The sequence below is a fragment of the Micromonospora sp. WMMA2032 genome, from assembly GCF_002688545.1.
Taxonomy (GTDB): Bacteria; Actinomycetota; Actinomycetes; order Mycobacteriales; family Micromonosporaceae; genus Micromonospora; species Micromonospora sediminicola.
Map to the genome: position 1 here is coordinate 3,940,445 of NZ_CP024052.1, position 55,911 is coordinate 3,996,355.

The following is a 55,911-nucleotide window of genomic DNA, read 5'->3' on the forward strand; positions in this document are numbered from 1 at the left end:
GAGCCGTTCGGCGCCGGCCGCTCGGCGGCGACCTTCTCCACGATCGGCCGCAGCTCGTCCCGGGTCACGGCGCGCCGGATCACCACGGCGATCCGGCCGTCGCGGTCGAGCACCACCGTCGCCGGCGTGGTGTTCGGCGGGATGTCGAAGTTGAGCGCCTGGCGGCTGGGCGGGTCGAAGACGCTGGGGTAGGTGACCCGCCCCTCCTCGAACGCGATCGCCTTGTCCTTGCTGTCCTGCACGTTGATGCCGAGGAACGTCACGCCGGCGGCCCTGGTGGCCTGGTAGGTGGCCTCCAGGTCGTCCGCCTCGGCCCGGCAGGGCGCGCACCAGGAGCCCCAGAAGTTGACCACCACGACCTGGCCCCGGTCCTGGGAGATGTCGTAGCTGCCGCCGGTGAGCAGTTCACCGCTGACCTTCGGGGTCTTCGACCGCTGGTCGGGGGCGCAGGTGACGACGGAGCCGTCGGCGGTGCACCGGCTCTCCTGCGTGCCGGAGGAGCAGCCGACCAGCGCCGTACCGGCGGTGACGGCGGCGAGCAGGGCGGCGGCGAGCCTCCGGGTGAGCATCAGGCCCCCTTGGCCGTCCGGGCGGTCGGCGAGATCGCGATCAGGTGGGCGGCCGGCTCGGAGTAGCCGATGCCGACGATCTTCGCCCCGTCGAAGTGGAACGAGGTGAGGCTGGCCAGACCGCACTGCCGGCGGCGGGGGTCGTGCCAGAGCCGCTTGCGCTCGACGTGCCGGCGCAGCGTCCAGATCGGCAGCTGGTGCGAGACGAGCACCGCCTCGCGCCCCTCGGCGGCCACCCGGGCGGCGTGCAGCGCGGCGAACATCCGCTCGGCGATCACCTGGTAGGCCTCACCCCAGGACGGGGTGACCGGGTCCCGCAGCACCCACCAGTTGCGCGGGTCGCGGAAGGAACCGTCGCCGGGCGAGACCTTCTTGCCCTCGAACCAGTTCGCGCTCTCGATCAGCCGCTCGTCGACGCCGACGGAGAGGCCGAACTGGGCGGCGATCGGCTCGGCGGTCTGCTGGGCGCGTTCCAGCGGGCTGGCCACCACGTGCACCACGGTGCGCTCGGCCAGCGCCTGCGCGGCGGCCTTGGCCATCTGCACGCCCAGCTCGGAGAGGCGGAACCCGGGCAGCCGGCCGTAGAGGATGCCGTCCGGGTTGTGCACCTCGCCGTGCCGCAGCACGTGTACCACCGTCTCCGCCATTGGTTACCCCCCGTGTCCGGCCGCTGCCGCCGCCCGCGCCGCCCCCGGCAGGGCGGCCGCGATCTGCTCCCACGCGGCGTCGTCGATGGCCGCCGAGACGAACCACGACTCGAACGCGCTCGGCGGCAGGTAGACGCCGGCGGCGAGCATCGCGTGGAAGAACGCCTTGAACGCCGGCACCTGCTGGGTGCGGGCGCTGTCGTAGTCGCGCACGTCGGCGTCGGTGAAGAAGATCGAGAACATGTTGCCGGCGGTGGAGAGGCGGTGCGGCACACCGGCCTCCGACAGCGCCTCGGTGGCGAGCTTGCCCAGCGCCGCGGACGTCTCGTCGAGCCGGCGGTAGAGCGCGTCGTCGGCCAGCCGCAGCGTGGCCAGCCCGGCCGCGCAGGCGAGCGGGTTCCCGGAGAGCGTGCCGGCCTGGTAGACCGGGCCGGCCGGGGCCAGCCTCGCCATGATCTCCGCGCGCCCGCCGAACGCCGCGGCGGGCAGGCCACCACCCATGACCTTCCCGTACGTCCACAGGTCGGCGTCGGAGGCGTCGAGGCCGTGCCACCCGGCGCGGGAGACCCGGAACCCGGTCATCACCTCGTCGACGATGAGCAGCGCGCCGTTCGCGTGGGCGATCCGGGCCAGCTCGGCGTTGAAGCCGTCGCGCGGGGCGATCACACCCATGTTGCCGGCGGCGGCCTCGGTGATGACCGCGGCGATGTGCGGGCCTTCGGCGGCGAACGCCTCCTCGACCGCGCGCAGGTCGTTGTACGGCAGCACGATCGTGTCGCCGGCGGCGGCGCCGGTGACGCCGGGCGAGTCGGGCAGCCCGAACGTGGCCACGCCGGAGCCGGCGGCGGCGAGCAGCGCGTCGGAGTGGCCGTGGTAGCAGCCGGCGAACTTGATGATCTTGGCGCGGCCGGTGAAGCCCCGGGCCAGCCGGATCGCCGACATGGTCGCCTCGGTGCCGGAGTTGACCAGGCGCACCTGCTCGACCGGCGTGCGCGCGATGATCTCCTCGGCCAGGTCGACCTCGCCCGGGGTGGGCGTGCCGAAGCTGGTGCCCAGCGCGGCGGCCTCGCGCAGCGCCTCCACCACGGCCGGGTGGGCGTGGCCGAGGATCAACGGACCCCAGGAGCAGACCAGGTCGACGTAACGGCGACCGTCGGCGTCGAAGAGCCAGGGACCCTCCCCCGGACCATGAAGCGCGGCGTGCCGCCGACGGCTCGGAACGCGCGCACGGGGGAGTTCACCCCGCCGGGCACGACGGCCTTGGCGCGGTCGAACAGGGCCTCGGAGGCCGGGGCGTCGGCCGGGTAACGGCCGGATCCGGCGGAAAAGGTCTCGGTCACGATGTGGCCATTGTGTCAGCGCCCGGCCGGTGGCCGGCAGCCACCCCGCAACGGGGGTTACCCGGCTCACGCCTGGTCGGGCCGGCGTGGAGGACCGACCGGCGGACCGCTCGACAGGCCCGGTCGTCGAGATCGCGATAGGCTGACCGGGTGGATCGTGCCGAACTGTCCATCACCGTACACCGGACGGGTGACGAAGCCGTGCTTCGCCTGGCCGGTGAGATCGACATGCTCACGGCCGCCCAGCTCTCGACGGTGGTCAACGAGGTGCTGGCGGATCCGCCCCCGCGCATCGTGCTCGACCTCGGCGGCGTCACCTTCTGCGACTCCCAGGGCCTCGGCACGCTCGTGGTGCTCAGCCGCAAGGCCAGCCACACGCAGTGCCTGCTGATCCTCACCAACGTCGGCGACTTCCTGCTGCGCGTCCTGGACATCACCGGCCTCCGCAGCGCCCTGATGATCCGCTGATCCCCCAGCCCCCGCCGATCCCCCAACCCTCGCCGATCTTGCACTTCGCGCCCCCAGCATGGGGCGTTCACCCCTTTTGTCGGGGCGGCAAGTGCAAGATCGGCGGGGTTGGTGTCACGTGACGGGGAGGTCGCGGCGGCGGAAGGTGAGCAGGCCGGTGGTGGTCAGGGTCACGGCCAGGACGGTGAGCACGGCCAACGGCGTCGCGGTCCAGGTGGGACGCAGCACCTGCGGGGTGTGCGTGAACGGCGACAGGTCCAGCAGCCACTGGTCCAGCTCCAGCACCGCGCCGAGCTGGCCGAGCAGCACGCAGACCGCCAGCACCGCCCAGGTGGCCGGGGCGAGCCGGGGCAGCAGGCCGTAGAGCAGCACGGCGAGCCCGGCCAGCACCCACGCGGCCGGCACCTGGGCCAGGCTCGCGCCGAGCATCCGGCCCAGCTGCCGGGGCACGTCACCCACGCTGAACCCGTAGGTCAGGCCGGTGGCCAGGCCCGTCGTCGCCAACACCACCACGGGGCCGAGCAGCGCGAACACCACGTGCGAAAGCAGCCAGGTCGACCGGTGCGTCCCGGTGGCGAGCACCGGCTCCGCCCGCCCGGCGGACTCCTCGGCGCGCATCCGCAGCGCGGCCTGGATCCCGTACCCGGCCGCGGCCAGACCGGCCAGGCTCAGCGTGGCGCCGAGGTAGGCGTCCGCCAGCCCGGAGGCCCCACCGAGCCGCGCCATGATCTGCTCCAGCTGCGGATTGCCCTCCACCGACCGGCCGGCCGCCTCGGCGGCGCCACCGAGGATCAACCCCAGCAGGCCGAACCCGACCGACCACCAGAGGATCTGCCCCCGGTGCAGCCGCCAGGCCAGGCCGAACGGGCCGGACAACGCGCTGCCCGCGGCGGCCGGCCCGAGCCGGGGCGGGAGCACCCCCGCGCCCAGGTCGCGGCGGACCGAGACCGGGTACGCGAGCGCGGCGAGCAGCACCGTGGCGGCCAGTGGCAGCAGCAGCACCCACCACCGGTCCCCCTCGTACGCGCGCACCCGCGCCGCCCAGCCCAGCGGCGACAGCCAGCTCGGCCAGTCGTTGCCGGCGGTGTCCCCGACCAGGCGCAGCCCGAAGGCGGCGCCGAGACCCGCGATGCCGATCCCCCGTGCCCCGCCCGCGGTCTCGGTGAGCTGCGCGGCCAGTCCGCCGAGCGTGGCGAACGCCATCCCGGTCAGCGCCACGGCGAGGCCGTACGCGGACGAGCCGGCGGCCGGCAGCCCGGCCGAGGCCAGGCCGGCGGCGGTGAGCAGGCCGAGCAGCAGGTCGGCCGCGTACGTGACCAGCAGTGCGGCGGTCAGTCCGGCGTACCGGCCGAGCACGCTGCCGCCGAGCAGCTCCCGTCGGCCGGCCTCCTCCTCGGTCCGGGTGTGCCGGATCACCGTGAGCAGGCTGGCCAGGCCGACGATCACCAGCAGGAAGCCGCTGCGCTGGGCGGTCAGCGCGCCCACGCTGTCGCCGTAGACCGGGCCGAGCAGCGCGACGATGGACGGGTTGCGGGCGGTGCCCTCGGTGTACGCGGCCCGCTCGGCCGCGGTCGGGAACAGCTCGAAGAAGCTGGCCGCGTACGACATCGGCAGCGCGGCGAGGACCAGCACCCAGAGCGGCAGCAGGACGCGGTCCCGGCGCAGGATCAGCCGGGCCAGGTGGCGGGTCCCGGTGAGCGTGCTCACCGGGCCACCCCCTCGGGCGTCGTCTCGTAGTGCCGCAGGAACAGTTCCTCCAGCGTCGGTGGCGTGCTGACCAGGCTGCGGACGCCCAGTTCGGTGAGGCGGCGCAGCGCGGCGTCGAGCGCGGCGGCGTCCACGTCGAAGCGCACCCGCTGCCCGTCCACCCGCAGGTCGTGCACGCCGGGCAGGTCGGCCAGGCCGTCGAGCGGGGCGGCGACCTCGGCGTCGATCGCGGTGCGGTGCAGGTGACGCAGGTCGCCGAGCGTGCCCGACTCGACCGCGCGGCCGGCCCGGATGATCGTCACCCGGTCGCAGAGCGCCTCCACCTCGGCCAGGATGTGGCTGGAGAGCAGCACGGTGCGGCCGTCCTGGCGGGCCCGGCGGACCCAGTGCTGGAAGACCTCCTCCATCAGCGGGTCGAGCCCGGAGGTCGGTTCGTCCAGGATGAGCAGTTCGACGTCGGAGGCGAGCGCGGCCACCAGGCCGACCTTCTGCCGGTTTCCCTTGGAGTAGGTGCGGCCCTTCTTGCGCGGGTCCAGCTCGAACGACTCCAGCAGTTCGGCGCGGCGCTTCGGGTCGAGCCCGCCGCGCAGGCGACCGAGCAGGTCGATCACCTCGCCGCCGCTGAGGTTGGGCCAGAGCGTGACGTCGCCCGGCACGTACGCGAGACGGCGGTGCAGGGCCACCGCGTCCCGCCACGGGTCACCGCCGAGCAGTCGGACGGCCCCCGCGTCCGCCCGCAGCAGACCGAGCAGCACCCGGATGGTGGTGGACTTGCCGGACCCGTTGGGGCCGAGGAAGCCGTGCACCTCCCCGGTGCGGACGGTCAGGTCGAGTCCGTCGAGCGCCCGGGTCCGGCCGAACGTCTTCACCAGGCCGGACACCTCGATTGTGGTTTCCATGCTTCGGAAGCTACGCTCATTTCATAAACTTGTGAAGACAGTGAGACGTGAGAGACGATCGCGGGGATGAGCGCCGAGGAGACGACCATGAGCCAGCCGTCGCACCACGACGAGGAGGAGGTCCACCTCTTCGTCGAGCGGATGGCGATGGCCTTCGCCGACGTCGGCTTCCCCCGGATGGCCGCCCGGGTGCTGTTTACCGTGATGAGCGCCGACGACCCGCTCACCGCCGGCGAGATCGGCGAACGACTGGGCGTGAGCGCGGCGGCCGTGAGCGGCGCCGTGCGCTACCTCACCCAGTTCGCCATGCTGGTCCGCGAGCCGGTCAAGGGCTCCCGGCGCGACCGCTACCGGATGCCCGACAACCCCTGGTACGAGGCGACCATCACCAAGACCACGCTCTACAAGACCTTCATCGACATCGCCGGCGGCGGTGTGGACGCGCTGCGCGGCCGGAGCACCCCGGCCGGCGAGCGGGTCGCCGAGATGCGCGACTTCTTCCTCTTCGTCCAGGAGGAGGTGGAGGCCCTCGGCGACCGGTGGCGGGCCCGACGCGCCGCCGCCGGGCACGGCGGCCCGGCCGAGGGCTGAGCCCTCAGCGGGTGTTGCCCCAGCGGGCCTGCTCCAGCAGGTCCGCCGCGCGCTCCCGGGTCGCCGGGTCGTCGTCGGTCCGCAGCAGCGTCGTCGCCTCGTCGACCGCGTCGGTGAGGTGCCGCCACTGCAGGTCCCGCTCCCGCACCAGGTCCGACTGGGCGGCGAGCTGCCGGGTCTTCACCCACAGCTCGACGAAGACCGACACCTTGGCCCGCAGCACCCACGGGTCGAACGGCTTGGTCAGGTAGTCGACCGCGCCCACCGCGTAGCCGCGCAGCGCGAGCTGGGCGTCCTTGTCCGCCGCGGTGAGGAAGATGATCGGCACGTGCCGGGTCCGCTCCCGCCGCTTGATGTGGGTGGCGGTCTCGAAGCCGTCCATGTCCGGCATCTGGGCGTCGAGCAGGATCACCGCGAAGTCGTCCACCAGGAGCTGCTTGAGCGCGGCCTCCCCGCTCTCCACCGCGACCGACTGCACCGGGAGACCCTGGAGGATCGCCTCCAGCGCCATCAGGTTCTCCCGCCGGTCGTCCACCAGCAGGGCCTTGGCCGTCTGCGTCACGCGCTCTCCTCGCCTCGACTCCGGCCGATCCAGGACGCCATCAGCTCGATCAGCTCGTCCAGATCCACCGGCTTGGTGATGTAGTCGCTGCCGCCGGCCGCGAGCGCCGACTCCCGGTCGCCGGGCATCGCCTTGGCGGTCAGGAAGACGATCGGCAGGTCCGCGAAGCGGTGGTTGCGGCGGATCTGCGCGGTCGTCTCGTACCCGTCCTGGTCCGGCATCATGGCGTCCATCAGGACGATGTCCACCTCCGGATGCTCGGCGAGCTGGCGGACACCGTCCACCCCGTTGTCCGAGTACAACACGGTCATCCCGTGCAGTTCCAACGCGGACGTCAGCGCGAACACGTTCCGCACGTCGTCGTCGATGATCAGAACGGTCACACCGTCCAGCCGCCGGGTCGTCGGCGTCTCCTGCGGCTGCGGCAGCTCCATCGGCATGAGCAGCGACGACGGCAGGCCCGCGCGGCTCGGCGACGGCGGCGCCGGCGCCACCACCGCGTCCGGCGCCAGCACGTCCGGTACGAAGAGGGTGAACGTCGAGCCCTGACCGGGCGCGGACGACACGGTGATCGTGCCGCCGAGCAGGCGGGCCAGGTCCCGGCTGATCGACAGGCCGAGGCCGGTGCCGCCGTAGCGGCGGCTGGTCGTGCCGTCGGCCTGCTGGAACGCCTCGAAGATCAGCGACAGCTTGTCGTCCGAGATGCCGATCCCGGTGTCGATCACGGTGAACGCGATGACCCGCTGGGCGTTGGTCAACGCCGGCACGTCGAAGACCGCGTTGTCGGCCGCCGGACCGATGCGCAACGTCACCGCGCCGTTGTCGGTGAACTTCACCGCGTTGGAGAGCAGGTTGCGCAGGATCTGCTGCAACCGCTGCGCGTCGGTGACCAGCGCCGGCGGCAGGTCCTGGCTGACCCGGACCTGGAAGTCCAGGCCCTTCTCCTCGGCCTGCGGCGCGAACGCCTGCTCGACGTAGCCACGGATCTCGGCGAACTGGATCTCGGTGGGCTCCACGTCCATCCGACCCGCCTCGATCTTCGACAGGTCGAGGATGTCGTCGATCAGCGACAGCAGGTCCGACCCGGCGCCGTGGATGGTCCGGGCGAACTCGATCTGCTTCGCGCTGAGGTTGCGCTCCGGATTCTCCGCCAGCAGCCGGGCCAGCAGGAGCAGCGAGTTCAGCGGCGTCCGCAGCTCGTGGCTCATGTTGGCCAGGAACTCCGACTTGTACGCCGACGCCCGGGTCAGCTGCTGCGCCTTCTCCTCCAGGCCGAGCCGGGCCAGTTCGATCTCCCGGTTCTGCGTCTCGATGTTGGCCTTCTGCTCCGACAGCAGCTTCGCCTTGTCCTCCAGCTCGGCGTTGGTGCGCTGCAACTCCGCCGACTGGTCCTGCATCTCGTGCGCCAGCCGCTGCGACTGCGCCAGCAGCTCCTCCGTACGCCGGTTGGCCTGGATGGTGTTGACCGCGACGCCGATGGTGAGCACCAGCCGCTCCAGGAACGCCAGGTGCAGCTCGGAGAAGGTGGCCACGCCGGCGAACTCGATCACGCCGAGCAGCTCGCCCTCGAACAGCACCGGGAGCACCACCAGGTCCGCCGGCGGCGTGTCGGCCAGCCCGGAGCGCACCACCAGCCGCCCGTCCGGCTGGGCCTTGACCCGGATGGTCCGGCGGGAGAGCGCGGCCTGCCCGACCAGCCCCTCGCCGGGGCCGAACGTGACGTCGTGGCCCCGGGCCACGTACCCGTAGGAGGCGGTGAGCCGCAGCCGCATGCTGCCCTCGGAGCTGTCCGCCAGGAAGAACGCGCCGAGCTGCGCGTCCACCAGCGGCGTCACCTCCTGCATGATCATGCGGCAGACCTCGCCCAGGTCCCGCTGGCCCTGCAACAGGCCGCCGATGCGGGCCAGGTTGGAGTCGAGCCAGCCCTGCTCGGCGTTCTTCTTGGTCGTCTCCCGGAGGGTGACGATCATCTGGTTGATGTTGTCCTTCAGCTCGGCGACCTCGCCCTGCGCCTTCACGTTGATCCGCTGGGTCAGGTCGCCACGGGTCACCGACGTGGAGACCTGCGCGATGGCGCGCAACTGCGTGGTCAGGGTCGAGGCGAGCTGGTTGACGTTCTCGGTGAGGTCGCGCCAGGTGCCGGAGACGCCCTTCACCTGGGCCTGACCGCCGAGCTTGCCCTCGGTGCCCACCTCGCGGGCCACCCGGGTCACCTCGTCGGCGAACGACGACAGCTGGTCGACCATCGTGTTGACGGTGTTCTTCAGCTCCAGGATCTCGCCCTGCGCGTCCACCGTGATCTTCTGACCCAGGTCGCCCCGGGCCACCGCCGTGGTGACCGACGCGATGTTGCGGACCTGACTGGTCAGGTTCGACCCCATCGAGTTCACGTTGTCGGTCAGGTCCCGCCACGTGCCGGAGACGCCCTTCACCTGGGCCTGACCACCCAGCTTGCCCTCGGTGCCCACCTCACGGGCCACCCGGGTCACCTCGTCGGCGAACGACGACAGCTGGTCCACCATCGTGTTCACGGTGGACTTCAGCTCCAGGATCTCGCCCTGCGCGTCCACCGTGATCTTCTGCGACAGGTCGCCCTTCGCGACGGCCGTCGACACCTGGGCGATGTTCCGCACCTGCGCGGTCAGGTTCGACGCCATCGAGTTCACGTTGTCGGTCAGGTCGCGCCAGGTGCCCGCCACGCCGCGCACCTGGGCCTGACCGCCGAGCTTGCCCTCGGTGCCCACCTCGCGGGCCACCCGGGTCACCTCGTCGGCGAACGACGACAGCTGGTCCACCATCGTGTTCACCGTGGACTTCAGCTCCAGGATCTCGCCCCGGGCGTCCACCGTGATCTTCTGCGACAGGTCACCCTTCGCCACCGCCGTGGTGACCGACGCGATGTTGCGGACCTGGCTGGTCAGGTTCGACGCCATCGAGTTCACGTTGTCGGTCAGGTCCCGCCACGTGCCCGAGACACCCTTCACCTGCGCCTGACCGCCGAGCTTGCCCTCGGTGCCCACCTCGCGCGCCACGCGCGTCACCTCGTCGGCGAACGACGACAGCTGGTCCACCATCGTGTTCACGGTGTTCTTCAGCTCCAGGATCTCGCCCTGCGCGTCCACCGTGATCTTCTGACCCAGGTCGCCCTTCGCCACGGCGGTGGAGACCTGGGAGATGTTGCGGACCTGGCTGGTCAGGTTGCCGGCCAACTGGTTGACGTTCTCGGTGAGGTCACGCCAGGTGCCGGAGACGCCGCGCACCTGCGCCTGGCCGCCCAGCTTCCCCTCGATGCCGACCTCACGGGCCACCCGGGTCACCTCGTCGGCGAACGAGGACAACTGGTCCACCATCGTGTTGACGGTGTCCTTCAGCTCCAGGATCTCGCCCTGCGCCGCCACCGTGATCTTCTGGCTCAGGTCGCCCTTGGCCACCGCCGTCGACACCTGGGCGATGTTGCGCACCTGGGAGGTCAGGTTCGACGCCATCGAGTTGACGTTGTCGGTCAGGTCCTTCCAGGTGCCGGCCACGCCCGGCACCTCGGCCTGGCCGCCGAGCTTGCCCTCGGTGCCCACCTCACGGGCCACCCGGGTCACCTGCTCGGCGAAGAGCCGCAGCGTGTCGGTGAGCGAGTTCATCGTGTCGGCCAGCTCGGCCACCTCGCCGCGCGCCCCGACCGTGATCTTCTGCGACAGGTCGCCCTTCGCCACCGCGGTCGCCACCTGGGAGATCGACCGCACCTGACCGGTGAGGTTCGACGCCATGGTGTTCACCGAGTCGGTGAGGTCCTTCCAGGTGCCGGCGACACCGCGCACGTCGGCCTGACCGCCCAGCTTGCCCTCGGTGCCCACCTCACGGGCCACCCGGGTCACCTCGTCGGCGAACGACGAGAGCTGGTCCACCATCGTGTTCACGGTCCGGCCGATGCGCAGGTACTCGCCGCGCAGCGGGCGCCCGTCGATCTCCAGCGCCATGTGCTGGGAGAGGTCGCCGTCGGCCACCGCCACGATCACCCGGGCGATCTCGGTGGTCGGCCGACCCAGGTCGTCGATCAGCGAGTTGATCGCCCGCTGCCCCTCCGCCCAGGAGCCGTCCAGCCCCTCGTCGTCGAGTCGTTCGGTGAGCCGCCCGTCCCGGCCGACGATCCGGCTGATCCGGCGCAGGTCCAGGTGCTGCCGCTCCTGCATCGACACCACGTCGTTGAACGCGTCGGCGACCTCGCCGGACAGACCCGCCCGCCGGGGCAGGCGGACCCGGAGGTCACCGCGGGCCACCCGCTGCAGCGCCTCGACCAGCTCGCCGAGGAGCACCTCGTGGTCGGACGCGGACGGATCCGCGGTCACCGACTGTTTCGCCGTGGTCATCATTCCTCGCTCAGCTCGGGGCCCACCGGCTCGTGCCGACACGCGGCCATCCCATCATTGTGCCGCGCGTTCCGTCGAGGTCACCGCCCGCCGACAGCGCGTCACGCGCCGTATTCGCCCGACTGGTCGGTTCGGCCGGGGCGCTTGGCACCCGGGGCGGCGGCGGTAGAGGATACGAAGATGTCAGCGGAGGTGGGGCCGACCCTGAGTGGCGGCACGGACGAGCACGTCCGACGCGTCCGCCTCCCCGCCGACCGGCGCACCCCCGCTGCCGCCCGGGCGCTGGTCCGCGCCATGCTCCTCGAGGCCGGTCTGCCCGAACTGCTCAACGAGGCCCTGCTGCTCACCACCGAGCTGACCACCAACGCGGTCGAACACGCGCGTACCGAACTGGACATCGAGGTCGAGGCCGACCGCGCCGGCCTCACCGTGACCGTCACCGACTTCGCCTCCGGGCCGGTCGACGAGCTGACCGTCGGTGTGCGCAACACCACCTCCGACATCACCGAGGTGGCCGCGCGCGGACGTGGCCTGCTGCTGGTCGACCACTTCGCCAGCCGCTGGGGCACCACCTACCTCCCCACCGGCAAGGGCGTCTGGTTCCGGCTCGACCGCCCCGGCCCGCGCGGACCCGGCCGGCCGGCCGGCGCCCGGGCCTGGGTGGCGACCGCCGGGTCGGAACGGTCCGACGACGGTACGCCGAGCGCCGCCGCCATGAGCGAGCTGATGCAGACCACCCCCGACCCGTACGCCGACGACCCGCTGCCCGAGTTCGCCACCGGACTGCTCACCCGGGTCGCCGAGATGGTGGGCGCCGCCGGCGGCACCGTGCGGCTGGACCGGGGCGACGGGCTGGGCACCCAGGTCTTCGCCCGCTACGGCCGGCAACCCCGGGAGGGCAACGAACTGCTCCGCGTCCCGCTCGCGGTGCACCGCCCGTACGCCGGCGAGCTGGAACTGGACGCGGCGCCGTCGACGTACGCCCGGCCGCTGGCCGTGCTCGCCGCCGAGCGGCTCTCGCTGCACCTGGAGAACGACCGGCTGCGCCGGGCCGACGTACGCCGTTCCGCCTGGCTCACGTTCCTCGCCGAGGCCAGCGAGCTGCTCGCCCAGTCCCTGGACGTCGAGTTGACCATGGCGCTCGTCCCGCAGCTCGTGGTGCCCCGGCTCGGCCAGTGGTGCGCGGTGCACACCACCGACGAGTGGGGGCGGCTGCGCCTCGCCGCGTCCAGCCACGCCGACGAGGCGATGCTGCCCCACCTGCACCGGGTGCTTCAGGAGACCGGCCCGGACTCGGTCCAGTCCCGGCTGCGCGAGGCGTCCCGCAGCGCCGCGCAGGTGCCGCTGGGCGGGCCGGTGGACGGCATCGCCGTACCGTTGATCGCCCGTGGCCAGCGACTCGGCACCCTGGCGGTGGGCCGGCACCAACGGCACCGGCACGACCCGGACGAGGTCTCGGTGCTGGAGGACGTGGCCCGGCGGGCCGCGCTGGCCATCGAGAACGCGCGCATCCACGCCGAACGCCGCCGCGTCGCGCAGACGCTCCAGCAGTCGCTGCTGCCGCCGGTGCTCCCGGTGGTCGAGGGCATCGGGTTCGCCGCCGAGTACGTCCCGACCGGCGACGACGCCGAGGTCGGCGGCGACTTCTACGACGTGGTGCCGTTGCCGGACGGCCGCTGGCTGGTGGTCGTCGGTGACGTGTCCGGCAAGGGCGTGCAGGCGGCGGCCGTGACCGGCCTGGTCCGGGACGTGATCCGGGTCCTGGTGGGCGACGGCAAACCCCTGCCGGAGGTGCTCGGCCGGCTCAACGAGACACTCGTCGAACGCGGCGGCGGGCGCTACTGCACGCTGGCCCTGGCGGCGGTCGCGCCCGGCGACGGCGACCAGCTCGACGTGGCCCTGCACCTGGCCGGCCACGACCGGCCGGTGCTGCTGCACGGCGGTGGCGGCGCGACGTTCGTCGGCACCGGCGGCACCGCGCTCGGTCTGCTCGACACGATCACCACCCCCACCGCCGAACTGGCACTCAAGCCCGGTGACTCGTTGATCTTCTACACCGACGGGGTCACCGAGCGGCGGCGCGGCCGGGAGCTGTTCGGCACCGAGCGGCTGCGCGAGTCGGCGGCGCCGCTGGCCGGCTACTCGGCCGACGTGGTCGCGGCACGGCTGCGCGCCGCCACCATCGCGTTCTCGGTGGAACCACCCCGCGACGACATAGCCGTCCTGGTCCTCCGCAACGACACCCCCTGACCAGCCCCACTCCCCGCCCACCCCACCCGGTCCCGCCCCAACCCAGCCCTGCCGGTCGACCATGAAGTTAGCCACATGAATCGCCCCTTTCGTCCCCGCACGACCCGCCGGGCGTTCACACCCGGCCGCCCTGTCGATCAAGGAGTTTGTGTCCTGGACGGCGCGAAAAGCTGACGCCAACTCCTTGATCAACGTGGTCCTGGGAGGAGGAGCGGAAGGGGCACGGGGGGCGGCTGGGCGGGTGCGAGCCGTGGTTGGCGGCGCTCCGGCCGATCTGCGGGTTACCAGACCGAGCGTCATGAGGCCCCGAACCCAGGGACCTCTTCTTGTCAGACCCGACCGCCCTCACCGCACTCGCGCGAGCCGACACCACTTCGCCGACGCGGCGGCATCCCCACCATCGGGACACCGCCACCACGCCGAACTGGCGGGCGCACGCGACCAGTACCGCCGAACTGAGCGGGCGCGCGCGACCAGCACCACCGGCCCGGCGAGCGCGACCACCACCGCCGACCGGGCGCGTGCCACCACCCCGCCGGAGTGGCGTCAGCCCGCCACCACCACTGACGTGCGTCGAGACGTCGATGGCACCCAGAGCGGGTGGGGCGGTCGTTCGCCGGGTCACGGGAGGAGAGCAGGCCGGGGCGGCCGTCGAGCACGCAGCACGGTGATCAGAGGCCGCCCGGGAGCCGGCCGGGGGCGAGGCGGTGGTGCGGATCCAGGTGGGCCTTGGCGCTGCGGAGCCGGGGCAGCGCCGGCAACTCGCCCCAGAGGTCGACGGCGTGGCGCACCGGCGCGGGCGCCGCCACCACCACGCACCGGCCCTGCCGGGCGATCAGCACGCTGCGGACCGCGGTGAGGATGGAGGCGACCCGCCCCGGCGGCAGCGCGCCGGGCAGGGCGGCGTGCACGGTGCCGATGCCGGCGGAGCCGCGTACCGGCACCGGTGTGCCGGCCGCGTCGCGCAGCGCGTAGACGGCGGCGTGCAGGTCGTTGATCGGCACCTCGATGCGCAGCGCGGTGTCGCCCGGGGCGAACGGGTAGCGCCCCCACCACTCGGGCGCGTGGTGGTTGACCACGGCCTCGGCCCCGAGCACGGCGGTCAGTCGCTGGGCCCGTTCGGCCACGTCGGCCGGACCACCCTCCAGCAGCACCACCAGGCTGCCCGCCGCGGGCCGGCCGGTCACCGCCGGGTGGTCGGGTCGACCGGCGACCGAGGGGTGGCTCGCCGGGATCCGACGACGGGGCAGGGGCACCGGCACCGGCAGGTCCAGCTCCACGGCGGCCGGCTCGACGCCGGCAGCGAGCACCGCACGGACCAGGTCGTGCACCTCCAGCGGGGTCCACACCGGACGGGACACCCAGAGCCGGCCGGCCGGCAGCGCCTGCACCCGCATGGTGGCCGACACCAGCACGCCGAGCCCGCCCTGCGAGCCGCAGAGCAGCCGGGCCACGTCCAGCCCCGCCAGGTCACCCCGACCGAGCACGGCATCACCGCCGGCACCGGCACCACCGCCCACGAACGGGCCACCCCCGGCCGGTGCACCTCCACCCCGGAGCGAGCCACCGCCGGCCACCGGACCGCCACCCCGGAACGAACCCTCGCCGAGCGCGCCGCCTCCCGCCAATGGCCCCCCGCCGCCGGGCGAACCTCCGGCGAGCGGGCCACCGCCGCCGACGTCGAAGGCGCCCGCCGGCGCCGCCCGCCCGAGCCGCGCCGTGCCGGACTCGCCGACGCTGACCAGCTCGCCGTCGGCGTCCAGGTAGCGAACGCCGACGAGCTGCGCGCACGGGCTGCCGTGCCGGTGGCGCAACGGGCCGGCCTCGTCGGCGGCGAGCACGCCGCCCAGCGTCGCGCCGGGCGAGGGCGCGTCGACCGGGAGCCGCCGGCCGGTGCGGCCGAGTGCGGCCTGGACCGCCCGCAACGGGGTGCCCGCGCCAATCTCGGCCACGGTGGCGACCTGCGGCTCGTGCCACACCCCGGCGAGCCGGCCGGTGTCGAGCAGGATGTCGACCTGGCCCGGGGCGGCGCCCCAGTCGATCTTCGTGCCGGCGCCGCGCGGGACCACTGTCAGTTCGTGCGCCGCGGCCAGCCGCAGCACCTCGGCCGCGGCGTGCGGGCCGCCCGGCACGGCCACCCAACGGGCGGTGCGGCCGGCCACCTCGTCGGCCGGCCCGGCGAAACGGGCGAACGGCGGACCGCAGATCTCGGCCAGCTTCCGGGTGATGTCGAGGGCTCCGGGTCGGTCGGTGGAACGTGCAGCAGCCGCCATGGCGGTTATCGTACACATGTTCGAAAGACCTGGTGGCGGATCGGTGCGGCGCGCTCGCCCGGCGGCGGCCCGCCGACCGGTAACGTGGCGCCGTGACCACGACCCCACCACCTGTTGCCAAGCGCGTTCCGGCCGAGCGGACCCACCACGGCGACACGGTCGTCGACGAGTACGCGTGGCTCGCCGCCAAGGACGACCCGGACACGATCGCCTACCTGGACGCCGAGAACGCCCACACCGAGTCGCGCACCGCGCACCTGGCCGGGCTGCGCGCGGAACTGTTCGAGGAGACGCGCCGGCGCACCCAGGAGACCGACCTGTCGGTGCCGACCCGCAAGGACGGCCACTGGTACTACACCCGCACCGTCGAGGGGCAGCAGTACGGCGTGCACTGCCGGCGGGCGGTCCGCCCGGACGAGACCGCGCCCCCGGTCAGCGCGGACGGCGCCCCGCTCGACGGCGAGGAGGTGCTGCTCGACGGCAACCAGCTCGCCGAGGGACACGACTTCTTCTCCCTGGGCGCGTTCGACGTCAGCCCGGACGGGCGCTGGTTGGCCTACTCCACCGACTTCTCCGGCGACGAGCGGTTCACGCTGCGGATCAAGGACCTGGTCACCGGCGAGGTGCGGCCGGATGAGATCCCGGACACGTTCTACGGCACGGCGTGGTCCGCCGACGCCTCGACGCTGTTCTACGTGACGGTCGACGACGCGTGGCGGCCGAACCGGGTGTGGCGGCACACGGTGGGCACCCCGTCGAGTGAGGACGTGGTGGTGCACCAGGAGGACGACGAGCGGTTCTGGGTGGGCGTCGAGCTGACCCGGTCCGAGCGCTTCGTCGTCGTCGACATCCACAGCAAGATCACCAGTGAGGTCCGGGTGATCCCGGCCGCGAACCCGACCGGCGAACCCGCCGTCGTGGCCCCGCGGCGTCAGGGCGTCGAGTACGCGGTGGAGCACCACGGCCACCGCTTCCTGATCCTGCACAACGACGGTGCGGAGGACTTCGCGCTGGCGTACACCTCGGCGGACGCGCCGGGCGAGTGGACGCCGCTGATCCCCCACACCCCGGGCACGCGGCTGGAGGCGGTCGACGCGTTCGAGAACCACCTCGTGGTCTCGCTGCGCGCCAACGGGCTGACCGGGCTGCGCGTACTGCCGGTCGGCAGCGACGACAGCTGGGACATCGACTTTCCCGAGCCGATCTACAGCGTCGGGCTGGACGCGAACCCGGAATACCGCACGGGCACGGTGCGGCTGCGCTACACCTCGCTGGTCACCCCCGACTCGGTCTACGACTACGACCTGGTCACCCGGGAGCTGACGCTGCGCCGGCAGAAGCCGGTACGGCCCGGGCCGGACGGGCGGGCGTACGACCCGGCCGACTACGAGCAGCACCGGGACTGGGCGCTGGCCGACGACGGCACCCGCGTACCGATCTCGCTGGTCTGCCGCCGCGACACCCCGCGCGACGGCTCCGCGCCCGCGGTCATCTACGGCTACGGGTCGTACGAGGCGAGCATGGACCCCTGGTTCTCGATCGCCCGACTGAGCCTGCTCGACCGTGGCGTCATCTTCGCGGTCGCGCACATCCGGGGCGGCGGCGAGCTGGGCCGGCGCTGGTACGACGAGGGCAAGCTGCTGGCCAAGAAGAACACCTTCACCGACTTCGTGGCCTGCGCCCGGCACCTGGTCAAGGCGGGCTGGACGGCGAGCGACCGGCTGGTCGCCCGGGGCGCCTCGGCCGGTGGCCTGCTGATGGGCGCGGTGGCGAACCTCGCCCCGGACGCGTTCGCCGGGATCGTCGCGCAGGTGCCGTTCGTGGACGCGCTGACCTCGATCCTCGACCCGTCGCTGCCGCTGACGGTGACCGAGTGGGAGGAGTGGGGCAACCCACTGGACGACCCCGAGGTCTACGCGTACATGAAGTCGTACACCCCGTACGAGAACGTGACCTCCGCCGACTACCCGGCGATCCTGGCCGTGACCAGCCTGAACGACACCCGAGTGCTCTACCACGAGCCGGCCAAGTGGGTCGCCCGGCTGCGCGCGCTCGCGCCGCAGGGCGACTACCTGCTGAAGACCGAGATGGGCGCCGGGCACGGCGGGCCGAGCGGCCGGTACGACGCCTGGCGCGAGGAGGCGTTCGTCAACGCCTGGACCCTCGATCGCCTCGGCCGCGCCTGAGCCTGGAGTGTAAGGAGGGGCCCCTTGTTAACAGCTCGCTGTTAACAAGGGGCCCCTCCTCTACCGGAGACGTTAAGAAGGGGCCCTTCCTTACATCGCAAGCGCGGCGGCGAGCACTGCCGGGTCGGCGTTGCCGCCGGTGACCACCGCGACGGTACGCCCGCCCGGCAGCTCGTCGCGGTGGAACAGCCGGGCGGCCAGCGCGACCGCGCCGCTCGGCTCGGCCACCAGGCGCGCGTCCCGCAGCACCCGTCCGGTGGCCGCCATGATCTCGTCCTCGGTCACCGTGACGATGCCGTCGAGCCGCTCCCGCAGGTGGGCCAGCGTCCGCGCGGACAGGTTGGTCCGCAGCCCGTCGGCGCAGGTCCGGTAGGTGCGGTCGACATCCCAGACCACCACCTCGCCGGCGGCGAGCGACTCCACGGCGTCGGCGGCCAGCTCCGGTTCCACCCCGATGACGGCGGCCGACGGGCGCAGCGCCTTGACCGCGGTGGCGACGCCCGAGCCGAGACCGCCGCCGCCCACCGGCACCAGCACCACGTCGACGTCGGGCAGGTCGGCGACGATCTCCAGCCCGACGGTGCCCTGCCCGGCGATGACCGCCGGGTGGTCGAACGGGGGCACGAGCGCCGCCCCGGTCTCCGCCGCGATCCGCTCCGCCTCGGCGAGCCGGTGGGCCGGCGGCACCGTCCGCACGTCCGCGCCGAGCGCCCGCATCCGGGCCACCTTGACCTCGGGCGCGCCCGCTGGCACCACCACGACGCAGGGCACTCCGAACGCGCGGGCCGCGTACGCCAGCGCCTGCCCGTGGTTGCCGGAGGAGTGGGTGACCACGCCCCGGGACCGGACGTCGGGGGCGAGCCGGGCCACGGCGTGGGTGGCGCCGCGCAGCTTGAACGACCCCACCGGTTGCAGGTTCTCCGGCTTGAGCCACAGCTCCTCGTCCCAGGGCGCCGGCAGCAGCGGGCTGCGCACCACGGTGCCCGTCAGGTCGTCGGCGGCGGTCCGGACGTCAGCGATCGTGATCAGCTCCATCGCACCATCCTGCCCGCACCTAGACTGCCGGGATGACCGACGAGGAGCAGCCGGCGGCGCGGCGCGGGCCGACCTGGTTGATCCTCCTGGTGGTCGCCGCCGCGCTGGCGGTCTGCTGCTGTTCCACCGTGATCGGGCTGGCCGTGGCCGGGTCCGCGGGTCTGCTCGGCGGACGCTGACCGCCGTCAGGTGGTGCGCAGTTCCTCCACCGAGGTGCTGGCGCGCAGGACCAGCAGGCCGGCGGCGGCGGTGGCCAGCACCGCCGCCAGCCCACCCGCCGCGAGCCAGGCCAGCTGCTCCCACGGCACGTCCGGCCGGACGACCACCTCCGGCACCCATTCGGTACGGGCGTAGCGGGCGCTGGTGGCCGGATCGCCGCACAGGTCGGGACCGGCGTCGCAGACCGTGGTCCGGTAGCCGCCGCCGCTCGGGTCGGGGAGCAGTCCCCGGACCAGCAGGTATCCGACGGTCAGCGCGAGCCCGACCGCCGGCACGGCCGGGGCGAGCGACGCCCAGAGCAGCGACCGGCCGATGGTGGCGCGCGGCACGCCGGTGGCCACCTGGGCGGCGTACGCCCGGCGCCGGCTGGTGATGCCCTCGACCACGGCGACGAGCAGTCCACCGCCGGCGATCGCCATCGCCACCACGATCGCCAGGTCGACCAGGCCCATCGCGTTGAGGTAGAAGTCCGGGTCGGACAGCCCCGCGCCGGTGCGGCGGGTCAGCTCGGCCTGGGCCAGGAAGTCGGCGCGGATCCCGGCGGCGCCGGCGCCGACGATCAGTGCGGCGAGCAGGGCGGCGAACGTGCGGCTGCCGGCCCACGGATCGGCGGTGAGCCGGCGCGCCGCGAGCAGCGCGGCGGCGCCGCGGCCGTACCGGTGCAGCACCTGCCCGGTCTGGTACGAGATCCAGCCGGTGCCGGACACCACGCCGATCATCGCGGTCAGCCCGCCGGCCATCAGCATCAGCGGAGCCACCCAGTCGGGTTCGACGACGTCGCGCCGCTCATACCAGAGCAGGACCGGGCGGATCGCCGCGAAGATGGCCAGCGCGGCCAGGATGAGCACGCCGGGCCACGGCCAGGGGGCGCGGGTGCGGACCCGGCGCACGACGCCGAACGGGGTGGTGGTGACCCGCCGCAGCAGCAGCGCGCTCGCCAGCGCGGCGACCAGCGGCAGGCCGAGCACGACGGCGGTCGTGGCGGCCGGGGCCGGGAGCACGTCGGTGGGCAGGGGCAGCCGGCCGGTGGCGTCGGGCCGGTGCAGCAGCCGGCGCCCGACCAGGAAGACGGCGAGGCCGGTGACGGTGCCGAGCAGGCTCGCCACGCCGGTCTCGGCGACTGCGATCCGGGTGACCTGGCCGGGCGTGGCGCCGACCAGCCGGAGCGCGGCCAACCGCCGGTCCCGGCCCGGCGCGCCGAGGCGGGCGCACTGCCCGGCCAGCCCCAGCACCGGTATGCAGAGCAGCAGCAGGGCGAAGGCGACGCCGGGGCGCAGGCCCGGTTCCCGCAGCAGGGCGTTGGTGTACTGGTCCGAGTTCACCCAGGCGTGGCCGGGCGGCTTGGCCACGGCCAGCACGGTGAGCGCGGCCAGCCCGGCGAGCGTCGCCAGCGCGGCGCTCACCGCGGTCAACGCCACCCGCGCGCCATCGGTGCGGGTGCCGGCGAGCGCGAGTCGCAGCAGCGTCGCCGGCCTCACCGCGTGCCGCCCGGCACCGCCGGGTCGAGGCCCAGCCCGGTGTGGTCGACCATCCCGTCGCGCAGGCTCACCTCCCGGTCCGCGTACGCGGCGATCCGCGGCTCGTGGGTGACCAGCACGACCGTGGTGCGTTGGTCGCGGGCCAGCCGGACCAGTTGGGTGAGCACCTGCTCGCCGGCGAGCGTGTCGAGCGCGCCGGTGGGCTCGTCGGCGAAGAGCACCCGCGGCTCGGTGACCAGCGCCCGGGACAGCGCACAGCGCTGCTGCTGGCCGCCGGACATCTCGCCCGGTCGGGCGTCGGCGACCTCGGCCACGCCGAGCCGTTCCAGCCAGGTGAGCGCCGCCGTCCGTGCCGCTCGCCGCCCCGTGCCGGCGAGAAGCAACGGAAGGGCGACGTTCTCCGCCGCGGTCAGCTCGGCGACGAGCTGGCCGAACTGGAACAGCACCCCGAAGTCGGTGCGGCGCAGCCGGGACCGGGCCGCCTCCGACCACTGGTCGATCCGTTCGCCGCGCCAGGTGACCTGACCGGCGTCGGGGCGCAGGATGCCGGCGAGGCAGTGCAACAGTGTCGACTTGCCGCAGCCGCTCGGGCCGGTGACGGCCACGATCTCGCCCTCGGCCACGTCGAGCGTCACGCCGCGCAGTGCCGGTGTCGGGCCGTAAGCCCGGACCACGCCGCGCGCTTGCAGGAACGTCACGAGTGCACCTCCCGGTGCCAGTCGGCGACCCGGTCCAGGGTGGTGTGCAGCCACCGCAGATCGGCGTCGAGATGGGCGATGGCGAAGTCGGCGGCGACCACCTCGTCGAGGCGGGCACCGGGTGCGCTCTTCACCGCGGTCAGCTCGCGCAGCCGCTCGGTGTGGGCGCGGCGCTGGGCGACCAGCCAGGCGCGCGCCTGGTCGGCGTCGGCCACCAGGAGCGCGACCACCACCTTGGCGAAGAGCGTGCTGGCCACGTAGGGCATCGGCGGTTCGACGGTGGCCAGCCACTGGTCGAGGGCGTCCCGGCCCGCGCCGGTGAGCGCGTAGGCGGTGCGGTCCGGGCCGCCCTCGCGGGCCTGGCCGGCGGGGGCGACCAAGCCGTCGCGGTGCAGCCGGGCCAGCGTCGCGTAGACCTGCCCGAAGGCGAGCGGCCGGGCCCGGGGCAGCCGCTCGTCGTGGGCGCGTTTCAGCTCGTAGCCGTGGCGTGGGCCGGCGGCGAGCAGCCCGAGCAGGACGTGCTGGGTGGACACGCCCTTACTATTCACTCAGTGAATAGAACCGTCAAGCAGGAGGTGCCCAGGCCGGGTCGCGCCCGGTGCGGGCGAGCAGCGCCGCCAGCGTGGTCGGGGCCGCGTCGGTGGGCACCGGAGCGCCGAACGCGCCCATCCGCTGCCCCATGTCGCCCATCCGGTCCATGAAGTCGTGCCCCGCCGCCACCACGGACGGGTCCACCACCAGCTCCTGCCCGGTGGCCCGGGCCAGGTCCCAGCCGTGCACGGTGAGATCGATCAGGGCCATCAGCCCGACCGTCTCCTGCGGCAGGCCCATGCCGGGCGAGACACCCTCCAGGGCCGCCGGGTCCGACCACGCCTCGACCAGCCGCGCCGCCTCGGTGGCGAACCGGTCCCGCCAGCCCTCGGTCAGGTGGTCGGTCTTGCCCGACCAGTCGACCTCCTCCCGCCGGGCCATCGCCTGGAAGTTGACCACCACGTCGCTCACGTGGTTCAGCAGGTCGCGCACGGTGTAGTCGGGGCAGGGGGTGGGCAGGCCGAGCTGGTCGTCGGCGACGCCGCGCACCACCGCCGTCGTGCCCGGCGACGCGACGGACAGCAGCTCACTAGTCTTCGTGCTCATAGGGCCAGCGTATGAGGACGGTCTTGAAGAAATGCGACACGAACCGCGGCGGGACAGCCGGGGGATCCTCGATCCCGACCGGCTGCTGCGGCAGGTCCGGTTCCGGCGCCGGCTGCCCGCCCCGGCGCTGCGCCCGTGGGTGGAGCACTACTGGCTGATCGACTGGGACCTGGCCGAGCCGTTCGACCAACGGGTGGTGCCGCACCCGGCGGTCAACCTGGTGTTCCAGGCCCAGGAGGGCGGGGTCGAGCACGGCGTGGTGGCCGGTGTGGACACCGGCCTGTTCACCGTCACGCTGCACGGCGCCGGGCGGGTCACCGGCGTCCAGTTCCGTCCCGGCGGCTTCCGCCCGTTCTGGGGGCGCCCGGTGGCCGAGCTGACCGGCCACCGCGTCCCGCTCGCCGCGACGCACCTGCCCGGGCCGGACCGGCCGGTCTGCCCGGGCACCGACGACGAGCGGTGCCGCCGGCTGGACGACCTGCTGACCGCCGCGTCACCGGTTCCGGATCCGCTCACCGCCGAGGTCACCGCGCTGGTCGAGGAGATCCGCGCCGACCGGGGCGTGCTGCGGGTGGCCGACTTCGCGCGGCGGCACGCCGCCTCCACCCGCCGGCTCCAGCGGCTGTTCCTGGACCAGGTCGGCGTCGGTCCGAAGTGGGTGATCCGCCGCTACCGACTCCAGGAGGCGATCGAACAGGCCGCCGCCGGGCCCTTGGACTGGTCGCGGGTCGCCGCCGACCTGGGGTACGCCGACCAGGCCCACCTGGTCCGCGAGTTCACCGCCGTCGCCGGTGTCTCCCCCGCGGCGTACGCCCGCTCGCTGGCCACCGCCCGGCGGTGACGCCCGGCGGGTGACCGCCTCAGCGGCGGCGGACCGCGACGACCGCGACGTCGTCGTGGATCTCCGGCGGGGCCAGCTCGACCAGCAGCCGCTGGCAGAAGTCGTCGAGGTTGTCGTCGACCCGGGTGGCCACCACGCCGAGCGCCGCCATGCCGTCGTCGATGGTCGCGTCCCGCCGCTCGATCAGGCCGTCCGTGTAGAGCACCAGCGTGGCCCCGGGAGGCAGCACGAACTCCAGGTCGGGCGGGCGGGGCGCGCGGACGCCGAGCAGCGGCGCGGACTGGGTCACGAACTCCACCCGCCCGTCCCGACTCAGCAACGCCGGCAGGTGACCGGCGCTGGCCAGCCGGATCAGCCCGGTGGGCGGGTGGAGCAGCAGCACGCAGATCGTCGCCAGCTCGGTCGGCAGCAGGGTGCGCATCAGCTCGTTGACCCGGTCCAGGATCACGCCGGGCTGGTGCCCCTCCACCGCGTACGCGCGCACCGCGTGCCGCAACTCGGCCATCACGGTGGCGGCGTGCAACGAGTGACCGGCCACGTCGCCGATCGCCACCAGCAGGTGCCCGTCGAGCATCACCAGCTCGTAGAAGTCGCCGCCCACCTCGGTCTGCGCGCTCGCCGGCTCGTAGCGGACGGCCAGGTCCAGGCCGGCGACCTCGGGCAGCCGCCGGGGCAACAGGCTGCGTTGGAGCGTCACCGCGATCCGGTGCTCCTCGTCGAAGGAGCGCTGCGCCTCCACCGCCGAGGCGACCGCCTGGGCGAGCTGCACCAGCACCGGCGTACGGACGGTCTGGGTGGCGGTCGGCACCACCACGTAGAGGGGGGCCCGGTCCTCGCGCAGCCGGGAGGCGGCCACGGTCACCGTGTCGCCGTCCGGCCAGTCGGCGAGCCCCCAGGCGCCCGGCTCGTCGACCCGCACGCGGGTGCCGATCGGCACGCCGGTGTCGTCCACCACCCACGGCACGATCCGGGCCGGCGTGTGCGGGTCGGCGGCCACGCCCGCCAGGCAGTCCCCGTCGAACGTCTCGGCGACCACCGCCGCCGGCGCCCGGAAGATCCGGGCGGCGCCACTGGCGGCGGCCTCCAGCAGCCGGACGAAGTTCGGCGCGGCGTGCATCTCCACGGTGGCGTCGGCCAGCGCGGCGAGCCGCTCGGCGAGCTGCTCGGCCCGCCGCCGGGCCTGGTAGTAGCGCAGCACCGCGTGCGCGGTGGCGACCAGTTCCTCCGGCTCGATCGGCTCGGCCAGGTAGGCGTCCGCGCCCCGGGTCAGCCCCTGCGCCCGGTCGACCACGTCCACCGCGTGCGCCGAGACGTGGATGACCGGGGTGGAGGGGTGCGCCTCCTTGATCCGCTCGCACACCTCGAAACCGCTCATGTCCGGCAGCCGGACGTCGAGCACCACCAGGTCGACCGACTTCCGGGCCACCAGGTCCAGCGCCGAGGTGCCGTTCTCGGCCTCGACGGTGACGAAACCGGCCCGGTTCAGCCAGTTCACCAGCAGGTACCGCTTGGGGCCGCTGTCGTCGACCACCAGCACCGTCGCCGGCCCGCCGTCCACCGTCACGCTCCGCCCACGGGCAGGACGACGGTGAACGTGCTGCCCCGGCCCGATTCGCTGGTCAGCTCCAGCGTCCCGCCGAGCAGGGCGACCAACCGCCGGGCGTACGGCAGGCCGAGGCCGGTGCCGCCGACCCGCGTCGTGCCGGGGACCTGGTAGAACTCCTCGAAGATCCGTTCGTGCAGCTCCGCCGGGATGCCCACGCCGGTGTCGGTGACCGACAGCGTCCACATGCCGTCGCGGCGCTCGGCGCGCAGTCGCACCTCGCCGCGCTCGGTGAACTTCAGGCCGTTGTGCAGCAGGTTGCGCAGCACCTGGGCGAGGAGCACCTCGTCCGAGCGGACCGTCGCCGGCGCCGGCGGCTCCTCGACCACCAGCTCCACCTCCGGCCGGGTGGCCAGCGCCCGCAACGTGCCGCGCAACTGCCCGAACACCGCGCGCAGGTCGACGTCGGACCAGTCCGGCTCGATCCGGCCCGACTCGGCCTTGGCCAGGTCGAGCAGCTCGTTCACCAGGGCCAGCAGGTCGCCCGCGGAGGACCGGATGAGGCCCACCTGGCGGGCCTGCTCACCGGTGAGCGGATCGGAGGCGGAGTCGGCCAGCAGCCGTCCCAGGCCGATGATCGCGGTGACCGGGGCGCGCAGCTCATGACTGACGTTGGCCAGGAACCGGCTCTTCGACTCGCTGGCGGCCCGCAGCTGGGCGGACTTCTCGTCCAGCTCGGCGTAGAGCGCCACCACGCCGCGGTTGGTCTCCTCCAGCTCCTCGGTGAGCTGGTTGTAGAGCGCCATCACGCCCTGGTTGGTCTCCTGGAGCTCGGAGTTGAGCACCGCCAGCTCGTCCCGCTGGCTGCGCACCTCGTCCAGCGCGGCGATGAGCTGGGCGTTCTGCGCGGCCAACTCGTCCAACGCGGAGCCCGGAGCGCGCTCGGCCAGCTCGGCGCGGAGCTGGGCGACGCGGTCCGGCGTCAGCTCCTCGGCGTGGTCCGGTACTCGTCTGGACATCCTCACGACGGTATCGCTCTCGACGGTCACCACCTGCAACGTGTCCACCAGACGCGCCACCGCGCCGGACTGCGGCTCGTACCGGCCGTCGGGGAGCGGGCGTACCGGGGCCAGGTCCACCCGGAGCACCCGCCGACCGGTGGCGACGTCCCGGTCGACCGCGAACGTGACGTCCGCGCCGTCGACCCCGCGCAGCAGCTCCCGGGCCACCTCGCTGAGCGCGGTGGCGAGGCGTACCTGGTCCTGGTGTTCCAGGCCGACGGCCGCGGCGACCTCCCGGCCGCGCTGGCGGATCAGGAAGATGTCCTGCTCGACCCGGAGCGCCAGGTGCAGAAGAGGTTCACGGCCCTCGCTGCGCTCGGTGCGTTCGCTCATGCCGTGCCCCGGGCGACCAGGACGCACGCGTCGTCACGGCGGACCCCGGCGTCCCGGAGCAGGGTGGCGGCGACCAGCAGCGGCGCCCGCCCGGCCAACCCGGGGTAGTCGTCCAGGTCCCAGCGGTCCACCACGCCGTCACTGTGCATGACCAGGGTCGACCCGGGCGCGAACGGGTACTCGTACCCGCGTACCGCCGGACGCTGGTGGCCGGCGATGCCCGGCAGCGAGACCAGGCCCCGCCGCCGCTCGCCCGACGCGACGATCATGGCGGCGATGTTGCCCAGGCCGGCGTAGCGCAGCAGCCCGGTCGCCGGGTCCGGTTCGGCCACCGCGAGCGCCGCGCCCCGGGTGTGCGAGATGCTCGCGTGCAGGTGCCGCACCACGACGTCCGGTGGTCCGACCGGCGCCGAGCGGAACGCGGCGACCGCGGCTCCGGTGGCGGCGGCGGCCAGCGGCCCGTGCCCCAGTCCGTCGCAGACCAGCACCTGCCGGCGGCCGTCGACCTCGCGCACCGCGTACCCGTCGCCGCTGTCCTGCTCGCCGGTGATCGGCCGGGCCAACCCGGCGGCCCAGTCCGGCTCCGGCGGCGGCCCGTCCCACACCTGAACGGTCAGGACGGTGCCCCGGCCGCTGAGCGAATAGCCGTCGAACCGGCTCGCCTGCCGGACGATGGCGCCGAGGCCGATGCCGAGCGTGCCGACCGTCGAGTGACCGTCGGTCGAGGAGAGCGTGAGGTCGGCCATGCCGGGGCCGGCGTCGATGGCCACCAGCTCCACCCCGGCCCGCCCGTTGCGGCGCGCCGGGCGCAGCAGCAGCGTGCCCTCGCGGGCGTGCTTGACCAGGTTGCTGGTGATCTCGGCGGTGATGATGGCCAGGTCCGCGACGCGGTCCGCGCTCAGTTCGAGCTGGCGACCGAGGCGCTCGGCCGCCCGGCGTACGCCACCGGCGGTCGCGCCGTTGTCGACCCGGAACCAGACGCCGTGGTCGGGGACCACGTCGGCGGTCATCGCGACCACTTGGTGACGGTGATCGTCGTGCCCTCGCCGACGGCGGTCCGGATGTCGAAGTCGTCGACGAGCCGGCGGGCGCCGCTGAGGCCGAGTCCCAGGCCGCCGCCGGTGGTGTAGCCGTCGGTGAGCGCCAGGTCGAGGTCGGGGATGCCCGGACCCTGGTCGGCGAAGACGATGCGGACCCCGCGCCGGCGGCCGTCGGAGACGGTGCTCACCTCGGCGCTGCCCCCGCCGCCGTAGATCAGCGTGTTGCGGGCCAGTTCGCTGGCGGCGGTGACCAGCTTGGTCTGGTCGACCAGGGAGAGCCGGACCGCGACGGCGGTGGTACGCACCAACTGCCGTACCCGCACCACGTCCTCGTCGCTACGGATCGCCTGCGTCGCCGGCACCCCCAGGTCGACGCCCGTGGTCATGGCGTCGCCGTCGTCTCGGCGTCCTCGTCGCCGGGCGCCTCGTCCCAGTCGTCGGCGCGGCTGGCCGCGATCAGCTCCATGCCCCGCTCGACGTTCAGCGCGGTACGGATGCCGTTGAGCGACAACCCCAACTCGACCAGGGTGATGGCGACGGCGGGACGCATGCCGACGACCACCGTCTCGGCGTCCAGCACCTTGGAGATGGACGCGATGGTGGAGAGCATCCGGCCGACGAACGAGTCGACGATGTCCAGCGCCGTGATGTCGATGATCACGCCGTGGCAGCCGGTGGCGACGATCCGCTCGGCCAGGTCCTCCTGGAGCTGGACCGCCGTCTGGTCGGACATGTCGACCTGGATCGAGACCAGCAGGATGTCGCCGATCTTGAGGATCGGCACCCGCTCCATCACGCCTCCCGGCGTGCGCGGCGGGCGGTGGTCTCGACCCCGGTCAGACGCAGCACGTGCCGCAGCGCGTCGGCCAGGCTCGCCTTGGTGGCGATGTCACCGAACTCGATGCCGAGGGCGACGATCGTCTGGGCGATCTGCGGCCGGATGCCGGAGATGATGCAGTCGGCGCCCATCAGTCGGGCGGCCACCACGGTCTTGAGGATGTGCTGCGCGACCTGGGTGTCCACCGCCGGGACGCCGGTGATGTCGATGATCGCGTACGGCGAGCCGGTGTCGACGAGCGTCTGCAGCAGTCGCTCCATCACCACCTGGGCGCGGGCCGAGTCGAGCGTGCCGACCAGCGGGACGGCGACCACGCCCTCCCAGAGCTTGACCACCGGCGTGGAGAGCTCCAGCAACTGCTCCGCCTGGTCGGCGATGAGGCTCTCCCGGGCGCGGACGAACGTCTCGAAGGTGAACAGCCCCATCTGGTCGATCAGCGCGGAGAAGGCGACGAAGTCGCGCAGGGTGTTGTCGTCCCGCCCCTCCTCCATCAGCTCCAGCAGGACGTCCTTGAGCGCGAACACGCTGATCGCGGTCTCGGTGGCGCTGAATCCCTGCCGGGCCCGGTTGGTGGACAGCTCGGACAGCACGGCCCGCAGCTCACCGCCGTGCTCGCCGGCGAGGTCGGTCACGCCGTGCTGGCCGGCGTCGACCAGCGCGCGGTGGAGTTCCTGCACCTGGCGGTTCAGCTCGGCCCGGCTCAGCCGGCCGCGCAGCGAGCTGGCGACGATCTCCGTCCAGCGCTCGGCCAGCCGGTCGGCGTGCTGGCTCAGCAGGTGGGCGAGCCGACCACCCTGTTCGGCGCTCAACGCCATGGTGACCTCCCTGATCTGGACGGGCGGACTCTATCACCGGGGGTCACCGCACTAGTTGTCGCGGAGCAAAGAGATGATCGACGGCACCTGTGCCGGCTCCCGTTCTGCGCGAGACGCCCGTCGTGGGATACCGTTCCTCCGAACACAGGAGGTCGACGAATGTCCCTGACGGTGCACACGGAACAGCGCGGCGATGTGGTCGTCGTGTCGGTCGCGGGCGAGCTGGACATGGCCACGGCACCGCAGCTCCAGGATCAGATCACGGATCTGCTGGACAAGGGGCGCAGCCGGCTCGTGTTCGACCTGGCCGAGGTGTCGTTCTGCGACTCGACCGGGCTGTCGGTGTTCGTCCGCGCCAAGAACAGCTGCGACGAGGCCGGCGGCGTGGTCCGGCTGGCCGCCCCGCAGCGCGGCGTGCTGCGCATCCTCGAGGTCAGCGGCCTGGTCGAGGTGCTGCACACCTACCCGACGGTGGAGCAGGCCGTCGCCGGCGACCCCACCCCGGCCTCCTCCTGACTGAAACTTTTCAGCGCTCGTCCTCGATGTAGCGGGGACGGGCGATGACCATGCCCGCGGTCGTCTGCACGGCGAGCGCCACCAGCAGGAAACCGATCGGGGCGGTCCAGCCGCCGGTCGCCTCGTAGAGGATGCCGACCAGCAGCGGGCCGAGCGCGGCGATCACGTATCCGGTGCTCTGCGCGAAGGCGGACAGCGCGACGGTGCCCTCGGCGGTCCGGGCGCGCAGCCCGATCGTGGTCAGGATCAGCGGGAACGCGCCCTGGCCGAGCGCGAGCAGCAGCACCCACAGCGGCGCCAGGCCGCGCGGCGCGAGCGCCAACCCGAGGTACGCGGCGGTGGAGAACACGGTCAGCGACAGCACCAGCGGCCGCAGCGTGGCCAACCGGCCGGCGAGCGCCGGCATCATCAGCGCCACCGGCACACCGAGCGCGGTGACGCCGGCGAGCAGCAGTCCGGCGGCCTCCGGCCGGTACCCGGCGTCCCGGAACAACTGGGCCAGCCAGCCCATGATCGCGTACCCGCTGAGCGACTGCGCCCCGAAGTAGACCGCCATGGCCCAGCCGAGCCGGGTCCGCCCGGGCCGTACCCGGGTCGGGGTGGCGACCGCCGCCGCCGGGGGCGCGGCCCGTCGCGCCGCGCGGGCCCGCAGCGCCAGCGGCACCCACGGGATCACGGCCAGCGCGGCGAGCCCGGCCCAGACGCCCAGCCCGGCCCGCCAGGAGCCGAAGGCGTGGGCGACCGGCACGGCGGACGCGGCGGCCACCGTCGTGCCCACCGTCAGGGCCATCGTGTACGCCCCGGTGACCAGTCCGGTGCGGTGCGGGAAGTGCTGCTTGACCAGCATCGGCAGCAGGATGTTCGCCACCGCGATGCCGGCCAGCGCGAGCGCGCTGGTGAGCACGAAGACCGCCGCCGACCCGGTGACCGCCCGCAGCACCTGCCCGACGGTGAGCGCGATCATGGCCAGGACGAGCACCCGGGGTGCCGCCCAGCGGCGGACCAGCCACGGGGTGAGCGCACCCAGCCCGGCGAACGCGACGGTGGGCAGTGTGGTGACCACGCCGGCCATGGCGCCGGAGAGGCCGAGCCCGACGCGGATCTCGTCGAGCAGGGCGCCCAGGCTGGTCACCGCGGCCCGCAGGTTCAGCGCGACGAGCAGCATCCCGGCCAGCACGAGCAGCCCACCCCGCGCCGGACCCACGCCGGGGGCCGGGGCGGCGGCCGGGGCCGGACCGGGCGTGACGTCGGTGGTGGGCGCGGTCGCGGTGGGCACGGGTGGCGGGGTCATGACCTCGAACCTACAATCATGGGATGAATTTCGGCAGGAGGTGTAACCGGTGACACCCGCCGTGGATTCCGTCGCCGTGCCACCGCGCGGTCACCGGGTCCGGCAGACCATCGAGCAGCTCCGGGAGCGGATCCTGGGTGGCGAGTGGCCGGTGGGTGGGCGCATCCCCACCGAGCCGCAACTGGTCGCCGCGCTCGGCGTCGGGCGCAACACGGTCCGCGAGGCGGTCCGCGCGCTGGTGCACGCCGGGGTGCTGGAGTGCCGGCAGGGCTCCGGCACCTACGTGGTGTCGACCGACGAGCTGGCCCCGGTGGTGGCCCGTCGCCTCACCGACGACCGGATGGCCGAGGTGATCGAGGTCCGGCGCGCGTTCGAGGTGGAGGCCGCCCGGCTCGCCGCGCTGCGGCGTACCCCGGCCGACCTGACGGCGCTCGACGGCGCGCTCGCCGACCGGGAGGCCGCGTGGCGCTCCGGCCGGGTGGACGAGTTCGTCGAGGCCGACGCCGCGCTGCACACCGTGGTGGTGGCCGCCGCGCACAACGCCATGCTCGCCGAGCTCTACGCCTCGGTCGGCGCCGCGCTGCGCAGCACCGTCGCCCAGGCCATGGGCACCGCGCTGACCCCCGAGCGGTACGTCGACCACGGTCGACTGGTGGAGGCGATCCGGGCCGGCGATCCGCAGCGGGCGGCGATCGAGGCCGGTGCTTTTCTCGAAGGACCCTCCCGGGCATAGGTTGTCCCCGACGGAGATTCGGACAGCACGGGAGAGCTGATGCTCAAGGGCTTCAAAGACTTCATCATGCGCGGCAACGTCGTCGACCTGGCGGTCGGCGTCGTCATCGGCGCCGCGTTCACCGGCGTGGTCACCCAGCTGACCAAGTCGTTCCTGGAACCGCTGGTACGGGTGTTCATCGCACTGATCACCGGCAGCAAGGACGGCCTCAGCGGCTCGACGCCCAAGTTCCGGGGCATCCCGTTCGACTGGGTGGCGTTCGTCAACGCGGCGATCACGTTCGTGCTCACCGCGGCGGCGCTCTACTTCCTGGTCGTCTACCCGATGAACCGGCTCGCCGAGCGGCGCAAGCGCGGCGAGGAGCCCCCGCCCTCCGCGCCCAGCGAAGAGGTGAAGCTGCTGACCGAGATCCGGGACGCGCTGCTCGCCGGCAGCCATGGCACGCCCGCGCAGCGCGGCGCGCTGGACGACGTGCTCGGCCGCCGGCAGGAGCCGCCGACCCCGCGCTGACGCATAGCCGATCGGCCCCCGTGGGAATCCCGCGGGGGCCGACGTGTGTCGAACACATGTTCGATAGAGTCCCGGCATGGAGCAGCGCAGGCACTGGTGGAACGGGAAGTGGGGACGGCTGGCCCGGCGGGACGTCTTCCTCCGGGTGGACGGCGACCGCTGGCACGTGGAGCAGCGCGCCGGCGGCGCCGAGGGGGTCTCCCGGTTCTACGAGCACGCCAGCGTGGAGGAGGCCGAGGAGACGGTCCGGGCGCTGCTGGAGGGGCCGGACACCTGGCGCGAGCTGTCCCCCCGCCCGCCGGGCGGCTGGGCCCCGCCCACCTAGGTCCGCTGCCGGTGACCGTGCGTGACCACGCCAGAGGAACGGTCACCCGAGGGCGATATACCTGAGGGTCATAATCATGACTCTCAGGTATATCGCTTCACCCGACCCTCTTCCATCAGCCCCGACACGCCCGGAACAGCCCCGATAGCGCCCCGCCCCGACCGCTACGGGACGGCGGCCGGCGCGCCCACGATCCGTTTAGCGCCCGCGCGCCCCGGGAACCGCTCCTGCATGAGCCAGCAGCAGGACACCGTCTCCCGGGTCACCACCGGCATGCGGGTGGTCGACGCCACCGGCGTCGAGGTGGGCACCGTGGATCTCGTCCAACGCGGTGACCCGGCGGCGGTGACCGTGCAGGCACCCACCCCGGTCGACCCGGGCGGCAGCCTCGACGAGCTGATCGAGTCGGCCGCCGTCGACGAGCCGGAGGTGCCGGCCGACCTGGCCGCCCGGCTGCTGCGCGAGGGCTACCTCAAGGTCTCCACCGAGCTGACCCCGACCGGCGCGGTCTACGTGCTGGCCGACCGGATCGCCGGGGTGAGCGACGGCGCGGTACGCCTCACCGTCCCGGCCGCGGAGCTACCCGCCGAGGAGTGACGGCCGCACGTCAGGCGGAGCGGACGGGGACGACCTCGCCGTCGGCCGCGTCAGCCGGCGTCCGGCCAGGTCGCGCCCCGGCCGGGCGGCGGCGGAAGAGCAGCAGCATCAGGCAGCCCGCGACCAGCCCCCAGAACGCGCCACCGACCCCGAGCAGGCTCACCCCGGAGGCGGTGACCACGAACGTCACCACTCCCGCCTCCCGCGCGTCCGGCTGGGCGACCGCCGCCGTGACGGCTCCGGCCAGCGCGCCGAGCAGCGCGAGCCCGGCGACCGCCTCGACCAGCACCGGCGGGGAGAGCAGCACCAGCGCGGTCGCCGCGCCGGCGCCCAGGCCGAGCAGCGCCAGGCCGATCCCGGCGGTGACCGAGGCGATCCAACGCCGGTCCGGGTCGGGGTGGGCGTCCGGGCCGGCGGCGAGCGCGGCGGTGATCGCGGCCAGGTTCACCGCGTGGCCGCCGGCGGGTGCGCCGAGTGCGGTGGCGAGTCCGGTCACCCGCAGCGCGGAGCCCAGCGGGGCCCGGTAGCCGTAGCCGGCGAGCACGGCGACGCCGGGTACGTTCTGCGCGGCCATGGTGACCAGGAACAGCGGGAGCGCGAGGCCGACGACCGCGGGCAGCGTCCAGGCCGGCGCGGTCAGCGCGACCACCGGGGCCGCGTCCAGCCGGGCCGGCCCGGAGGTGGTCAGCGCGATCGCCACCACGGCCACGGCGAGCGCGCCGGGGACCGCCCAGCGACGGGCGAACCGGTGCAGCAGCAGCCAGACGAGCACCACCGGCCCGGCCAGGCGGGGCACCTCCACCAGCGCGCGTACCGGCGCGGTGCAGAGCGGCAGCAGCACCCCGGCGAGCATGGCGGAGGCGATGGGCCCGGGGATGGCGGCGACCGCGCGGCCGAGCGCGGGGATCAGCCCGGCCGCGACGATCAGCAGGCCGGCGAGGAGGAAGGCGCCGACCGCGGCGGGCCAGCCACCGGGGACCTGCCCGGTGGCCACCAGCAGCGCCGCGCCCGGCGTGGACCAGGCGATGGCGAGCGGCAGCCGGTGGCGCAGGCCGAGCCAGACCGCGCAGGCGCCGCTGGCCACGCAGAGCGCGAGCAGGCCGGAGGCGGCCTGGCGCGGGTCGGCGCCGACCGCGCGCAGCCCGGCCAGGACGACGGTGAACGAGCTGGCGAAGCCGACCAGGGCGGTCACCACGCCGGCCAGGACGGGTTGGAGTCGACCGGCCATGCATCCCCCTCCGGGTGTTCCGTTTACGGAACGACGCGATGTAGCACGATAACCCGATGGACGTCGGCCGGCGCATCCGCGCCCTCCGGATGGAACGCGGGATCTCCCTCTCCGAGCTGGCCCGGCTGGCCGGCGTCGGCAAGGCCACGCTCTCCGGCCTGGAGAACGGCGTCCGCAACCCCACCCTGGAAACCCTGTACGCGATCACCGCGCAGCTCGGCGTGCCGCTGACCGCCGTGCTGTCCGCGCCCGAGCAGACGCCGACCGTACGCGGGGCCGCGGTCGGCGCCACGCTGCTGGAGGTCTTCCACGACCGCGACGCCACCTACGAGCTGTACCGGATGCGGGTCGGCCCTGGGCCGGCCCAGCTCTCCCCCGCGCACCAGGCCGGGGTCACCGAACACGTGACGGTCTTCTCCGGCGTGCTCCGCGCCGGGCCGGTGGACACCCCGTCCACCGCCGGGCCGGGCGAATACCTGCGCTGGACCTCCGACGTGCCGCACAGCTACGCGGCGGTGGGCGACGGCGAGGTCCGGGCGAGCCTCCTGCTCCGCTATCCGCGTCCGTCCACACCGGACAGTTGACGCATACCCAGGATGCAAGCGGATGACATTTCTTTCAGCCGACCAGCCAACGCGTGCAGACGCGGGGCCGGTCTTCTTGGCAAGCTTGACCCATGACGCTCATCCTCCGCTCGGCCATCCTCAACGACGTCGGCCTCGTCCGGACCAACAACGAGGACTCCGCCCTCGCCGGTGACCGCCTGGTGGCGGTGGCCGACGGCATGGGCGGTCTGCCCGCCGGCGAGGTGGCCAGCGAGATCGTCATCCGCATCCTGGACGAGCTGACCCCGCCCACCGGCGCCGACGAGGCAGCCGACGCGCTGCGCGCCGTGGTCAGCACCGCCAACCAGCGCATCCGCGCCGCCATCACGGTCGACCCGGCCCGCGACGGCATGGGCACGACGCTGACCGCCGCCCTGCTCGCCGGGGACACGCTGGTCCTCGCCCAGGTCGGCGACTCCCGGTGCTACCTGCTGCGCGACCACGAGCTGACCCAGCTCACCCGCGACGACACGTTCGTGCAGGCGCTGGTCGACCAGGGCGCGCTCTCCCGCGACCAGGCCCGGCACCACCCGCAGCGCTCGCTGGTCACCCGGGCCGTGCAGGGCTCGGACGCGCCACCGGCGGTCGGGGCGCTCACCGTGTTCGCCGGCGACCGGCTGCTGCTGTGCAGCGACGGCCTCTCCGACTACGTGGAGGACGCCGCCATCGCCGCGGCGCTCGCCACCTACGGTGACCGGCAGCAGTGCGGCGAACAGTTGGTGAAGCTGGCCCACCAGGCCGGCGCGCCGGACAACGTCACCGTGGTCATCTCCGACGTCACCGAGGCCTGATCCGCGCCGATTCGGGTTGCGACGCCCGCCGCCCCGGGTTGGGATGAACGGATGCGCATCCGCCGGTTGGCCGCCGAGGAACGACTGACCACCAGCTTCCCGCTCCAGGCGTACGCCTTCGAGGCGTCCCCCATGGCGGCGGCCCGGACCGACGAGTTCCGCGCCTACCTGCCCTACAACGCGGGGAACACCACGCTCGTGGTGGAGGAGGACGACGTCACCACGGCGGCGGTCTCGGCGATCCCGATGCGGCAGAACCTGCGCGGCGCGGTGCTGCCGATGGCCGGTGTCGCGGGCGTGGCCACCCACCCGCTGGCCCGCCGGCGCGGGCACGTCCGGACGCTGATGCACCAGCTCCTCGACGGCATGCGGGACGAGGGGCACCAGCTCACCGCGCTGCACCCGTTCCGCGCCTCGTTCTACGAGCGCTTCGGCTACGTCGGGCTGCCCCGGCGGCGTACCGCGGTGTTCGCCCCGGCGGACCTGGCGCCGCTGCTGCGGGCCGAGCTGCCCGACGAGCTGGTCTGGGAGCGGATCGGCGTGGGCTACCCGCGGTGGCGCGCCTACACCGACCGGTGCCTGCGGGAGCGGCACGGGTTCGCGGTGTTCCCGGACTTCCGCGCGGTCGGGCTGCGCGACCGCGACGACCGCTGGCTGGCCAGCGTGGTGCGCGACGGCGAGACGGTCGGCGCGGTCACCTACCGGATCGACGACCACGCCGGCACGCTGATCGCCGACGACCTGCTCTTCGACGACCCGTACGCCCGGGCGTCGCTGCTTCAGTTCTTCGCCCGGCACGTCGACCAGGTGGCCCGGGTCAGCGTCCAGCTGCCGCCCGACGAACTGCCCGAGCTGTGGCTCACCGACCTCGACGTGCACGTCGAGGCGCGGGTGTCGCGGCCCGACCCGACCGCGCCGATGGCCCGCCTGCTCAGCCTGGACGCGCTCGCCGACCAGCCGGTCGGCGCCGGCCGGGCGCTCGTCGAGCTGGTCGGTGACCGCTGGCTCGCCGGCCGGCACCTGCTCGACGGCGCCACCGGCAAGCTGGCGGTGCTGCCGGCGGAGACCGCCGCCGAGGGCAGCGTGCCGGCCGCCCGGCTGACCGCCGCCGGGCTGTCCGCCCTGGCGTACGGGGTGCTCGACCCGGCCGAGGTGGCCGTGCGCGGGCTGGGCGAGGTGCCGGTGGACGCCGCGGTCGAGCTGCGCCGGCTCTTCCCCCGTGAGCTGCCCTACCTGTTCGCCGACTTCTGACCCGGTTGGCGGCGCCCGGCCGGGGGTAGGGTCCTGCCCGTGCCGGAGTGGTTGCAAGCGGGATTCTGGGGCCTGCTCGCCGGGTCCGCCCTGTTGATCGGGGCGGCCGTCGGGTTCTTCGCGCGGGTGCCGCGCCGGATGACCGCGTCGGTGATGGCGTTCGGCGCCGGCGTGCTGCTCTCCGCCGTGTCGTTCGAGCTGATCGACGAGGCGCACGAGCAGGGCGGGCTGCTGCCGGTGGCGATCGGGGCGGCGGCCGGCGCGCTCGCCTACACCGGGGCGAACGTGCTGCTGGCCCGGCGCGGTGCCCGGCACCGCAAGCGCTCCGGCGACGAGCAGCCGTCCGAGCAGGAACAGCCCGGTTCCGGGTCGGCCATCGCGGTCGGCGCGCTGCTCGACGGCGTACCGGAGTCGGTGGTGATCGGCGCGAGCCTGCTGGCCGGCGGCCCGGTCAGCCTGGTCACGGTGATCGCGGTGTTCCTCAGCAACGTGCCGGAGGGGCTGTCCAGCGCAGCCGGCATGCGGCAGGCCGGGCGGACCCGGCGCTACGTCTTCGGGCTCTGGACCGCCATCGCGCTGCTCTCCGGCGCCGCGTCGCTGGCCGGGTACACGCTGCTCGGCGGCGCCCCGCCCGAGGTGCTGGCCACCATCACCGCGCTCGCGGCCGGCGCGATCCTGGCGATGATCACCGACACCATGGTGCCGGAGGCGTTCGAGGACGCCCACCTGCTGGTCGGCCTGATCACCGTGCTCGGCTTCCTGGTGGCGTTCGCCCTCTCGCACGCCTGACGGCTTAGCGGCGGGTTAAGGATCGCCGGCGGAGTCGTGCCGGGACGGCTCGGCCTCCTAGCATCGGGCGGTGCGCGTGAAGTCCGCTGTCTCCCTGCTCGCCCTCACCCTGGCCACCGCGACGCTGCCCGCGTGCGGCGGCGACGACCCGGGCGGCACGCCCGCGCCGGCCGCCGCCACCGGCTCCGGCGCACCGACCGGTCCGGCCGCTGCCCCGGCCGCCTCGCCGAGCGCCCGGGCCGGCCTCGGCAGCGCCACGCCGAGCCCCAGCACGGCCCCCGTCGCGTTCCGCGCCGGCAACCCGGACGGCCGCGCCGCCGTACCGGCCGAGGCGCGGGCGGTGGACACCTCGCGCCCGACCCGCACGGTCGGCAGCGGTACGCCGGCGAGCTGCACCTCCGCGGCGGTGGTGAAGGCGGTCGCGGCCGGCGGTGTGATCACCTTCGACTGCGGCCCGGCGCCGGTGACCATCACGATGAAGGCCACCGCCAAGGTGGTGAACTCGCACGGCCCGCGCGTGGTGCTGGACGGCGGCGGCAAGGTCACGCTGAGCGGCGGCGGCAGCCGGCGGATCCTCTACATGAACACCTGCGACCAGGCCCAGGGCTGGACCACCTCGCACTGCCAGAACCAGGACCACCCGCAGCTCACCGTGCAGAACCTGACGTTCGCCGCCGGCAACTCCACCGGCGACACCGCCGAGGGCGGCGGGGGCGGCGCGATCTTCGTCCGGGGCGGTCGGCTCAAGGTGGTCAACTCCCGGTTCGTCGACAACCGCTGCGACCGCACCGGCCCCGACCTCGGCGGCGCCGCGGTGCGGGTGCTGAGCCAGTTCGAGAACAAGCCGGTGTACGTGGTGAGCAGCACCTTCACCGGCGGGGTGTGCGCCAACGGCGCGGCGCTGAGCAGCATCGGCGTCTCCTGGACGGTGCTGAACAGCGTCTTCCGCGACAACCGGGCGGTGGGCACCGGCGCGAACCCGGCCCGGGGCGGCACCCCGGGCGGCGGCAGCGGCGGCGCGATCTACTGCGACGGCAACGAGTTCACCGTCCGGCTCGCCGGCACGGTCGTCGAGAACAACAGCGCCAACGAGGGCGGCGGCGCGGTCTTCTTCGTCAGCAACAACCGCACCGGCACGATGACCATCGAGGGCAGCACCCTGCGGAAGAACCCCAGCCGGGGCTTCGAGACGAAGGGCTTCCCCGGCATCTTCTTCCTCGGCGCCCGCCCCCCGACCGTCACCTCCTCCCGCCTTTCCTGACCCCGGGCGGGGCGGTCAGTAGGGGTTGGGGTGGCCGGGGAGGTCGCCCCTGGTGAGGGCGGCGGGGCGGCCCGGCAGAGTGGGGTCCGGGGACAGGGGCGGGGCGTCGGTGCCGGCGCGCGTGGACATGCCGGCGATCAGGTCCCGCAGGGCGGTCACGGTGTCGACCCGGGGCTCCCAGCCCAGCTCGGTCTCGGCGCGCCCGCTGGACATCAGCGGCACGTTCAGCGCCAGGTCGACCCAGCCGGTGTCGACCGGTTGCAGCCGGGCCCGCCACGTCACCGCCGCCGCCGCGCGCAGCACCGGCACCGCCACCGGCACGGTCCAGCCGTGGAAGTGCCGGGCCACCAGCTCCGGCGTCAGCACCGGGTCGGCCGCCACGTTGAACGCGCCGCGCGCGTCGCCCACGACCGCCCGGGCGTACGCGTCCGCGACGTCGTCGGCGTGCACCGCCTGCATCCGCAGTCGCCGGTTCGACGGGACCAGCGGGATCCGGCCGTAGCGGAGCAGCCGCACCGGCACCAGCGGGCCGAGGAAGTAGCGGCTGATCTCCGTGCCGGCCTCGCGCTGGAAGATCAGCCCCGGCCGCAGCCGGACCACGCGCAGCCCCGGGTGCTCCCGCTCCACGCCGTCCAGCAGCGCCTCCACCTCGGCCTTGTCCCGGCTGTACGACGAGGTCTCCACCCCGGTCGCCGGCCAGTTCTCGCTGACCGGGTGGTCCTTCGGGCCGGGCGCGTAGGTGCCGACCGACGAGGCGTACACCAGCGCGGGAACGCCGGCCCGGACGGCGGCCTCGATCACCGCGCGGCTGCCGCCGACGTTGGTCCGGTAGAGCGTGCGCCGGTCGTGGCTGGGCTGGATCTGCCAGGCCAGGTGCACCACCGCCCGCGCCCCGGCGAAGATCCGCACGAGTTCGTCGGCCGCACCGGGCGCGCCGATGTCGCACGAGTGCCACTCCACGTCGTCGTACGGCTCACCGGCGTCCGGCCCGGGCAGCCGGCGGGCCACCCCGACCAGTTCCGCTCCCGCCTCCCGCCGCAGCCGACGCAGCACGGCGGTCCCCACGTTGCCGGTGGCCCCCACGATCACGATGCGCATACGCGGTGCGATACCCGCTGAAGCGGACAGCAACCGCTCACGGACGGGGGTTCGTCCGGACCACAACCGCCGGGGTACGGACGACCGGGAAGGTACGCCCAGCGTGGTAACCCGATCGGCAACTCCGGCAGGACGACCCGGGGCCGGTCCCGTCCATACGCTGCCGCCTGTACCTGTCGCCCCCGACCGAGGGAGTTCCGATGCCCGTCCGTCATCTGCTCGCCACCGCCACCACCGCCGCCCTGGCCGGCGGGCTCGGATTCGCCGCCCCGGCCGCGGCGCACGTCTCGGTCGCCGCGGGTGGGATCGGCGGCTCCGGACGGTTCGGCGCCACCACGTTCGCCGCGGTGAGCCTGGCCGGCGCGATCATCGGCGGGCTGGCGGTGGCCCGCCCGACCTCGGGCGGGCGTGGCCGGGCCCTGGTGGCGCTGGCGGCCGGGCTGGTCGGCCTGGTGCTCAGCGCCGTGCACCTGGCCCTGACCTCGGACGGGTTCGGGAACGGGCAGGGACGGGCCGGGGCGATCGTCGGCGTGGTGCTGGGGGTCGTCGGCACGGGCCTGGGCGGGTGGGCGTCGGCCCGGGCCCGCCGCACCACCTGACCGCGACGCTCAGGAGGACGTGAGCCAGCCGGGCACGGTGAGCCCGGACTCGTACGCGAGCACCACCAGTTGCGCCCGGTCCCGGACCCGGGTCTTGGTCATGATCCGGCTGACGTGCGTCTTCGCGGTGGCCGGGCTCAGCACCAGCCGGGCCGCGATCTCGTCGTTGGACAGGCCGGCGGCGACCAGGACGAGCACCTCACGCTCCCGTTCGGTGAGCGCGTTGAGCCGTGGCCCCGGCTCCGGGTGCCGGGCGCGGGCGGCGAACTCCGCGATCAGCCGGCGGGTGATCGCCGGCGCGAGGAGCGCGTCGCCCCGCGCCACCACCCGCACCCCGTGGATCAGCTCCGCCGGCTCGGTGTCCTTGACCAGGAAGCCGCTCGCCCCGGCCCGCAGCGCGTCGTAGACGTACTCGTCGAGGTCGAAGGTGGTCAGGATGACCACCCGGCCGTCACCGCGCGCGGTGATTTCCCGCGTGGCGGCCAGGCCGTCGAGCTGCGGCATCCGGATGTCCATGAGGACGACGTCCGGCCGCATCTGCCGGGCCAGCCGCACCGCGGCGGCGCCGTCGGCGGCCTCGCCGACCACCTCGATGCCGTCCTCGCCGTCGAGAATGGAGCGGAAGCCGGCGCGGACCAGGTTCTGGTCGTCGGCGAGCAGCACCCGGATCACGCCGCGCCCTCCGGTTCCGACCGGGCCGCCGGCACCCGGACCGGCGGCGGGCCCGGCCGCAGCGGGAGGCGGGCACGCACCAGGAAACCGCCGGCCGGCCCGGCACCGGTGGTCAGCGAGCCGCCCAGCGCCCGGACCCGCTCACCCATGCCGAGGATCCCGTTCCCGGGCGGGGCCGAGGCGCCGGCCCCGTCGTCCTCCACCTCCACCAGCAGGTCGTCGCGGTCCGGTCGGACCCGGACGGTCGCGCTGGTCGCGGCGGCGTGCCGGGTCACGTTCGTCAGCGCCTCCTGGACGATCCGGTACGCCGTCAGGTCCACCTCCGACGGCAGCGGCCGGGTCTCGGCCACCTCGGTACGGATCACCAACCCGCACCGCCCGGCCGAGGTGACCAGCTCGTAGAGGCGGTCCAGCCCGGGGGCGGGCGGCGTGGCCTCGGCACGCAGGATCCCCAGCGTCGTCCTCAGCTCCCGCAGCGTCTCCCTGCTCGTCTGCTTGATCGCGGTGAGCGCCGCCTCGGCCCGTTCCGGATCCGGGCGGTGCAGCGCCGCGCTCGCCTGCACGTTGATCGACGAGAGATGGTGACCGAGCAGGTCGTGCAGCTCGCGGGCGATGCGCAGCCGCTCCTCGGTGGCCCGGCGCCGGGCCTCCTCCTCCTTGCCCTGCTCGGCGGCGCGCACCCGGGCCCGCACCTCGGCCAGGTAGGCCCGGCGGTTACGGGTCACCCCGACGATCACCGCCACCAGCCACCCGGCGTGCAGCAGCGTCGCGCCGTTCCCCCCGGCGCCGGTCCGGGTCCAGCTGTCGGCGACGGCGAAGGAGACGACCGAGGCCAGGCCGAGCCCCACCGCGACGGCGAGGTGCCCCTCGTCGACGACCGTGTACAACGCGACGACGAACACGAGCATGACCGGCCCGGGCCGGTGCAGCAGCACCCCGTAGGCGCTGACCGCGACCAGTGCCACGACCCCCACCGCCACCGGATACCGCCGGCGGGCGTACAGCGCGCCGGCGGCGGCCAGCACGACCAGCAGCGCCACCAGTTCGGCCGGGGTGTCGAGGCCGTCCGCCTGCACCAGCAGGCCGAGGAGGGCCACCAGGGCGACGGCCGGCACCAGGGCCACCGTCGCCGCGCGGTCGCGCCACCGCCAGCTCGACATGGCCGAAGCGTAGCCGTCCGCGCACGGCCCGGAGGGCCCCGCGCGGCTTGGATGACAGCGTCGGCAAGATCGAGAGGCCGGGCGTACGATGCCCGCCCGGCTCATCCGCTTCGGGTAGCCTGTGCTCTGCGGGCCGCTAGCTCAATGGCAGAGCTGTGGACTTTTAATCCATAGGTTCAGGGTTCGAGTCCCTGGCGGCCCACTCCGTTCCAGCTCAGCGGCCCTTTACGGGGCCGCTTTTGTTGTGTTCCGGGTCGGTACAGCAGCGAAGTACAGCAGTAGGCCTCACCGGTCCAGTGCGCTGCCGAGCCGCTTGAGGGCGTCGCGGGTGGCCGCCGAGGAGACCACCGTGTAGATCTCCATGGTGATGGCGAACTGCGCGTGCCGGAGGATCTGCATCGCCACCCGGGGGTGCACGTCCAGGTCCGCCAGGAGTGAGGCACAGGTCCGCCGGGCGTCCCGCACGGTGATCCGCCGGACCCCTGCCGCGTCGCGGCGCCGGTCCCAGAACCGGTTGAAGTTGCGCGGCTCGACCGGCCGGCCGTAGCGGGTGGTGAAGATCAGGTCGGACGGCTGCCAGGCCGGGCCGGCGGCGTCCCGGGCGGTGGTCTGGGCGGCACGGCGACGGTCGAGCGCCACGGTGCAGATGTCCGGTAGCGGCAGGGTGGCGTCCGAGGCGGCCGTCTTCGTCTCCCGGTGCAGCAGTTCGGCACCGACCCGCTGGAGCTGCCGATCGATGGTCAGCTCCCCCGCGTCGAGGTCGACGTCAGCCCAGGTGAGCCCCAACATCTCGCCCTTGCGCAGACCGAGCACCAGGACCAGGACGTACGCGGCGTAGAGCGGGTCGTCATCGGCACGAGCCGACTCCAAGAAGCGTCGGGCCTCTTCGCTCGTCCACGCCTTCCGCTTGCGCTTCCGAACCGGTGGCAGCTTCACCAGGGACGCGACGTTGCGGGAGATCAGCCCTTCGGTGATCGCCTGAGACAGCAGCGTCCGGAGCACGGTACGCAGGTGGGTGACACTCGTTGCCGAGGGCAGATCCCGGCAGCAGCGGCCGAGGGCACAGCAGCGACGCTGGGCGGGCTTGCGCCGCTCGTCCTTGCTCTGGGCGCAGCACTGGCAGGTCCGGCCCACCTCGTTGATCCACGTCTGCACGTCGCTGACCCGGAGCTTGTCGAGGCGCTTCCGGCCCAGCCCCGGCACGAGGTAGAGCCGGACCACCACCTCGTAGGTGACGTAGCTGCCGGGGGCCAGGTTCGGCTTGACGATCTCGCGCAGCCAGTAGCCGGCGTACTCCCCCACCGTCGGGGAGCGGGTCGCCACCGGGCCGGCCTTGGCCTGCCCGTGCAACTTGATCCACTTGTCGTGGACCTCCTCGCGGGCCTTGCCGTAGACCCATTTCCGGCCTCGCTTGCCGTCGGGCTTCTCGACCCAGACGTATGCGGCGAAGCCGTTGCGGTACGGGAAGATCGAGCCTTCGCCGTTGGCACGGGCGCGTCCGGGCATCAGGCGGCCTCCTGGCGTTCGACCTGCTCGCGGATGTAGTCGTCGACCCATTCGGGGAGGATCCGGCGGTACTTGCCGTCCTTGATGGATCGCAGCTCGCCGGTGGCGATCTTCATCTTGACCTTGGAGATGCCGAAGCCGAGCAGCACGGCGACCTCAGCGGGCGAGTACCAGCGGGGGCGGAGGTCGTGGTTCATGCGGCGGTCCCGGCGAGCCAGGCTTCGTAGGCAAGTTCTTCCCGGCCGACACGGCTGCTCTCGCGTCGCTGTCGGGCGGCTGTGTTCGCGAGCAGGGCGTCTCCATCGGAGAGCCAGCCCGATCCGATGTAGGTGAGGGTGCCAACGGTGATCGTGTCTGCGAGTTCGTCGTCTTCGGTGCAGCGGTAGGTGGCGCGGGCGTCGCGGAGCTGGCCGAAGGTGACGGAGTAGCGACGGGCCTTGGTGAGGAAGTGGCCGCCGAAGCCGAGCATGTGCGCCCACCGACGCAGCCTGCCGTAGACGTTCGGTTTGGCGTCAAGGCCGCCTTGACGGTCGCCGGCCGTTGCGGCGCCACCGGTCCCGTTGGTCGGGGTGGAGCGGCCGAGATGCCAGCAGGCGTCGATGAGCCGGGCGACGTGGTCACCTTCCGGATCGGCGTAATCGTCGATCGTGGCCGGAGTAAGCCGCGTCAACGAGTGCCCGGTGGCTTCCGTGGCCTTGGTGGCGTACTTCGCCAGGTAGGCGGCTACCTTCCCATCGGTCAACTCGTCGTCAGCGGCGTTGATCCGCCGGACATCGACCTGCTCACCCCAGGCGACCAACCAGCCCTGCGGCCGGTCCGGGTGCGCAGGCGTAGTGACCGTGATCCGCGAAACCCCGGTGTGGACCGCCTCCTCCAGGTCGTCGACGGTGATGCCGTCTGGCAGCGGCACAAGCGCGTCCAGGTCGTCGGCGTCGATGCCGTCGAGGCGCAGCAGCGTGTGAAAGTGCACCGCTGCCCGGCGCTGCATCTCGGCGACCTTGCCGTGAGACACCCGCACAGGCGGCACCCAGCGGACCTTGCCCGATGCCGACACGGCCCGGACGAAGGGGATGCCGCGCTTGCGGCAGAGGACGGCGAGGTGACGTTCGATGGCTTGCTTGGTGCGCCGCCACAGCTCGCCGGAGAAGTAGTTCCAGACGACCTGGTGGGCGTGGTCGTAGCAGTCCAGGCACAACGGCTGCCCGAGCCGCGGATCATCGCTGTCGTGGCGGGCGAAGCACGCCGCGGGCTGCCCGTGCGGGCAGGTGCCGGCGGTGCTGCGGGCGCGGCAGGGTGCCGGTCGGCAGTCGCAGCGCTGCCGGTTGCGGCAGGTGTGCCGGGGGACGTGCCGGTGGTGGACGGGGCCGAAGGAGGGGGCGGTGAAGGTGACGAAGACGACCGGGTGCCGGCCGACCGAATCAGGGACGCCCTTGCCGCCGGTCAGGCCGCGACAGACGACTTGATAGGCGTCGCCCCGGTAGATCCAGGCGCAGTCGTGGCACACCGATTCGCGGCGGTTGCCGCACGCCTTGTAGAGCGTGCGGTCGGGCAGTTCGTCGGTGTGCAGCTGGCCGGTGATGTGGCCGGTGTTCCGGTCGACGGCGACGATGGTGCCGGTTAGGCGGATCGGACGGCTACAGCCGCCGGCGGGGCGGGTGTGCTCCAGCCAGCCGGAGAACGCCGGAGAGGCGGCGCGGTGCAGGACCTGGGCGTCACGGCCGACGGCGAGACCGGGCCGGTAGAGGGTGAGCGGGGTGCTGGACACGACTGTCTCCTCATCAGGGGGTGGCAGGGACGGGAGACGAAGCACCACCAGCCATGGACGTCTGTCCGCTGGTGGTGTTCGTCGTGTCTCCTGGCACCGCCGAGAGGGCGGCTGACGCCGGAGGGCGGAGTCGTGGCCGTGCCACTGCCCGCCGATGGGCCATGTCCTTTCACGCTTCTGGACTTTGGCAATTGAGGCTGGCACGGGTGGGGAGCCTGGATGTCGGCATCCGGCGGGTTGCCGCAGACCGCCCCCACCCGTGGAGATGCGCGAATCCGGGCCAACGTAGACGGCAGGAAGACCGTGCTGGGCCGTTCAGCGGATTCGGGAGGCCGGCACAGCGGCCGGTGCGATCGAGAGCCGGCGGGGCGTGGCCCGCATCAGCGGCAGGAAGGCCGCTCGGCTTCTCCGACGTCGAGTCCAGCGATCCGGCAGGAAGGCCGCGCTGCGTGCTCGACGAGCGCCAGAGTAGCACCGGGTACCGACACGTCAACCCGTCGTGACTCCTGCGGCCGGGGTGGGACGGCCGGCTGCCGGCCGGTGTGGGAGGACTTTCTGTACGTCTATCAAGGCGGCCCTTGACGGGCCGCACGCGCCGCCGCCTGGGCGCGCGCCGGCCGCTGCCGCTGTCGCTCTGCGGCCGTCACGCCTGATGCCCGGCGGCTGGCGCGGAGAGCGGGGAGCCCGGGGCCGCCGCAAACGGGATAGCGGGGAGAGTGGTGGAGGTTCGTCGCCGGCAGCCGGCCGCGCCGCGCCCGAGCAGCGCGGCGCAGGGAAGGGCACGCCGGGGCCGTGCGGCGGGTCGCGGTGGCGAACCGGTCGCGGTCACTGCGCCTCCGGCGGGGGCGCAACGACTCCAGGATGGCCGGGGCTCCGTCCGCGCCTTGCGGTCCGTGGGTGGTTGCGCAGGGCCATCCCGCCAGCCACCGACCCGGGCAAGCCGAGCAGACCACCGCCCGGCCCGCCAGCGCCCGTACGAGCCGTCAAGGCCGTGTTGACGTGGCGGACCGGGCGGCGGCCCGCTCCCCGGAGGGCGGGTCGGCGGCAGACGGGATGGCAAACGGCGTGCGTTCTGTGGGTGTGCCCGATGCGTGCTCCTGGACAATCGCGTCGTACGGGTGGGATGCTCTGGATCATGGCTGACAACAGAAAGGCCCATGGGGCGTAAGCGTCCGGGCGCTTTGCGTGCCCTTGGCAGCGCGCCTGAACAGGAACTCGCCGACCGCATCCGGCTACCGGACATGCCACCCAGGGTGGCCACGGAGCTTCGACGTCGCAGGCTGGATCGGTCGTTCGCGTCGGCATATCGATCGTGGCGATCGTTCGTCTACAAACCTGGCGCGTACAGCTCGGACAGTCCGTACTACGGCTGCCCGTGTTGTGGCCCTAGCGACCCCCGTGACCGACTTCAGTGGGTCTTGGAGACGATGCCGGCGTGGTCTCGCGGTGCGCTAATCCAGCTCATTGCTCCCCTGGACCGTCAGTATCGAGCAATCACCTGGCCGGACCCGACCGCCCCGCAGACCTGGCCGTGGTGGTGGCGACGTGTTCGCTGAAGCACGGCGCTTCAGGCTGGGTGACCAACTGGGTGACGACGGCCACGAGCAAGGCCGGACGACCGTGGACTCTGGTGGACCGTTCGGGCAGCTGAACCCTGCTACTCGCGCAGCTCATCGACGGTTGAGCGTTCTTTCGGGACGAAGGAGTCAAGCCGTCCGTGCATGAGGCCGGCGAAGCGTGGTCTCCACGCGGGCATCGGGACGATGGCGACGACGAGGCATACTCGCATCTGTGGAACTGGTGCCCGCGATGTCCTCCCAGCCACCCTGGGGCTGTACCGGTAGTCGCAGGCATCTTTGCCGTGGGCGGCGTGACCGTCTCCCAGCTAGTGACCATGTTCCTGGACGCACGGCGGGCTCGCAGGGAAGATTCGGTCCGATGGCACGCCGAACGGCGTCGAATCTACGCTTTGTTCGCTGCCAAAATTGGAAGACACATAGTGCATTTTTCCCTAAAGTGGGATGACCATCAAACGACCTGGGCGGATCTTGCGGACGCGATTGAAGAGATTGACGCAGTGCGTGTTGAGGTAGATCTCATCGGCTCCAAGCCGGTACGCGACGCCGCTGACATGCTGTGGGAGGGGTTAGCAAAAGGCGGCGATTACCTGCTTTCAGAGGATGATGCGAGCGAACTGACGGTGGATGAGTTTTTGAGGGATACCCGCGCGCTGCTCAAAGATTTCGTGGAGGCAGCTCGCGCGGAACTTGGCGTGCACTGACGGCGACCGTCCGAAGCCCAACGGGAAATGATCGGCGCGCGCCCCAGCCTGCGCACGAGCGGTGACCAGTGCCGAGGACGGCGAGCTGCGGCGGACCGGTTCGGGGCACAGGGGGCACAAGACACCGTCAAACGTCGGCAACCAGTCAGTAGCGACGGCAGCCCACGATGGGGCTCGGCCGGCGTGCCGACAAGGCCGGCGCAGGTCACGACCGAGCCGGGTCTAAGTTCCGCTTCAACGTCTGAGTCAGGAGTTCCTGGCTCGGACGAAGTCCGCGTAGTCCTCCCCGGCAACGCCGTGATTAACCCAACGGTGTGGTGACGCCCCGGTCGTACGCTCTGCCAGTTCCAGCGCTTCGGCCGGGTCCTGAACGTGCCCGATCACGCGGTCGGACCCGGAGTCGTTCTCACCTTCTGGATCAAGCGGCGGGAACACCGACAGGTCACGGGACCTATCGTCGTCCAGGTCCTGCACGTCATGGACCGACAGGCTGTAGCCGTCTTGCCATGGCCAGATCGAGACCCAGCGGATGCCTTCGACGCCCTTCAGCGTGATGGGTCCGAGGAACTGCTCGACCGCCTTCCTGCGCTGTAGCGTGCCAAGGAGGAACGACCGGCTGAGGTATCGCACGCTCGCAGGCTACCGGCCGCAGACGGGGATGCCTTGCTGCTGTCGACAGCAACGGCGACAGCAACCGCATCAGACGAGAAGGGGCTCAGCCGGACAGCGGCGGATTGCCGCCCGAGGCCAGAGACACACGCGGACCCGCCCGGACGGAGCGCCTAAGCGAGATGTTGCCGGCCGACCATCTTGCGGCGGTGGCGCCCGGACATCCGGACGCCACCGATCCATCGAGGACGCTTCAGGAAGCAGTCGGGCGCGCACTGGCAGTGCTGGCATCGAGAAGCAGGTCAGCCTTTGGTCTGGCGAGGGTCACGACCACGGGGGTAGCTGTCCTTCTCGCCGATGGTGCCGCCCTTCTTCTTGATCACGTGCTCGACATCGCGCTGTTTGGCCATTTGCCGGCCCGCGGCTTCCGCTTCTGCCTTGGTGGCATGCACCGTGCTCGCGCGCTGGTTGCCCTCAGGTCGGTTCTTCCACTGCCCATCCTCGTAATACGTCTCGATGTCGCCCTTTGCCATGAGTCGTGGCCTCCCTGGCTTGGAGGCCCGTTCTCCGGCCGACCGGGCCGACGGCAGACGGGATGGCAAGCCCCTACCACGAGGAGACTTGGGGTCGGGACTTTCTTCGTCCCCTGCCTCCCTCAGAGCGGTACTGATGGCCATCTCTAGAAGGTGATCGTCTTTAGGTGAGCGCCAAGTGATGGGCATTACGTGAGTTGACGCCAAATGCCGAACGGACTGGGCAGGAAAATGCGCGTTCGATACCAAAAACTTTAACTCGGCAGGGAATCCTGCCAACTGATGTGCCGCCTGATCGGCGCGTTTCTCGGCGAACTCGCCCCCACGCGAATATTTCACCTCTACCACGATCCGGCCTCGATTGGTGTCGGCGAGATAATCGCACCCCGCATCCGGCCTGTGCTCAAGCTCGGTAACATCCGCCCACTTCATCCGCCGCAGGACGCGGCTGAGGGCCTGGACGACTTCGCGCTCGTACTTGGAGTGGGGAATCCATGTGCCAGGGGGGTCGAGATCTTCCACGTCTTCTGACGGGTACACCTCAGAGGCGGGCACAGTGACCGTCTGGGGTTCAGCATCTCCAGGCCCTTGAGGGTCGAGACGCACGACCATGCGGTCACCGGAGCCGCTGGCGTAGCTCTCAACCAGTAGCCCGGGGAGCAGGTCAAGACCCCAGCGAACGTGGACCCTCGCCCCAGCCGACGGACCGAAGCTGGCGTCACTGCGTTTGGTTCGCCCTGGCATGGCAGACCTCCTCGTTACCATGGTGCCCCCTGCCCAGTCAGTGCGGCTAGGGAATCCGCGACGACCCTGTCCATGGTCCTCGCGAGGCTGTTGAGGTGACTGCGCCAGGTCTTGATCGTCCTGAGCTGCATCGGGTAACCGGCCGCAGCCAACCTCCTCAGCTTTTGATCTTCGGCATGCGCGATGGCGTTTCGCGCTGTGTTCAGCGCTTCAAGGGACTGCTTCCATCGCGCTGACCGTGGATCCTCTAGCGCTAGAGCCGACCAGATCTCAAAGCCAAAGCGCAAGAAGTCGTTTTTGAGCGAGTTCGGCTGGGCGTTGCCTCGATCAAGGTCCCGTTTGAGGGTGAGGTTAATGCGAAGGGTGCTGGCAAGGGCCGTTCCTGGCGGAGCAATGGCCTGAACCAAGTGATCAACACCTAGATCGTGGAGATCTCGTGCATACCCCTGAAACTCACCGGCAAGCCGCAAGGCCATCGACCAGTTGAGCTGCGCAGTTCCGACCCGTCTACCGGGCCCATTGCCGCCGACGGCGGCGTGTGCATCCATGAGTTCCCGGACACGGGCTGCCCGATCAGATTGCCACGTGATGAGCGCGGATGACGGCACGGACGCAGGGTAACGGATTCCGGACGATTCAGCACAGAGGGCAGTTGAGTGCTGCCAGGCATAACGCCAACGGGCGCACTCGACGAAGCCGTGAGAGACCAGCCGTGGGATGGGGGCCCTTCAGGTCTTCGTCCGGTCCCTTTGCCGACGGCTTAGAGGGGCCAGTGGGCGACGACGGCAGAGATCAGAGAGCCGAGCAAGACGATCAGGCCCAGGATTTCTGCGACGAGGCCGCGAAACGACCGCACCAGCCGTGAAATCTCGACAACGCGAGTTTGGAGGTTCCTAAGCTTCGACATACCTAGATGCTGTTGCATCCAATTGCGATAGACTAACCGGATGCAAGAGGCGGATGTGCGCAGAGCCCTGGAGAAGAAGCTCAGACGTACGAACATCGACAGCCTGTGGTCCTTCCTGCTGCAGAAGGGATACGTCGGCGAAGTCCTCACCGGCTACGACTCCTTGGACGACCTGCTGGCGACCGCCAAGCAAGTCCTTCAGGCGGGACAGCGTGACTCCACCGCCGTTCGGACAGCAGCCGCCGGTGGCCCACAACCCGGCGAGGCGCGGGCGTGGGCCCTCTCGATGCTCGTTGCTGCTGAGATGAGGGAAGACAGCCGTGTCACGTCTTTCCGTGCCGAGGTGATGAACGGCGCCCTTCGGCCGACCGCACGTGCAGCCGACTGGATCAAGGGTCACCCCGACGTCACCTCGACCATGACGCAAGACATCACCATCACGCTAAGGACCGACCAGATCTACTACGAAGGGGGCGGTTGGGCTCGGCTACTACTTCCCTCAGATCGGGTGCGGATCGCTAAAGTGTCGGCGCGTGTTCTCGCGTACGCGGACGGGAACGACGGCTGGGCACACCACATCGGGGTTCCGGCCCACGGACAGTTAGACCGGTTACGCCACCTGTCGGAGTCGCTTGCCAAGGAGTGCTGCTGGCAGCCGGCACAGGCGACGATGTTCGTCCTAACCGACGCCGTGCCGCTGATCTCGCGGATACGGTCGACGACGAGCACGGGGCGCCCTCTCTGGGCCAGCCGCATCCGGCTCGACATCGACCCGGCGGAATCCGTTCGGGAAGTGGCACACGCCTTCGCGTCTCTTGCACGTACCGGGCCGGCTGGGCAAGCGCGGCCGATCAAGGAGAAGCACGCACGACTGGCAGTTCACGCACTCGTCGACCATGTACATGTGCCATGGAGCGAGCGGGCACGTCTCTGGAACGCCGAGCATCCTCAGTGGCGCTACAGCAGCGAGGCGAACTTCCGGAGGGACGCCTTGGACGCACGAGAACGCCTCTACCGAACGCATCGCGTCGGCGGCCGGGGCTCCGACGACTAGCGAGCGCCTCGGGCGTGACGATGTCCCGGTAGCGGTAGAGGCAGCAAGGAGGCAGCGAACGCCCCGGCCAAGGCTATGAAGCAGCGTCAGCGAACCGCTGGCACCCCGCGAGATCCAGCCTTGGTTGGCACCCGATCTCACCGGTCGGCAGCCTGTGCCCGCTTCCCCCGCCGGGGTTCGCCGAGGTTGCGTCAGCGACCGACGCGGATGCGGTCGGCGGCGTACAGCTCGCGGGAGCCGTCGGCGCGGAAGATCACGATAACCGGGATGCCCTCGCCCATCTCCAGCTCGCGCCGCTCGGCAGGGGTAGGCATCCGAGCGGCGGCGGTGTCGCCCTTGAGGAGAGTCACCGTCTCGGTCGGCTCGACGGCGCGGACGAACGTGCCGCGCGGCGGTTCCACGATCACGAGCCCTTCCGACCGGAGCAGTGCTACCGCTTGTCGGACGCTCGTACGGCTCAGCCCGTACTCCTGAGCCAAACGCAGCTCACTGGGAAGTGAAGCCCCAGGCGCGAGGTCGCCAGACGTGATCCGCTCTCGCAGGAGGTCTGCGAGCTGCCGGAACACGGCGCGATCCGCACTCGGGTCGATCACGAAAGTAACGCTATGTGTCCAACAGCTCTACATCTTATTGTATCTACAGTCCTACGTCGTTACGGTGACGTGAGCTGCGGCCCCACGTCGCGAGCCATCCAAAAGGTGCCCGAGACCTTGACCCACTGCCGAGGGGAGATTCGGTGCCTCGCGTCTCGTACGAGGAGTACCTGATAGCCGTCGCGCTCACTCTGGCCAGGCGACACCGGCCGGTCTGGTCATGGGAGCGGTGGCGGAAGGTCTGCCGATGCGGAAGCGAGCTGCCCTGCCGCACAACGCATCGGATCCCGATCAATCGAGGCCATTGGCCTTCAGAGGACAACCGGCGAGGTGCCCGACCAGCGGACCAGCCGGCCCCGAGGGGGATACCGAGATGACGACTCATCTTCCGATCACACCGGCTTGGGCCTGCGGCGGTTGTGGTGCCGACTGGCCATGCCAGACCCGAAGGCGGGAGCTGCGAGCCGAGTACGACGGCGCCCCCGTGTCGCTGGCCCTCTACCTGGCGGCGCAACTTGTCGACGCCGCCCAGGACCTGGCCCACGTCCCCGCCGGCCACCTACACCACCGCTTCCTCGGCCGGACCCGATGAGCATCCTGCGACCCGGCGACGAGAAGTTCCACTACACCGACGGCTCCCACAGGTGGATCCCGCCGAATCCGGACTACGACCAAGAGGTCTGGGACGAGCAGGTCCGCCAGCACAAGCAAGGCCACTTCCGGAACGAGCGGCCGAAGGTCCGCATTCAGCGCCCCGTCTGATGCCAGCAGTACAGCAGCGAAGTACAGCAACCGTGCCAGCCGAACCCGACCGGGAAGCGCTTCAGCAGGCCGGATGACCTCGCACAACACTCGATCCGAACCGCTCGCCGGCAATCCATAGGTTCAGGGTTCGAGTCCCTGGCGGCCCACTCAACAGCGCATCTGAGCTGCGAGAACATTGGCCGAAGATCATCGGGCACAACCAGGGCACAACTCAGTCCTGGTCTTGGCCGGTGGCGCGTTCAGGTGACTTGCTGTCTGCCTGCCGCAGGAGGTTGCCGACCAGGCCGCGCGGGCGGTCCTTCTTCGGCAGCCAGTGCACGTAGGTCTCCAACGTGATCCGCAGGTTGGCGTGCCGTAGCGCCTTCTGTACCTCCTGGGGCTCGACACCGTTGCTCATCAGCGTGGTAGCGAAGAAGTGGCGCAGGGAGTGGAAGGTGCCTTCCTTCGGCCACCCGGCGGCCTGCCGCCAGTCCGCCCACAGCTCCGACCAATAGGTGTCCGTCAGCAGCTTCCCGCGTGCCGAGGTGAACAGGACTGCCACCGGCCGAGTCAGACGCTCTCCGGTGGTGATGTCGGGCAGTTCGAATTCAGCGGCACCGACCTCGTTGAGATGGGCGGTCAGTTCCTCTGCGACCACCGCGTCCAGGTCGACGGTCCCGGTGGACCCGCTCTTGGGTGGGGAGAGGTAGAAGCCGCCGAAGTGCTCCGGCGAGTGCCGCAGTTGCTGCACCACGTGCAGCTCGCCGTGCTCGTAGTCGGCGCATCGCGAGCCCGCTTCCATCCCCAGGACCTCACCGAGGCGAAGCCCCTCCCCTGCTCCGAGCCAGATGGCCGCCCGAAATCGACGGGGCACCACCTCGACCAGCTTGAGCACCTGATCCCCGGTGGGGACCCATTTTGGCGCCCGCGACAGACCGCGCAGGATCTGGGCGAGCTTCACACCGTTGCAGGGATTGTCGGGGATCGCCTTGTCGATGACGGCCGCGTTCATGATGGTCTTGAAGAGCCCGAAGTACAGGCTCACCGAGGACTTCGGCGTTTCCTTGTCGAGCAGCCGGCCGAGCCAGGACAGCACGTCCGTCAAGGTGATCGACCGAATCTCCTTCTCGCCGAACGCCGGCAGGAGATGCTTTCGCAGGTTCTGCGGTATGCGCCGCCGGGTCTCCGTTGACCACCCGGATTCGCGGGCCTCTCTCCACTGAACCGCCCCGGGTTCTGTGGAGACCTCAGCTGTTGGCTCCAACCACCTCGCGGGGCTGGGGTTGAGCGTAGAACATCGATTCGTATTCGGCCGGTGGGACGTGGCCGATGGCGGAGTGCAGGCGCTGGTTGTTGTACCAGTCGACCCACTCGGCGGTGGCCAGTGCGACTTGGGCGAGGCTGCGCCACGGGCCTCGGGGTTTGATCAGCTCGGTCTTGTAGAGGCCGATGGTGGACTCCATCAGCGCGTTGACGCTCCTATAGCTGTCAAGTGGCGATCGCGGTCGTGCGGAGGGGGCGGAGCAGGGCCCAGATCTCGCGGGCGAGGAGTCGTTTCAGGCAGCGGATGATCTCGGCTTTGGTCTTGCCGTCCGCTATGCGTCGGGCGACGTAGGCGCGGGTGGGTTCGTGGTGCTGCATGCGGACGATGACGGCGCGGTAGAGCGCGGCGTTGGCCTGGCGGTGACCGCCGCGGTTGAGCCTGTGTCGGTTGGTCATGCCGGAGGAGGCGGGGATCGGTGCGACGCCGCAGAGTCGGGCCCAGGCCGGTTCTGAGCGGACGCGGTCGATGTTGTCGCCGGCGACGATGAGCATCTCGGCGGCGGTGTCGGCGCCGACGCCGAACGCGGCGACCAGTTGCGGCACGAGCTCGCCGGTCAGCTCGAGGAGTAACGTCTCGTGGGTTTTGATCTCGCCGTTGAGCTGTTGCCATCGGCGGGCGATCGAGCGCAGGGTGTGTTTGGTTGCGGCGAGAACGGTGGTGACCGGACCGGGACGTAGGCCGGCGCATCGTTCGATCAGGGCCATCTTCGACAAGGGTTGCAACGGCTCACGCAGCTCGGGAGCGGCGGTGACGAGCACTGCCTTGAGTGTGATCATCGCTGCGGTGCGGGCCTTGACCGCGACGTCTTTGGCGACCTTGATTTGGCGGATCATCTCCACGATGCCGTCGTTGGTCTTCGGGACGCTGGTGGAGGTGCCGGCCAGGACCGAGCGGGCGGCGTTCTCGGCGTCGAGGGTGTCGCTCTTGCCGCGCAGCCGCCGGTCCCGGCGGTCGGTGCGGCAAGACCTCGATCACCCCGAGACCCCGTCGTCGGACGGCGGAGGTCAGTCCGGCTCCGTAGGAGCCGGTGCCCTCGATCGCGAAGATCAGCTTCTTGGCGGCGAAGCCGGCGGCCCAGTCGAGCAGTTGCTCATAGCCGCCCCTGTCGGCGGGGAACGAGCGGGCGTCGAGGCGGCCGCCGATGTCGTCCAGGGCGACGGCGACGTGGACGTGCTTGTGGGTGTCGACGCCGATGACGACTCGACGTCGACGCGGGTCGGGGCTCATGCTTGACATCGCGGACTCCAGCTCAGACCAGGGCGATAGGAGTTCGTGACGCTGGCCGGCCGGGTGGACGGGACTGTGACGGGACCTGCTGCGATCAGGCTCCTATAAGGTCACTGCCCGCCCGGCCAGCACCACTGGTGCTGCACCGCCAGGCAGACGACAGATCAACAGCAAGGACACCCAAACCGCGGGGTCAGTCGTAAGCAAGAGTCAGGCCGCCTGACAGCGCCTCAAAGTCTCACAGTCCAGGGCGTCGCCGACGCTGCCGATGGAGGCGTCGATACCGGCGTCGAGCAGGTGGGTGGTG

At 72.3% G+C, this 55,911-nt stretch carries 54 protein-coding genes, 1 tRNA gene and 1 pseudogene (2 of these 56 only partly in view); 21 read left to right on the forward strand and 35 right to left on the reverse strand.

What is annotated here, in order from left to right; all coding sequences use genetic code 11:
- From CO540_RS18055 to hemL, 3 genes and pseudogenes are all read right to left on the reverse strand, one after another.
- Positions 1-569, reverse strand: the 5' portion of a protein-coding gene (locus CO540_RS18055; protein ID WP_099162963.1) for a TlpA disulfide reductase family protein. Its footprint begins 7 nt before the window's first position; 569 of the gene's 576 nt are visible here — the first part of the coding sequence; it begins with the start codon at positions 567-569; its stop codon lies beyond the left edge, outside the window.
- Positions 569-1,216 carry a histidine phosphatase family protein gene (locus tag CO540_RS18060; RefSeq protein WP_091565295.1) on the reverse strand — a complete coding sequence of 216 codons (648 nt, stop codon included), beginning with the start codon at positions 1,214-1,216 and terminating at the stop codon, positions 569-571. The genes CO540_RS18055 and CO540_RS18060 overlap by 1 nt, the downstream gene beginning before the upstream one ends.
- A gap of 3 nt (positions 1,217-1,219) precedes the next feature.
- A pseudogene (hemL, locus tag CO540_RS18065) lies at positions 1,220-2,556 on the reverse strand (glutamate-1-semialdehyde 2,1-aminomutase).
- A 150-nt stretch (positions 2,557-2,706) separates the two neighbouring features.
- Here hemL and CO540_RS18070 point away from each other — a divergent pair.
- The gene (locus CO540_RS18070) at positions 2,707-3,024 is read left to right on the forward strand and encodes an STAS domain-containing protein (RefSeq protein ID WP_091565301.1); all 318 of its coding nucleotides are present in this window, start codon (positions 2,707-2,709) and stop codon (positions 3,022-3,024) included.
- 114 nt (positions 3,025-3,138) lie between these two features.
- Here the strand turns inward: CO540_RS18070 and CO540_RS18075 are convergent, their stop codons facing one another.
- Together CO540_RS18075 and CO540_RS18080 are read right to left on the reverse strand one after the other, a co-directional pair.
- Positions 3,139-4,731 carry an ABC transporter permease gene (locus CO540_RS18075; protein WP_099162964.1) on the reverse strand — a complete coding sequence of 531 codons (1,593 nt, stop codon included), beginning with the start codon at positions 4,729-4,731 and terminating at the stop codon, positions 3,139-3,141.
- A complete protein-coding gene (locus CO540_RS18080; RefSeq protein WP_099162965.1) occupies positions 4,728-5,630 on the reverse strand; it encodes an ABC transporter ATP-binding protein in 903 nt (300 codons plus the stop codon). The genes CO540_RS18075 and CO540_RS18080 overlap by 4 nt, the downstream gene beginning before the upstream one ends.
- Before the next feature lie 66 nt (positions 5,631-5,696).
- On the opposite strand from CO540_RS18080, the gene CO540_RS18085 reads away from it, so the two are divergent.
- Complete coding sequence (locus CO540_RS18085; protein WP_253866024.1) at positions 5,697-6,221, forward strand: GbsR/MarR family transcriptional regulator; 525 nt, start codon at positions 5,697-5,699, stop codon at positions 6,219-6,221.
- Between the two features lie 4 nt (positions 6,222-6,225).
- Here the strand turns inward: CO540_RS18085 and CO540_RS18090 are convergent, their stop codons facing one another.
- Entirely contained in the window at positions 6,226-6,783 is a 558-nt protein-coding gene (locus CO540_RS18090; RefSeq protein ID WP_091565313.1) for a two-component system response regulator, read from the reverse strand.
- Entirely contained in the window at positions 6,780-11,144 is a 4,365-nt protein-coding gene (locus tag CO540_RS18095) for a HAMP domain-containing protein (RefSeq protein ID WP_099164822.1), read from the reverse strand. Before CO540_RS18095 ends, CO540_RS18090 begins: the two co-directional genes overlap by 4 nt.
- A 180-nt stretch (positions 11,145-11,324) precedes the next feature.
- Between CO540_RS18095 and CO540_RS18100 the strand changes: the two genes are divergently transcribed.
- Positions 11,325-13,394, forward strand: a complete 2,070-nt coding sequence (locus CO540_RS18100; RefSeq protein ID WP_099162966.1) for a SpoIIE family protein phosphatase — start codon at positions 11,325-11,327, stop codon at positions 13,392-13,394.
- Between the two features lie 671 nt (positions 13,395-14,065).
- On the opposite strand, the gene CO540_RS18105 is transcribed toward CO540_RS18100, so the two are convergent.
- The gene (locus CO540_RS18105; RefSeq protein ID WP_099162967.1) at positions 14,066-15,667 is read right to left on the reverse strand and encodes an FAD-binding oxidoreductase; all 1,602 of its coding nucleotides are present in this window, start codon (positions 15,665-15,667) and stop codon (positions 14,066-14,068) included.
- A 92-nt stretch (positions 15,668-15,759) separates the two neighbouring features.
- On the opposite strand from CO540_RS18105, the gene CO540_RS18110 reads away from it, so the two are divergent.
- Positions 15,760-17,853: a S9 family peptidase gene (locus tag CO540_RS18110; protein WP_099162968.1), complete on the forward strand. Its 2,094-nt coding sequence runs from the start codon at positions 15,760-15,762 to the stop codon at positions 17,851-17,853.
- Between the two features lie 90 nt (positions 17,854-17,943).
- Here the strand turns inward: CO540_RS18110 and CO540_RS18115 are convergent, their stop codons facing one another.
- Positions 17,944-18,888, reverse strand: a complete 945-nt coding sequence (locus CO540_RS18115) for a threonine/serine dehydratase (RefSeq protein WP_099162969.1) — start codon at positions 18,886-18,888, stop codon at positions 17,944-17,946.
- A 32-nt stretch (positions 18,889-18,920) separates the two neighbouring features.
- Here CO540_RS18115 and CO540_RS30400 point away from each other — a divergent pair, with 32 nt between their 5' ends.
- Positions 18,921-19,067, forward strand: a complete 147-nt coding sequence (locus CO540_RS30400) for a hypothetical protein (RefSeq protein ID WP_172967869.1) — start codon at positions 18,921-18,923, stop codon at positions 19,065-19,067.
- Between the two features lie 6 nt (positions 19,068-19,073).
- Here CO540_RS30400 and CO540_RS18120 read toward each other — a convergent pair whose 3' ends face one another.
- From CO540_RS18120 to CO540_RS18135, 4 genes are read right to left on the reverse strand one after another with little or no spacing between them, the layout of a single operon-like run.
- Positions 19,074-20,585 carry an FtsX-like permease family protein gene (locus tag CO540_RS18120; protein ID WP_099162970.1) on the reverse strand — a complete coding sequence of 504 codons (1,512 nt, stop codon included), beginning with the start codon at positions 20,583-20,585 and terminating at the stop codon, positions 19,074-19,076.
- A complete protein-coding gene (locus CO540_RS18125) occupies positions 20,582-21,283 on the reverse strand; it encodes an ABC transporter ATP-binding protein (protein ID WP_099162971.1) in 702 nt (233 codons plus the stop codon). The genes CO540_RS18120 and CO540_RS18125 overlap by 4 nt, the downstream gene beginning before the upstream one ends.
- A complete protein-coding gene (locus tag CO540_RS18130; RefSeq protein ID WP_099162972.1) occupies positions 21,280-21,816 on the reverse strand; it encodes a PadR family transcriptional regulator in 537 nt (178 codons plus the stop codon). The genes CO540_RS18125 and CO540_RS18130 overlap by 4 nt, the downstream gene beginning before the upstream one ends.
- A gap of 31 nt (positions 21,817-21,847) precedes the next feature.
- On the reverse strand, positions 21,848-22,420 hold the full coding sequence (locus CO540_RS18135; RefSeq protein ID WP_099162973.1) for a TIGR03086 family metal-binding protein: 573 nt from the start codon (positions 22,418-22,420) through the stop codon (positions 21,848-21,850).
- Between the two features lie 31 nt (positions 22,421-22,451).
- Here CO540_RS18135 and CO540_RS18140 point away from each other — a divergent pair, with 31 nt between their 5' ends.
- Positions 22,452-23,261 carry an AraC family transcriptional regulator gene (locus tag CO540_RS18140; protein WP_099162974.1) on the forward strand — a complete coding sequence of 270 codons (810 nt, stop codon included), beginning with the start codon at positions 22,452-22,454 and terminating at the stop codon, positions 23,259-23,261.
- 19 nt (positions 23,262-23,280) lie between these two features.
- Here the strand turns inward: CO540_RS18140 and CO540_RS18145 are convergent, their stop codons facing one another.
- The 6 genes from CO540_RS18145 to CO540_RS18170 are packed head-to-tail and all read right to left on the reverse strand — an operon-like array spanning position 23,281 to position 28,891.
- Positions 23,281-24,819 (reverse strand): SpoIIE family protein phosphatase, encoded by a 1,539-nt coding sequence (locus tag CO540_RS18145; protein WP_099164823.1) that lies wholly within the window; start codon positions 24,817-24,819, stop codon positions 23,281-23,283.
- 2 nt (positions 24,820-24,821) lie between these two features.
- Positions 24,822-26,198, reverse strand: a complete 1,377-nt coding sequence (locus tag CO540_RS18150; protein WP_099162975.1) for a sensor histidine kinase — start codon at positions 26,196-26,198, stop codon at positions 24,822-24,824.
- Positions 26,195-27,208 (reverse strand): SpoIIE family protein phosphatase, encoded by a 1,014-nt coding sequence (locus tag CO540_RS18155; protein ID WP_099164824.1) that lies wholly within the window; start codon positions 27,206-27,208, stop codon positions 26,195-26,197. Before CO540_RS18155 ends, CO540_RS18150 begins: the two co-directional genes overlap by 4 nt.
- Positions 27,205-27,624, reverse strand: coding sequence for an ATP-binding protein (locus tag CO540_RS18160; RefSeq protein ID WP_098744079.1), 420 nt, complete (start codon positions 27,622-27,624; stop codon positions 27,205-27,207). The genes CO540_RS18155 and CO540_RS18160 overlap by 4 nt, the downstream gene beginning before the upstream one ends.
- Positions 27,621-28,031, reverse strand: coding sequence for an STAS domain-containing protein (locus CO540_RS18165; protein ID WP_091565353.1), 411 nt, complete (start codon positions 28,029-28,031; stop codon positions 27,621-27,623). The genes CO540_RS18160 and CO540_RS18165 overlap by 4 nt, the downstream gene beginning before the upstream one ends.
- Positions 28,031-28,891 carry an STAS domain-containing protein gene (locus tag CO540_RS18170; RefSeq protein ID WP_099162976.1) on the reverse strand — a complete coding sequence of 287 codons (861 nt, stop codon included), beginning with the start codon at positions 28,889-28,891 and terminating at the stop codon, positions 28,031-28,033. The genes CO540_RS18165 and CO540_RS18170 overlap by 1 nt, the downstream gene beginning before the upstream one ends.
- Before the next feature lie 159 nt (positions 28,892-29,050).
- On the opposite strand from CO540_RS18170, the gene CO540_RS18175 reads away from it, so the two are divergent.
- Positions 29,051-29,407: an STAS domain-containing protein gene (locus CO540_RS18175; RefSeq protein WP_088642031.1), complete on the forward strand. Its 357-nt coding sequence runs from the start codon at positions 29,051-29,053 to the stop codon at positions 29,405-29,407.
- A 10-nt stretch (positions 29,408-29,417) separates the two neighbouring features.
- Here the strand turns inward: CO540_RS18175 and CO540_RS18180 are convergent, their stop codons facing one another.
- A complete protein-coding gene (locus CO540_RS18180) occupies positions 29,418-30,698 on the reverse strand; it encodes an MFS transporter (RefSeq protein WP_091565361.1) in 1,281 nt (426 codons plus the stop codon).
- 49 nt (positions 30,699-30,747) lie between these two features.
- Between CO540_RS18180 and CO540_RS18185 the strand changes: the two genes are divergently transcribed.
- The 4 genes from CO540_RS18185 (at position 30,748) to CO540_RS18200 (ending at position 32,863) form a co-directional block, all read left to right on the forward strand.
- Positions 30,748-31,431, forward strand: a complete 684-nt coding sequence (locus CO540_RS18185) for a FadR/GntR family transcriptional regulator (protein WP_099162977.1) — start codon at positions 30,748-30,750, stop codon at positions 31,429-31,431.
- A gap of 39 nt (positions 31,432-31,470) precedes the next feature.
- Positions 31,471-31,941 (forward strand): large conductance mechanosensitive channel protein MscL, encoded by a 471-nt coding sequence (mscL, locus tag CO540_RS18190; RefSeq protein ID WP_099162978.1) that lies wholly within the window; start codon positions 31,471-31,473, stop codon positions 31,939-31,941.
- Positions 31,942-32,017: 76 nt separating this feature from the next.
- Positions 32,018-32,266: a hypothetical protein gene (locus CO540_RS18195; protein ID WP_099162979.1), complete on the forward strand. Its 249-nt coding sequence runs from the start codon at positions 32,018-32,020 to the stop codon at positions 32,264-32,266.
- 231 nt (positions 32,267-32,497) lie between these two features.
- Entirely contained in the window at positions 32,498-32,863 is a 366-nt protein-coding gene (locus CO540_RS18200) for a hypothetical protein (protein ID WP_099162980.1), read from the forward strand.
- A gap of 10 nt (positions 32,864-32,873) precedes the next feature.
- Here the strand turns inward: CO540_RS18200 and CO540_RS18205 are convergent, their stop codons facing one another.
- Complete coding sequence (locus CO540_RS18205; RefSeq protein ID WP_099162981.1) at positions 32,874-34,091, reverse strand: benzoate/H(+) symporter BenE family transporter; 1,218 nt, start codon at positions 34,089-34,091, stop codon at positions 32,874-32,876.
- 56 nt (positions 34,092-34,147) lie between these two features.
- Between CO540_RS18205 and CO540_RS18210 the strand changes: the two genes are divergently transcribed.
- From CO540_RS18210 to CO540_RS18230, 5 genes are all read left to right on the forward strand, one after another.
- On the forward strand, positions 34,148-34,675 hold the full coding sequence (locus CO540_RS18210) for a helix-turn-helix domain-containing protein (RefSeq protein WP_099162982.1): 528 nt from the start codon (positions 34,148-34,150) through the stop codon (positions 34,673-34,675).
- A gap of 92 nt (positions 34,676-34,767) precedes the next feature.
- Complete coding sequence (locus CO540_RS18215) at positions 34,768-35,487, forward strand: PP2C family serine/threonine-protein phosphatase (protein ID WP_099162983.1); 720 nt, start codon at positions 34,768-34,770, stop codon at positions 35,485-35,487.
- 51 nt (positions 35,488-35,538) lie between these two features.
- Positions 35,539-36,738, forward strand: a complete 1,200-nt coding sequence (eis, locus tag CO540_RS18220) for an enhanced intracellular survival protein Eis (RefSeq protein ID WP_099162984.1) — start codon at positions 35,539-35,541, stop codon at positions 36,736-36,738.
- Positions 36,739-36,777: 39 nt separating this feature from the next.
- Complete coding sequence (locus CO540_RS18225; RefSeq protein ID WP_099162985.1) at positions 36,778-37,527, forward strand: ZIP family metal transporter; 750 nt, start codon at positions 36,778-36,780, stop codon at positions 37,525-37,527.
- Positions 37,528-37,603: 76 nt separating this feature from the next.
- The gene (locus CO540_RS18230; RefSeq protein ID WP_099164825.1) at positions 37,604-38,788 is read left to right on the forward strand and encodes a hypothetical protein; all 1,185 of its coding nucleotides are present in this window, start codon (positions 37,604-37,606) and stop codon (positions 38,786-38,788) included.
- 15 nt (positions 38,789-38,803) lie between these two features.
- Here CO540_RS18230 and CO540_RS18235 read toward each other — a convergent pair whose 3' ends face one another.
- Positions 38,804-39,886 carry an NAD-dependent epimerase/dehydratase family protein gene (locus CO540_RS18235; RefSeq protein ID WP_099162986.1) on the reverse strand — a complete coding sequence of 361 codons (1,083 nt, stop codon included), beginning with the start codon at positions 39,884-39,886 and terminating at the stop codon, positions 38,804-38,806.
- Positions 39,887-40,086: 200 nt separating this feature from the next.
- Here CO540_RS18235 and CO540_RS18240 point away from each other — a divergent pair, with 200 nt between their 5' ends.
- Positions 40,087-40,485, forward strand: a complete 399-nt coding sequence (locus CO540_RS18240; RefSeq protein WP_099162987.1) for a DUF6223 family protein — start codon at positions 40,087-40,089, stop codon at positions 40,483-40,485.
- Positions 40,486-40,494: 9 nt separating this feature from the next.
- Here the strand turns inward: CO540_RS18240 and CO540_RS18245 are convergent, their stop codons facing one another.
- Positions 40,495-41,157 (reverse strand): response regulator transcription factor, encoded by a 663-nt coding sequence (locus CO540_RS18245; protein ID WP_099162988.1) that lies wholly within the window; start codon positions 41,155-41,157, stop codon positions 40,495-40,497.
- Entirely contained in the window at positions 41,154-42,317 is a 1,164-nt protein-coding gene (locus CO540_RS18250; protein ID WP_099162989.1) for a sensor histidine kinase, read from the reverse strand. Before CO540_RS18250 ends, CO540_RS18245 begins: the two co-directional genes overlap by 4 nt.
- A gap of 130 nt (positions 42,318-42,447) precedes the next feature.
- On the opposite strand from CO540_RS18250, the gene CO540_RS18255 reads away from it, so the two are divergent.
- A tRNA-Lys gene (locus CO540_RS18255) sits at positions 42,448-42,519 on the forward strand.
- Between the two features lie 83 nt (positions 42,520-42,602).
- On the opposite strand, the gene CO540_RS18260 is transcribed toward CO540_RS18255, so the two are convergent.
- Genes CO540_RS18260 through CO540_RS18270 form a run of 3 tightly spaced genes read right to left on the reverse strand, consistent with a single transcriptional unit; the run spans position 42,603 to position 45,588 of the window.
- Positions 42,603-43,823 (reverse strand): site-specific integrase, encoded by a 1,221-nt coding sequence (locus tag CO540_RS18260; RefSeq protein WP_099162990.1) that lies wholly within the window; start codon positions 43,821-43,823, stop codon positions 42,603-42,605.
- Entirely contained in the window at positions 43,823-44,020 is a 198-nt protein-coding gene (locus CO540_RS18265) for an excisionase family DNA-binding protein (protein ID WP_089001262.1), read from the reverse strand. Before CO540_RS18265 ends, CO540_RS18260 begins: the two co-directional genes overlap by 1 nt.
- Entirely contained in the window at positions 44,017-45,588 is a 1,572-nt protein-coding gene (locus CO540_RS18270) for a replication initiator (protein ID WP_099162991.1), read from the reverse strand. The genes CO540_RS18265 and CO540_RS18270 overlap by 4 nt, the downstream gene beginning before the upstream one ends.
- A 1,870-nt stretch (positions 45,589-47,458) precedes the next feature.
- On the opposite strand from CO540_RS18270, the gene CO540_RS18275 reads away from it, so the two are divergent.
- Positions 47,459-47,869, forward strand: a complete 411-nt coding sequence (locus CO540_RS18275) for a hypothetical protein (RefSeq protein WP_157779153.1) — start codon at positions 47,459-47,461, stop codon at positions 47,867-47,869.
- Positions 47,870-48,115: 246 nt separating this feature from the next.
- On the opposite strand, the gene CO540_RS18280 is transcribed toward CO540_RS18275, so the two are convergent.
- Both CO540_RS18280 and CO540_RS31000 read right to left on the reverse strand, forming a co-directional pair.
- Positions 48,116-48,499 (reverse strand): hypothetical protein, encoded by a 384-nt coding sequence (locus CO540_RS18280; RefSeq protein ID WP_099162993.1) that lies wholly within the window; start codon positions 48,497-48,499, stop codon positions 48,116-48,118.
- A gap of 281 nt (positions 48,500-48,780) precedes the next feature.
- Positions 48,781-49,533: a DUF2188 domain-containing protein gene (locus CO540_RS31000; protein WP_253866028.1), complete on the reverse strand. Its 753-nt coding sequence runs from the start codon at positions 49,531-49,533 to the stop codon at positions 48,781-48,783.
- A gap of 1,169 nt (positions 49,534-50,702) precedes the next feature.
- On the opposite strand from CO540_RS31000, the gene CO540_RS18295 reads away from it, so the two are divergent.
- Complete coding sequence (locus CO540_RS18295) at positions 50,703-51,716, forward strand: hypothetical protein (RefSeq protein ID WP_099162996.1); 1,014 nt, start codon at positions 50,703-50,705, stop codon at positions 51,714-51,716.
- Between the two features lie 191 nt (positions 51,717-51,907).
- Here the strand turns inward: CO540_RS18295 and CO540_RS18300 are convergent, their stop codons facing one another.
- Positions 51,908-52,309: a winged helix-turn-helix domain-containing protein gene (locus CO540_RS18300; RefSeq protein WP_099162997.1), complete on the reverse strand. Its 402-nt coding sequence runs from the start codon at positions 52,307-52,309 to the stop codon at positions 51,908-51,910.
- A 588-nt stretch (positions 52,310-52,897) separates the two neighbouring features.
- Between CO540_RS18300 and CO540_RS30405 the strand changes: the two genes are divergently transcribed.
- Positions 52,898-53,071 (forward strand): hypothetical protein, encoded by a 174-nt coding sequence (locus tag CO540_RS30405; protein ID WP_172967870.1) that lies wholly within the window; start codon positions 52,898-52,900, stop codon positions 53,069-53,071.
- A gap of 214 nt (positions 53,072-53,285) precedes the next feature.
- Here CO540_RS30405 and CO540_RS18315 read toward each other — a convergent pair whose 3' ends face one another.
- The 5 genes from CO540_RS18315 to CO540_RS18330 form a co-directional block, all read right to left on the reverse strand.
- Complete coding sequence (locus CO540_RS18315) at positions 53,286-54,317, reverse strand: tyrosine-type recombinase/integrase (RefSeq protein ID WP_371682230.1); 1,032 nt, start codon at positions 54,315-54,317, stop codon at positions 53,286-53,288.
- Positions 54,301-54,516 carry an integrase core domain-containing protein gene (locus tag CO540_RS18320; protein WP_099163000.1) on the reverse strand — a complete coding sequence of 72 codons (216 nt, stop codon included), beginning with the start codon at positions 54,514-54,516 and terminating at the stop codon, positions 54,301-54,303. The genes CO540_RS18315 and CO540_RS18320 overlap by 17 nt, the downstream gene beginning before the upstream one ends.
- Positions 54,517-54,541: 25 nt before the next feature.
- On the reverse strand, positions 54,542-55,210 hold the full coding sequence (locus CO540_RS30595; protein WP_253866756.1) for a transposase: 669 nt from the start codon (positions 55,208-55,210) through the stop codon (positions 54,542-54,544).
- On the reverse strand, positions 55,104-55,613 hold the full coding sequence (locus tag CO540_RS31340) for a transposase (RefSeq protein WP_216642285.1): 510 nt from the start codon (positions 55,611-55,613) through the stop codon (positions 55,104-55,106). The genes CO540_RS30595 and CO540_RS31340 overlap by 107 nt, the downstream gene beginning before the upstream one ends.
- Positions 55,614-55,814: 201 nt before the next feature.
- A protein-coding gene (locus CO540_RS18330) for an IS3 family transposase (protein ID WP_099163001.1) crosses the window boundary here: on the reverse strand, positions 55,815-55,911 show its end. The gene runs 635 nt beyond the window's last position; the window shows 97 of its 732 coding nt (coding positions 636-732); its start codon lies beyond the right edge, outside the window; the stop codon is at positions 55,815-55,817.

Coding starts and splice junctions, on each gene's coding strand:
- CO540_RS18150 (WP_099162975.1), bottom strand. CDS start 26,198: ATGAGCGAACGCACCGAGCGCAGCGAGGGCCGTGAACCTCTTCTGCAC.
- CO540_RS18240 (WP_099162987.1), top strand. CDS start 40,087: ATGCCCGTCCGTCATCTGCTCGCCACCGCCACCACCGCCGCCCTGGCC.
- CO540_RS30405 (WP_172967870.1), top strand. CDS start 52,898: ATGAGCATCCTGCGACCCGGCGACGAGAAGTTCCACTACACCGACGGC.
- CO540_RS18250 (WP_099162989.1), bottom strand. CDS start 42,317: ATGTCGAGCTGGCGGTGGCGCGACCGCGCGGCGACGGTGGCCCTGGTG.
- CO540_RS18100 (WP_099162966.1), top strand. CDS start 11,325: ATGTCAGCGGAGGTGGGGCCGACCCTGAGTGGCGGCACGGACGAGCAC.
- CO540_RS18205 (WP_099162981.1), bottom strand. CDS start 34,091: ATGGCCGGTCGACTCCAACCCGTCCTGGCCGGCGTGGTGACCGCCCTG.
- CO540_RS18265 (WP_089001262.1), bottom strand. CDS start 44,020: ATGAACCACGACCTCCGCCCCCGCTGGTACTCGCCCGCTGAGGTCGCC.
- CO540_RS31340 (WP_216642285.1), bottom strand. CDS start 55,613: ATGTCAAGCATGAGCCCCGACCCGCGTCGACGTCGAGTCGTCATCGGC.
- CO540_RS18170 (WP_099162976.1), bottom strand. CDS start 28,891: ATGGCGTTGAGCGCCGAACAGGGTGGTCGGCTCGCCCACCTGCTGAGC.
- CO540_RS18180 (WP_091565361.1), bottom strand. CDS start 30,698: ATGACCCCGCCACCCGTGCCCACCGCGACCGCGCCCACCACCGACGTC.
- CO540_RS18165 (WP_091565353.1), bottom strand. CDS start 28,031: ATGGAGCGGGTGCCGATCCTCAAGATCGGCGACATCCTGCTGGTCTCG.
- CO540_RS18155 (WP_099164824.1), bottom strand. CDS start 27,208: ATGACCGCCGACGTGGTCCCCGACCACGGCGTCTGGTTCCGGGTCGAC.
- CO540_RS18135 (WP_099162973.1), bottom strand. CDS start 22,420: ATGAGCACGAAGACTAGTGAGCTGCTGTCCGTCGCGTCGCCGGGCACG.
- CO540_RS18115 (WP_099162969.1), bottom strand. CDS start 18,888: ATGGAGCTGATCACGATCGCTGACGTCCGGACCGCCGCCGACGACCTG.
- CO540_RS18160 (WP_098744079.1), bottom strand. CDS start 27,624: ATGACCACGGGCGTCGACCTGGGGGTGCCGGCGACGCAGGCGATCCGT.
- CO540_RS18085 (WP_253866024.1), top strand. CDS start 5,697: ATGAGCGCCGAGGAGACGACCATGAGCCAGCCGTCGCACCACGACGAG.
- CO540_RS18200 (WP_099162980.1), top strand. CDS start 32,498: ATGAGCCAGCAGCAGGACACCGTCTCCCGGGTCACCACCGGCATGCGG.
- CO540_RS18060 (WP_091565295.1), bottom strand. CDS start 1,216: ATGGCGGAGACGGTGGTACACGTGCTGCGGCACGGCGAGGTGCACAAC.
- CO540_RS18215 (WP_099162983.1), top strand. CDS start 34,768: ATGACGCTCATCCTCCGCTCGGCCATCCTCAACGACGTCGGCCTCGTC.
- CO540_RS30400 (WP_172967869.1), top strand. CDS start 18,921: ATGACCGACGAGGAGCAGCCGGCGGCGCGGCGCGGGCCGACCTGGTTG.
- CO540_RS18235 (WP_099162986.1), bottom strand. CDS start 39,886: ATGCGCATCGTGATCGTGGGGGCCACCGGCAACGTGGGGACCGCCGTG.
- CO540_RS18320 (WP_099163000.1), bottom strand. CDS start 54,516: ATGGAGTCCACCATCGGCCTCTACAAGACCGAGCTGATCAAACCCCGA.
- eis (WP_099162984.1), top strand. CDS start 35,539: ATGCGCATCCGCCGGTTGGCCGCCGAGGAACGACTGACCACCAGCTTC.
- CO540_RS18105 (WP_099162967.1), bottom strand. CDS start 15,667: ATGGCGGCTGCTGCACGTTCCACCGACCGACCCGGAGCCCTCGACATC.
- CO540_RS18095 (WP_099164822.1), bottom strand. CDS start 11,144: ATGACCACGGCGAAACAGTCGGTGACCGCGGATCCGTCCGCGTCCGAC.
- CO540_RS18080 (WP_099162965.1), bottom strand. CDS start 5,630: ATGGAAACCACAATCGAGGTGTCCGGCCTGGTGAAGACGTTCGGCCGG.
- CO540_RS18210 (WP_099162982.1), top strand. CDS start 34,148: ATGGACGTCGGCCGGCGCATCCGCGCCCTCCGGATGGAACGCGGGATC.
- CO540_RS30595 (WP_253866756.1), bottom strand. CDS start 55,210: ATGATCCGCCAAATCAAGGTCGCCAAAGACGTCGCGGTCAAGGCCCGC.
- mscL (WP_099162978.1), top strand. CDS start 31,471: ATGCTCAAGGGCTTCAAAGACTTCATCATGCGCGGCAACGTCGTCGAC.
- CO540_RS18140 (WP_099162974.1), top strand. CDS start 22,452: ATGCGACACGAACCGCGGCGGGACAGCCGGGGGATCCTCGATCCCGAC.
- CO540_RS18175 (WP_088642031.1), top strand. CDS start 29,051: ATGTCCCTGACGGTGCACACGGAACAGCGCGGCGATGTGGTCGTCGTG.
- CO540_RS18295 (WP_099162996.1), top strand. CDS start 50,703: ATGCAAGAGGCGGATGTGCGCAGAGCCCTGGAGAAGAAGCTCAGACGT.
- CO540_RS18260 (WP_099162990.1), bottom strand. CDS start 43,823: ATGCCCGGACGCGCCCGTGCCAACGGCGAAGGCTCGATCTTCCCGTAC.
- CO540_RS18195 (WP_099162979.1), top strand. CDS start 32,018: ATGGAGCAGCGCAGGCACTGGTGGAACGGGAAGTGGGGACGGCTGGCC.